Origin of the sequence: Salinisphaera shabanensis E1L3A, assembly GCF_000215955.2 — a bacterium.
Taxonomy (GTDB): domain Bacteria; phylum Pseudomonadota; class Gammaproteobacteria; order Nevskiales; family Salinisphaeraceae; genus Salinisphaera; species Salinisphaera shabanensis.
Genome location: NZ_AFNV02000018.1, coordinates 1 through 57,013 on the forward strand (window position 1 = coordinate 1; position 57,013 = coordinate 57,013).

Annotated in this window: 57 protein-coding genes and 3 tRNA genes (1 of these 60 cut by a window edge); 25 read left to right on the forward strand and 35 right to left on the reverse strand. The window is 60.8% G+C overall.

The window, feature by feature from the left end; translation table 11 throughout:
- Window positions 1–191 precede the first annotated feature (191 nt).
- Entirely contained in the window at window positions 192–863 is a 672-nt protein-coding gene (locus SSPSH_RS18000) for a class I SAM-dependent methyltransferase (protein WP_006914630.1), read from the forward strand.
- Between the two features lie 105 nt (window positions 864–968).
- On the opposite strand, the gene SSPSH_RS11910 is transcribed toward SSPSH_RS18000, so the two are convergent.
- A complete protein-coding gene (locus SSPSH_RS11910) occupies window positions 969–1,211 on the reverse strand; it encodes a hypothetical protein (RefSeq protein WP_152522806.1) in 243 nt (80 codons plus the stop codon).
- A gap of 233 nt (window positions 1,212–1,444) precedes the next feature.
- On the opposite strand from SSPSH_RS11910, the gene tkt reads away from it, so the two are divergent.
- The 3 genes from tkt (at window position 1,445) to SSPSH_RS11925 (ending at window position 5,520) form a co-directional block, all read left to right on the forward strand.
- Complete coding sequence (gene tkt, locus SSPSH_RS11915; RefSeq protein WP_006914632.1) at window positions 1,445–3,514, forward strand: transketolase; 2,070 nt, start codon at window positions 1,445–1,447, stop codon at window positions 3,512–3,514.
- A 30-nt stretch (window positions 3,515–3,544) separates the two neighbouring features.
- Window positions 3,545–4,573, forward strand: coding sequence for a class I fructose-bisphosphate aldolase (locus SSPSH_RS11920; protein ID WP_006914633.1), 1,029 nt, complete (start codon window positions 3,545–3,547; stop codon window positions 4,571–4,573).
- Between the two features lie 65 nt (window positions 4,574–4,638).
- Window positions 4,639–5,520 carry a phosphoribulokinase gene (locus tag SSPSH_RS11925; protein WP_006914634.1) on the forward strand — a complete coding sequence of 294 codons (882 nt, stop codon included), beginning with the start codon at window positions 4,639–4,641 and terminating at the stop codon, window positions 5,518–5,520.
- 3 nt (window positions 5,521–5,523) lie between these two features.
- Here the strand turns inward: SSPSH_RS11925 and SSPSH_RS11930 are convergent, their stop codons facing one another.
- Window positions 5,524–6,465: a LysR family transcriptional regulator gene (locus SSPSH_RS11930; protein ID WP_040608095.1), complete on the reverse strand. Its 942-nt coding sequence runs from the start codon at window positions 6,463–6,465 to the stop codon at window positions 5,524–5,526.
- A gap of 166 nt (window positions 6,466–6,631) precedes the next feature.
- Between SSPSH_RS11930 and SSPSH_RS11935 the strand changes: the two genes are divergently transcribed.
- The 17 genes from SSPSH_RS11935 to SSPSH_RS12015 all read left to right on the forward strand — a co-directional run bounded on the left by SSPSH_RS11935 (window position 6,632) and on the right by SSPSH_RS12015 (window position 24,215).
- Window positions 6,632–8,083, forward strand: coding sequence for a ribulose-bisphosphate carboxylase large subunit (locus SSPSH_RS11935; protein ID WP_006914636.1), 1,452 nt, complete (start codon window positions 6,632–6,634; stop codon window positions 8,081–8,083).
- 63 nt (window positions 8,084–8,146) lie between these two features.
- Window positions 8,147–8,569, forward strand: a complete 423-nt coding sequence (locus SSPSH_RS11940; RefSeq protein WP_006914637.1) for a ribulose bisphosphate carboxylase small subunit — start codon at window positions 8,147–8,149, stop codon at window positions 8,567–8,569.
- An 80-nt stretch (window positions 8,570–8,649) separates the two neighbouring features.
- Entirely contained in the window at window positions 8,650–9,591 is a 942-nt protein-coding gene (gene cbbX, locus SSPSH_RS11945) for a CbbX protein (protein ID WP_006914638.1), read from the forward strand.
- A gap of 150 nt (window positions 9,592–9,741) precedes the next feature.
- Window positions 9,742–10,770: an XdhC family protein gene (locus tag SSPSH_RS11950; protein WP_152522808.1), complete on the forward strand. Its 1,029-nt coding sequence runs from the start codon at window positions 9,742–9,744 to the stop codon at window positions 10,768–10,770.
- Window positions 10,767–11,420: a nucleotidyltransferase family protein gene (locus SSPSH_RS11955; RefSeq protein ID WP_006914640.1), complete on the forward strand. Its 654-nt coding sequence runs from the start codon at window positions 10,767–10,769 to the stop codon at window positions 11,418–11,420. Before SSPSH_RS11950 ends, SSPSH_RS11955 begins: the two co-directional genes overlap by 4 nt.
- A gap of 91 nt (window positions 11,421–11,511) precedes the next feature.
- Window positions 11,512–12,171 (forward strand): (2Fe-2S)-binding protein, encoded by a 660-nt coding sequence (locus SSPSH_RS11960; protein ID WP_006914641.1) that lies wholly within the window; start codon window positions 11,512–11,514, stop codon window positions 12,169–12,171.
- A gap of 11 nt (window positions 12,172–12,182) precedes the next feature.
- Window positions 12,183–13,166, forward strand: a complete 984-nt coding sequence (locus SSPSH_RS11965; RefSeq protein ID WP_006914642.1) for an FAD binding domain-containing protein — start codon at window positions 12,183–12,185, stop codon at window positions 13,164–13,166.
- A gap of 31 nt (window positions 13,167–13,197) precedes the next feature.
- Window positions 13,198–15,408: a xanthine dehydrogenase family protein molybdopterin-binding subunit gene (locus SSPSH_RS11970; protein WP_152522811.1), complete on the forward strand. Its 2,211-nt coding sequence runs from the start codon at window positions 13,198–13,200 to the stop codon at window positions 15,406–15,408.
- A 162-nt stretch (window positions 15,409–15,570) separates the two neighbouring features.
- A complete protein-coding gene (locus SSPSH_RS18005) occupies window positions 15,571–16,236 on the forward strand; it encodes a response regulator transcription factor (RefSeq protein ID WP_006914645.1) in 666 nt (221 codons plus the stop codon).
- Window positions 16,237–16,633: 397 nt separating this feature from the next.
- Window positions 16,634–17,008: a hypothetical protein gene (locus SSPSH_RS11980; protein ID WP_006914646.1), complete on the forward strand. Its 375-nt coding sequence runs from the start codon at window positions 16,634–16,636 to the stop codon at window positions 17,006–17,008.
- A 538-nt stretch (window positions 17,009–17,546) separates the two neighbouring features.
- Entirely contained in the window at window positions 17,547–19,415 is a 1,869-nt protein-coding gene (locus tag SSPSH_RS11985; protein ID WP_420852599.1) for a methanol/ethanol family PQQ-dependent dehydrogenase, read from the forward strand.
- Window positions 19,416–19,528: 113 nt separating this feature from the next.
- Complete coding sequence (locus tag SSPSH_RS11990; RefSeq protein ID WP_021031746.1) at window positions 19,529–20,128, forward strand: c-type cytochrome; 600 nt, start codon at window positions 19,529–19,531, stop codon at window positions 20,126–20,128.
- A 9-nt stretch (window positions 20,129–20,137) separates the two neighbouring features.
- The gene (locus tag SSPSH_RS11995) at window positions 20,138–21,076 is read left to right on the forward strand and encodes a quinoprotein relay system zinc metallohydrolase 2 (protein ID WP_006914649.1); all 939 of its coding nucleotides are present in this window, start codon (window positions 20,138–20,140) and stop codon (window positions 21,074–21,076) included.
- On the forward strand, window positions 21,067–21,963 hold the full coding sequence (locus SSPSH_RS12000; protein WP_021031747.1) for a quinoprotein dehydrogenase-associated SoxYZ-like carrier: 897 nt from the start codon (window positions 21,067–21,069) through the stop codon (window positions 21,961–21,963). The genes SSPSH_RS11995 and SSPSH_RS12000 overlap by 10 nt, the downstream gene beginning before the upstream one ends.
- Complete coding sequence (locus tag SSPSH_RS12005; RefSeq protein ID WP_021031748.1) at window positions 21,960–22,871, forward strand: quinoprotein dehydrogenase-associated putative ABC transporter substrate-binding protein; 912 nt, start codon at window positions 21,960–21,962, stop codon at window positions 22,869–22,871. The genes SSPSH_RS12000 and SSPSH_RS12005 overlap by 4 nt, the downstream gene beginning before the upstream one ends.
- Before the next feature lie 25 nt (window positions 22,872–22,896).
- Window positions 22,897–23,586: a hypothetical protein gene (locus tag SSPSH_RS12010; RefSeq protein WP_040608082.1), complete on the forward strand. Its 690-nt coding sequence runs from the start codon at window positions 22,897–22,899 to the stop codon at window positions 23,584–23,586.
- Between the two features lie 41 nt (window positions 23,587–23,627).
- Window positions 23,628–24,215 (forward strand): DUF3280 domain-containing protein, encoded by a 588-nt coding sequence (locus tag SSPSH_RS12015; RefSeq protein WP_021031750.1) that lies wholly within the window; start codon window positions 23,628–23,630, stop codon window positions 24,213–24,215.
- 21 nt (window positions 24,216–24,236) lie between these two features.
- Here the strand turns inward: SSPSH_RS12015 and SSPSH_RS12020 are convergent, their stop codons facing one another.
- The 4 genes from SSPSH_RS12020 to SSPSH_RS12035 all read right to left on the reverse strand — a co-directional run bounded on the left by SSPSH_RS12020 (window position 24,237) and on the right by SSPSH_RS12035 (window position 27,266).
- A complete protein-coding gene (locus SSPSH_RS12020; protein WP_006914654.1) occupies window positions 24,237–24,746 on the reverse strand; it encodes a DUF302 domain-containing protein in 510 nt (169 codons plus the stop codon).
- Between the two features lie 39 nt (window positions 24,747–24,785).
- Window positions 24,786–24,872: transfer RNA gene (locus SSPSH_RS12025), tRNA-Leu, on the reverse strand.
- Window positions 24,873–25,077: 205 nt separating this feature from the next.
- A complete protein-coding gene (locus tag SSPSH_RS12030) occupies window positions 25,078–26,724 on the reverse strand; it encodes an acetolactate synthase large subunit (RefSeq protein WP_006914655.1) in 1,647 nt (548 codons plus the stop codon).
- A gap of 107 nt (window positions 26,725–26,831) precedes the next feature.
- Window positions 26,832–27,266, reverse strand: coding sequence for a hotdog fold thioesterase (locus SSPSH_RS12035; protein ID WP_021031751.1), 435 nt, complete (start codon window positions 27,264–27,266; stop codon window positions 26,832–26,834).
- Window positions 27,267–27,349: 83 nt separating this feature from the next.
- On the opposite strand from SSPSH_RS12035, the gene gloA reads away from it, so the two are divergent.
- Complete coding sequence (gloA, locus tag SSPSH_RS12040; protein WP_006914657.1) at window positions 27,350–27,862, forward strand: lactoylglutathione lyase; 513 nt, start codon at window positions 27,350–27,352, stop codon at window positions 27,860–27,862.
- Between the two features lie 124 nt (window positions 27,863–27,986).
- Here the strand turns inward: gloA and SSPSH_RS12045 are convergent.
- From SSPSH_RS12045 to SSPSH_RS12185, 29 genes are all read right to left on the reverse strand, one after another.
- Window positions 27,987–28,062: transfer RNA gene (locus tag SSPSH_RS12045), tRNA-Lys, on the reverse strand.
- A 44-nt stretch (window positions 28,063–28,106) separates the two neighbouring features.
- Window positions 28,107–28,799 carry a 7-cyano-7-deazaguanine synthase QueC gene (queC, locus tag SSPSH_RS12050; protein WP_006914658.1) on the reverse strand — a complete coding sequence of 231 codons (693 nt, stop codon included), beginning with the start codon at window positions 28,797–28,799 and terminating at the stop codon, window positions 28,107–28,109.
- A 239-nt stretch (window positions 28,800–29,038) separates the two neighbouring features.
- Window positions 29,039–29,794, reverse strand: a complete 756-nt coding sequence (ybgF, locus tag SSPSH_RS12055; RefSeq protein ID WP_006914962.1) for a tol-pal system protein YbgF — start codon at window positions 29,792–29,794, stop codon at window positions 29,039–29,041.
- 10 nt (window positions 29,795–29,804) lie between these two features.
- Window positions 29,805–30,386, reverse strand: coding sequence for a peptidoglycan-associated lipoprotein Pal (pal, locus tag SSPSH_RS12060; protein ID WP_006914660.1), 582 nt, complete (start codon window positions 30,384–30,386; stop codon window positions 29,805–29,807).
- Between the two features lie 74 nt (window positions 30,387–30,460).
- Complete coding sequence (tolB, locus tag SSPSH_RS12065) at window positions 30,461–31,771, reverse strand: Tol-Pal system beta propeller repeat protein TolB (protein WP_006914661.1); 1,311 nt, start codon at window positions 31,769–31,771, stop codon at window positions 30,461–30,463.
- The gene (gene tolA / locus SSPSH_RS18010; RefSeq protein WP_006914662.1) at window positions 31,768–32,871 is read right to left on the reverse strand and encodes a cell envelope integrity protein TolA; all 1,104 of its coding nucleotides are present in this window, start codon (window positions 32,869–32,871) and stop codon (window positions 31,768–31,770) included. The genes tolB and tolA overlap by 4 nt, the downstream gene beginning before the upstream one ends.
- A gap of 2 nt (window positions 32,872–32,873) precedes the next feature.
- Window positions 32,874–33,311, reverse strand: a complete 438-nt coding sequence (tolR, locus tag SSPSH_RS12075) for a protein TolR (protein WP_006914663.1) — start codon at window positions 33,309–33,311, stop codon at window positions 32,874–32,876.
- 29 nt (window positions 33,312–33,340) lie between these two features.
- A complete protein-coding gene (tolQ, locus tag SSPSH_RS12080) occupies window positions 33,341–34,096 on the reverse strand; it encodes a protein TolQ (RefSeq protein WP_006914664.1) in 756 nt (251 codons plus the stop codon).
- Window positions 34,093–34,509 carry a tol-pal system-associated acyl-CoA thioesterase gene (ybgC, locus tag SSPSH_RS12085; RefSeq protein WP_006914665.1) on the reverse strand — a complete coding sequence of 139 codons (417 nt, stop codon included), beginning with the start codon at window positions 34,507–34,509 and terminating at the stop codon, window positions 34,093–34,095. The genes tolQ and ybgC overlap by 4 nt, the downstream gene beginning before the upstream one ends.
- Entirely contained in the window at window positions 34,502–35,557 is a 1,056-nt protein-coding gene (gene ruvB, locus SSPSH_RS12090) for a Holliday junction branch migration DNA helicase RuvB (protein ID WP_006914666.1), read from the reverse strand. The genes ybgC and ruvB overlap by 8 nt, the downstream gene beginning before the upstream one ends.
- A gap of 1 nt (window position 35,558) precedes the next feature.
- On the reverse strand, window positions 35,559–36,182 hold the full coding sequence (ruvA, locus tag SSPSH_RS12095) for a Holliday junction branch migration protein RuvA (RefSeq protein WP_006914667.1): 624 nt from the start codon (window positions 36,180–36,182) through the stop codon (window positions 35,559–35,561).
- Window positions 36,179–36,691 (reverse strand): crossover junction endodeoxyribonuclease RuvC, encoded by a 513-nt coding sequence (gene ruvC / locus SSPSH_RS12100; protein WP_006914668.1) that lies wholly within the window; start codon window positions 36,689–36,691, stop codon window positions 36,179–36,181. Before ruvC ends, ruvA begins: the two co-directional genes overlap by 4 nt.
- A 7-nt stretch (window positions 36,692–36,698) precedes the next feature.
- Window positions 36,699–37,448: a YebC/PmpR family DNA-binding transcriptional regulator gene (locus tag SSPSH_RS12105; protein WP_006914669.1), complete on the reverse strand. Its 750-nt coding sequence runs from the start codon at window positions 37,446–37,448 to the stop codon at window positions 36,699–36,701.
- Window positions 37,449–37,547: 99 nt separating this feature from the next.
- The gene (locus SSPSH_RS12110; protein WP_006914670.1) at window positions 37,548–39,524 is read right to left on the reverse strand and encodes a potassium transporter Kup; all 1,977 of its coding nucleotides are present in this window, start codon (window positions 39,522–39,524) and stop codon (window positions 37,548–37,550) included.
- A 7-nt stretch (window positions 39,525–39,531) separates the two neighbouring features.
- A complete protein-coding gene (lpdA, locus tag SSPSH_RS12115; protein WP_006914671.1) occupies window positions 39,532–40,968 on the reverse strand; it encodes a dihydrolipoyl dehydrogenase in 1,437 nt (478 codons plus the stop codon).
- A 41-nt stretch (window positions 40,969–41,009) separates the two neighbouring features.
- A complete protein-coding gene (odhB, locus tag SSPSH_RS12120; RefSeq protein ID WP_006914672.1) occupies window positions 41,010–42,344 on the reverse strand; it encodes a 2-oxoglutarate dehydrogenase complex dihydrolipoyllysine-residue succinyltransferase in 1,335 nt (444 codons plus the stop codon).
- Between the two features lie 64 nt (window positions 42,345–42,408).
- A complete protein-coding gene (locus SSPSH_RS12125) occupies window positions 42,409–45,306 on the reverse strand; it encodes a 2-oxoglutarate dehydrogenase E1 component (RefSeq protein WP_006914673.1) in 2,898 nt (965 codons plus the stop codon).
- Between the two features lie 140 nt (window positions 45,307–45,446).
- Window positions 45,447–46,352 (reverse strand): UTP--glucose-1-phosphate uridylyltransferase GalU, encoded by a 906-nt coding sequence (gene galU, locus SSPSH_RS12130; protein WP_006914674.1) that lies wholly within the window; start codon window positions 46,350–46,352, stop codon window positions 45,447–45,449.
- A 38-nt stretch (window positions 46,353–46,390) separates the two neighbouring features.
- Window positions 46,391–47,269 carry a MaoC/PaaZ C-terminal domain-containing protein gene (locus tag SSPSH_RS12135; RefSeq protein WP_006914675.1) on the reverse strand — a complete coding sequence of 293 codons (879 nt, stop codon included), beginning with the start codon at window positions 47,267–47,269 and terminating at the stop codon, window positions 46,391–46,393.
- A gap of 64 nt (window positions 47,270–47,333) precedes the next feature.
- The gene (gene ccmI / locus SSPSH_RS12140; RefSeq protein WP_006914676.1) at window positions 47,334–48,161 is read right to left on the reverse strand and encodes a c-type cytochrome biogenesis protein CcmI; all 828 of its coding nucleotides are present in this window, start codon (window positions 48,159–48,161) and stop codon (window positions 47,334–47,336) included.
- Window positions 48,158–48,628 (reverse strand): cytochrome c-type biogenesis protein, encoded by a 471-nt coding sequence (locus SSPSH_RS12145; RefSeq protein WP_006914677.1) that lies wholly within the window; start codon window positions 48,626–48,628, stop codon window positions 48,158–48,160. The genes ccmI and SSPSH_RS12145 overlap by 4 nt, the downstream gene beginning before the upstream one ends.
- Window positions 48,628–49,167, reverse strand: a complete 540-nt coding sequence (locus SSPSH_RS12150) for a DsbE family thiol:disulfide interchange protein (protein WP_006914678.1) — start codon at window positions 49,165–49,167, stop codon at window positions 48,628–48,630. Before SSPSH_RS12150 ends, SSPSH_RS12145 begins: the two co-directional genes overlap by 1 nt.
- A complete protein-coding gene (locus tag SSPSH_RS12155) occupies window positions 49,164–51,134 on the reverse strand; it encodes a heme lyase CcmF/NrfE family subunit (RefSeq protein ID WP_006914679.1) in 1,971 nt (656 codons plus the stop codon). The genes SSPSH_RS12150 and SSPSH_RS12155 overlap by 4 nt, the downstream gene beginning before the upstream one ends.
- A complete protein-coding gene (gene ccmE / locus SSPSH_RS12160) occupies window positions 51,131–51,595 on the reverse strand; it encodes a cytochrome c maturation protein CcmE (RefSeq protein ID WP_021031752.1) in 465 nt (154 codons plus the stop codon). The genes SSPSH_RS12155 and ccmE overlap by 4 nt, the downstream gene beginning before the upstream one ends.
- Complete coding sequence (ccmD, locus tag SSPSH_RS12165) at window positions 51,588–51,752, reverse strand: heme exporter protein CcmD (RefSeq protein ID WP_006914682.1); 165 nt, start codon at window positions 51,750–51,752, stop codon at window positions 51,588–51,590. Before ccmD ends, ccmE begins: the two co-directional genes overlap by 8 nt.
- Entirely contained in the window at window positions 51,745–52,479 is a 735-nt protein-coding gene (locus SSPSH_RS12170; RefSeq protein WP_006914683.1) for a heme ABC transporter permease, read from the reverse strand. The genes ccmD and SSPSH_RS12170 overlap by 8 nt, the downstream gene beginning before the upstream one ends.
- Window positions 52,480–52,638: 159 nt before the next feature.
- The gene (ccmB, locus tag SSPSH_RS12175; RefSeq protein WP_006914684.1) at window positions 52,639–53,307 is read right to left on the reverse strand and encodes a heme exporter protein CcmB; all 669 of its coding nucleotides are present in this window, start codon (window positions 53,305–53,307) and stop codon (window positions 52,639–52,641) included.
- Complete coding sequence (gene ccmA, locus SSPSH_RS12180) at window positions 53,301–53,939, reverse strand: cytochrome c biogenesis heme-transporting ATPase CcmA (RefSeq protein WP_006914685.1); 639 nt, start codon at window positions 53,937–53,939, stop codon at window positions 53,301–53,303. Before ccmA ends, ccmB begins: the two co-directional genes overlap by 7 nt.
- A 34-nt stretch (window positions 53,940–53,973) precedes the next feature.
- A tRNA-Leu gene (locus SSPSH_RS12185) sits at window positions 53,974–54,060 on the reverse strand.
- Window positions 54,061–54,528: 468 nt separating this feature from the next.
- Between SSPSH_RS12185 and SSPSH_RS12190 the strand changes: the two genes are divergently transcribed.
- The 3 genes in view from SSPSH_RS12190 to SSPSH_RS12200 are tightly spaced (each overlapping or abutting the next) and all read left to right on the forward strand, a layout consistent with a single transcriptional unit that may run on beyond the window.
- Window positions 54,529–55,419, forward strand: a complete 891-nt coding sequence (locus SSPSH_RS12190) for an SLBB domain-containing protein (protein ID WP_161627833.1) — start codon at window positions 54,529–54,531, stop codon at window positions 55,417–55,419.
- Window positions 55,416–56,831 (forward strand): GumC family protein, encoded by a 1,416-nt coding sequence (locus SSPSH_RS12195; RefSeq protein ID WP_006914688.1) that lies wholly within the window; start codon window positions 55,416–55,418, stop codon window positions 56,829–56,831. The genes SSPSH_RS12190 and SSPSH_RS12195 overlap by 4 nt, the downstream gene beginning before the upstream one ends.
- Window positions 56,828–57,013, forward strand: partial view of a nucleotide-binding protein gene (locus SSPSH_RS12200; protein ID WP_006914689.1) — the 5' portion only. 432 nt of this gene lie beyond the right edge of the window; 186 of the gene's 618 nt are visible here — the first part of the coding sequence; the start codon lies at window positions 56,828–56,830; its stop codon lies off the right edge, out of view. The genes SSPSH_RS12195 and SSPSH_RS12200 overlap by 4 nt, the downstream gene beginning before the upstream one ends.

Consider the following 57,013-nt stretch of genomic DNA (forward strand, 5'->3'; position numbering starts at 1 on the left):
ACAGAACGAATGGTGCACTCCCAGAACTGATAATGCGAGCCAAACATCTACCGTTGTAATACGCCCTTCGACACGTGTGCTGCGTTCCGCGGGCCGTTTAGCTGGATTGCTAGCTGCGACGAATACCCTAGGCGGACTAAGTTACTGCGGCTTTATGAACCACACTACGTATCAGAAGGAGGCGCATTACAATGGCTCTTAATAAAGAAGAATTTCGACAACGCTATGCTCGCTTGGCACCTTTCTATGACGGTGGACTGTGGTTCTATCGCGCGTTCGGTCTTCGAATCGACCATTACCGTAGACAGGCTGTATCCCGCCTCCACTTACTAGCCGGCGAGACAGTGGTGGATCTAGGGTGTGGTACGGGTCTAAATTTCAAGCACCTTCAGGAAAAGGTGGGTCCCCGCGGGCGTATCATTGGCGTAGACCTGACGCCTGAAATGCTAAGCGTCGCCAGACGGCGAGTCGAACGAGCGGGCTGGCTAAATGTTGAGCTTGTCGCGGCCGACATGACGACCTACCGGATCCATGACGCAGACGCGGTATTGGCTACGCTCGCGCTCTCAACGGTCGCCAGCTACGAAACCCTGATCGAGTGTATAGCTACCGGGCTCCCGGCGCATGGACGTATTGCTAACTTCGAACTGCAATGGCCCGATCGGTGGCCGAAATGGCTCGGGCAACTGGGTGTTTTCTTCAATCGTCCGGCGGGCGTAACCTCCGATATTGTTCACCGGCGACCCGCTGAGGCGATCAAGCGACACTTTACGCAATTCGAATGCGAAAGCCTCTACTGGGGGGCGGCCTATGTCTGTTCCGGCTGGCAACCGAAGCCTAGGCACATATCTAGCGCCAGCTAGGCAGGGTTGGTGCGCGCGTTGGCACACGATCATCTGCGCACCTAAATATTCGTAGCGAGTAACGGCAGCCCCGTTAAACGATTGCTGATGCCAGCATTACAAAATTTACCCCAACCCACGATCCAACGTTCCCGACTGAGATGCGTACCTTAGAGGGTCATTTAGAGCAACCGGCATCACCATTGGCGAGGCGTCGTCGTCGAAGGCCGAGAACTCGACATGGGCATGATCGCCCTCACCCGGCACCGGCCAGTCGACATGGCTCGCCCACGCCTGGGCACTCACGGCCACGAGCGTTACGAGCAGCACGGCAATCAGCCGCTGCAATCGGCGGTTTCGAACGATCATGGCGCAAAGCCTAGCACAGGCCGGATCGAACCTAGCAGACACGCGGACCTGTACGTCTTTGCTGGCGCTGCCGGCCGCGGCCATTAGATTGGCTTATTCGAAAGCCAATAAAGATTTATTTTTGCTTATTTCGGGCCTGTCTCATATTGGCGCTGAAAAAGAGCGCCCGAAGAAGACGCTCGTGTTTGCGATGCGCGCCGTGCCTGCCGCCGGCCCAGCAGGAGGGTTAATCCATGGACTCAAGCGATCCGCTTGCCAACGCCGTGCCCGCCGCGACCGATCGCGATCGGCCCGACCGGCGCACGCTCGCCAACGCGATTCGTATTCTCGCCATGGACGCGGTGCAACAGGCTAATTCCGGCCACCCCGGCATGCCGATGGGCATGGCCGACATCGCCGAGGTGCTGGCCAACGATTTCATGCGGTGCAACCCGTCCAATCCCGGCTGGCCGGATCGTGACCGGCTGGTCGTTTCCAACGGTCATGGCTGTATGCTGCAATATGCCCTGCTCCATCTGACCGGCTACGACCTGCCGCTCGAACAGCTGCGCCAGTTCCGTCAGCTGCATTCCCGGACGCCGGGACACCCGGAATACAGGCTCACGCCGGGTGTCGAAACCACTACCGGGCCGCTCGGCCAGGGGCTTGCGAATGCGGTGGGCATGGCGCTGGCCGAAGCGACGCTCGCCGCCGAGTTCAATCGCGACGGCGAGAACATCGTCGACCACTGGACCTGGTGTCTGGCCGGCGATGGCTGCCTGATGGAAGGCATCTCCCACGAGGCCTGTTCGCTGGCCGGTCATCTGGGCCTGGGCAAGCTCGTGGTCTTCTACGACGACAACGGTATCTCGATCGACGGCGAAGTCGCCGGCTGGTTCAGCGACGACACCGCCCAGCGCTTCGAAGCCTACGGCTGGCAGGTCGTGCCCGACATCGACGGCCACAACGCCGAGGCCATTGCGCAGGCAATAGCCACCGCCCGCGAAGACCGCCAGCGCCCCACCCTGATCTGCTGCAAGACGATCATCGGTTGGGGCGCGCCGAACAAACAAGGCACCGAGGGCGTACACGGCGCGGCCCTGGGTGACGAGGAAATCGCGGCCACGCGCGCCCAGATCGGCTGGGCCGATACCACGCCATTCGCGATTCCCGATAATGTCTATGCGGCCTGGGATAAACGCGCCGCGGGTGCTGCGTTGGAGGGCGAATGGCAGCAGCGCTACGAGCGTTATGCCGCCGCTCATCCCGAACTGGCCGCGGAGTTCATGCGCCGCCAGGCCGGCGACCTGCCCGCCGACTGGTCCAAGCACATGATGCGGCATCTGCACCACGTGCAGACCGAAGGCAGCGATACCGCGACGCGCAAATCGTCGAAGGCGATGATCGAATTCTTCGCGCCGCGCCTGCCGGAACTGTTCGGCGGCTCGGCCGATCTGTCCGGCTCGAACGGTACCGACTGGAACGGCCATACGGCCGTCGGCAAGCCCGCCTATCGCGGCAACTATCTGCATTACGGCGTGCGCGAGTTCGGCATGACCGCAATCGCCAACGGTCTGGCTCTGCACGGCGGCTATATCCCGTTCACCGCGACGTTTCTGACGTTTTCGGACTATGCCCGCAACGCGGTACGCATGGCTGCACTCATGGGCACGCGCCAGATACTGGTCTATACCCACGACTCGATCGGGCTGGGCGAAGACGGCCCGACCCATCAATCGGTCGAGCATCTATCCAGCCTGCGGCTGATTCCGAACCTGCATGTCTGGCGCCCCGCCGACGATGTGGAAACCGTCGCGGCCTGGATGGCGGCGATCGAGCGCGCCGAGGGGCCGAGCGCATTGGCGCTGTCGCGCCAGGATCTGCCCCATCTGGAGCGCGACGTGCCCGGCGTCGAGAACATACGCCGTGGCGGCTATGTGTTGCACGAACCGCCGCAGACACCGGAGGCGTTGATTATCGCGACCGGCTCGGAAGTGGCGATTGCAGTAGCCACCGCCAAGACGCTGGCGGCCGAAGGCCGGGCGATCCGCGTGGTCTCGATGCCCTGTCTCGATCTGTTCGAAACCCAGGATGCGGCCTATCGCGAATCCGTACTGCCGGCGCATATCGAGGCGCGCGTGGCGATCGAGGCCGGGGTAAGCGCGCTGTGGCGTTATTACGTCGGCCCGCGGGGGCGCGTGCTCGGCGTGGATCGTTTCGGCGAGTCCGCGCCGGCGGCCGATGTCTACCGCCATTTCGGTCTCACCGAAGCGCATCTGGCCAATGCCCTGCTCGAACTCATCGGCGAGCCCGAAACCGCCTGACACGAACACGACGAACGCGAGGACACGATCATGGACACAGCCACACTCGAGGACATCGCCCAGCGCATGCTTGCCAACGGCAAGGGCCTGCTCGCGATCGACGAAAGCACGCCCACCTGCGGCAAGCGATTCGCCGATTACGGCATCGAGAACAGCGAGGACAATCGCCGGGACTACCGGGCCCTGCTGCTCTCGGCCCCGGGCCTGGGCGAGAACATCAGCGGCGCGATTCTCTATGACGAGACGCTGCGCATGAAAATGGCCGACGGCATGCCGTTCCCGCAGATGATGAACGATAACGGCATCCTGCCCGGCATCAAGGTGGATACCGGGGCCAAGGACCTGGCCGGCCATCCCGGCGAGAAAGTCACGGAAGGCCTCGACGGGCTGCGTGAGCGCCTGGCCGAATATCATGCAATGGGTGCGCGCTTTGCCAAGTGGCGGGCCGTGATCACCATCGGCGACGGCATTCCGAGCCGTGCCTGCTATCGCGCCAATGCCCATGCCCTGGCGCGCTATGCCGCGCTTTGCCAGGAAGCCGCAATCGTGCCGGTCGTCGAACCGGAGGTCTTGCTCGACGGCGATCACACGATCGATCGCTGCTACGAAGTCACCGAGGAAACACTCACCCGGCTGTTCGCCGAACTGCGCGACCAGAACGTGCATCTTCCGGGCCTGATCCTGAAATCCAGCATGGTGCTACCGGGCAAGAACGCTGCCCGCCAGGCCGACGTGGGCGAAGTCGCGGCAGCCACCCTGCGCTGTCTGTATGCGAGCGTGCCGGCCGCCGTGCCGGGCATCGCGTTTCTCTCCGGTGGCCAGAGCAACGAAGACGCGACTGCGCATCTAGACGCGATGAACAAACAGGATGCCGGCGCCGCCCCTTGGCGGCTGACCTTTTCCTATGCCCGGGCATTGCAGCAGCCCGCGCTGGATACCTGGCGTGGCGATAACGCCAATACCGGCCCAGCCCAGCAGGCGCTGCTGCACCGGGCCCGCTGCAATCGCGCCGCGGCACAGGGGGAGTACGATCCGTCTCAGGAACGACAGGTCGCCTGAACCGCCCCGCCGCCACAAAAAGCAACAACAAGCGATAGTGCGATTGCCCCAACGGGAGGAGCCCCATGTCGATCAAGCATCCCGTATTCGCCGTCACCGGATCGTCGGGTGCCGGCACCTCGACCGTGCGCGAAGCCATGGAACATATTTTTCGGCGCGACGGCTTTCGGGCCGCGACTGTGGAAGGCGACTGCTTTCACAAATTCGAACGCACCGAGATGAAGCGCCAGGTGCAGCTCGCCGAGGAGGCGCGTCGCCCGTTCAGCCATTTCGGGCCGGAGGCGAACCATTTCGACAAGCTCGAGGAGCTGTTTCGGGTACATGGTGAAACCGGCGGCGGCCAGCGGCGTCATTATCTGCACAACGAAGAGGAAGCCGAGCCCTGGGGCCAGGAACCCGGCACCTTCACGCCCTGGGAAGAGGTGCCCGAAGGCTGTGACCTGCTCTTCTACGAAGGACTGCACGGCGGTGTGACCACCGAGGAGGTCGACGTGGCGAAGCATGTGGATCTGCTGGTCGGCGTGGTGCCGATCATCAACCTGGAATGGATCCAGAAACTGCACCGCGACAAGCTGGCTCGCGGCTACAGTACCGAAGCAGTAATGGATACCATCCTGCGCCGCATGCACGATTATGTGCACTACATCACGCCGCAGTTCTCGCGCACGCATATCAACTTTCAGCGCGTGCCCACCGTGGACACCTCGAACCCGTTCATCAGCCGCTATATTCCGGCGCTGGATGAAAGCCTGATCGTGATCCGTTTTCGCGATCCGAAGAAGATCAACGTGGATTTCCAGTATCTGCTGTCGATGATCCACGATTCCTTCATGTCCCGGCGCAATACGCTGGTGGTGCCGGGCGGCAAGATGGCGTTCGCCATAGAGATCATCATGCAGCCGCTGATCGAGTCGATGGTCACCACCGGCGTGGTCCGCTACCGCTAGCGTTCAGCCGCTCGCGCCCGTGATCGCGCCTGCGGCCTTGGTAGCCGTCGGCCAGACCGTGTCCGCATTGTCGATCAGGAACTGCTTGAACGCCTGCGCGGCCGGCGATAGCCGCTTGCCTTCACGATTGACGACATACCATTCCCGGGTGATCGGGAAATGCGCGACGTCGAGAATCTGCAGCCGTTCGGCATAGAGATCCAGTTCCAGGGTATGGGCCGACACCAGCCCCAGCCCGAGACCGGCGCTAACCGCCTGCTTGATCGCCTCGTTGCTGGTCATGACCATCGCCGGCGTGATCGCGATCTGGTGCCTGCGCGCGAAACGCGTCATGGCCGCACGCGTGCCGGAGCCCTCCTCGCGCACGACGAACGGTTCCTTGGCGATCGTTTTCAAGGGAATGCGCCGGCGTGACGAGAGCGGATGGCCCGGCGCGGCGATCACCACCAGCGGGTTTTCCATGAACGCCGTGCCGGCCAGCCCCTGCTCGGCCGGCGGTTCGCCCATCACCACCATATCGATACGGTTTTCGGCCAACTGCTTGAGCAGCGCCTGACGGTTGGTGACCGACAGATTGATCGCGACTTCCGGAAACTCGCGATGAAACGCGGCCAGCAGATGGGTGATGAAATAGTTCGCGGTCGTGGCAACGGCCAGATGCAGGCTGCCGCGCGACACGCCTTTCAGGCGCGCGACGACATCGCCGATCTCGTCGATCTGGGCCGCGATCCCGCGGCTGTAGCGCAGGATCTCCTCGCCTGCCGTGGTCAGATAGATCTGCTTGCCGAACTGCTCGAACAGCGCCAGCCCCAGCACCTCTTCGAGGCTTTTCACCTGGATCGAGACTGCCGGCTGGGTGAGGTGTAGTTCCTCTGCCGCCCGGGTATAGCTCGCATGCCGGGCCACGGCCTCGAAAACCTTGAGTTGACGCAGGGTAATGTTCATTCGCCGCACCGTTTTCGCGCCGTCTTCGCGGCCGTTCCAGAGCATCGTCCAGACGCTATATTTTCTTATCCAAACAATAATAACTATTTACTTTTATTTATCAATGCCGAGACCTAGTCTGGCCCTGTCGCGAGAACACCGTCAGATGCCAACGCGGAGAATCGACATGGCAGACACAATCCAGCACAACAAGCGCTACGAAGCCGGCGTGATTCCCTACAAGAAAATGGGTTACTGGGAGCCGGACTATCAGCCCATCGATACCGACATCATCGCCCTGTTCCGGATCACGCCGCAGCCGGGCGTGGACCCGGAAGAAGCCGCGGCCGCAGTGGCCGGCGAGTCTTCGACCGCCACCTGGACCGTGGTCTGGACCGACCGGCTGACCGCCTGCGAGAAATACCGCGCCAAGGCCTACCGGGTGGACCCAGTGCCCGGCAGCGAAGATCAGTATTTCGCCTTCATCGCCTACGATCTGCAGCTGTTCGAGCCGGGCTCGATCGCCAACCTCACGGCCTCGATCATCGGCAACGTGTTCGGCTTCAAGGCGGTCAAGGCGCTACGCCTCGAGGACATGCGCATTCCCACGGCCTATATGACCACCTTCAAGGGCCCGCCGACCGGGATCGTGGTGGAGCGCGAACGCCTGGACAAGTTCGGGCGCCCCCTGCTCGGCGCCACCACCAAGCCCAAGCTCGGGCTATCCGGGCGCAACTACGGCCGCGTGGTCTATGAAGCGCTCAAGGGCGGGCTGGATTTCGTCAAGGACGACGAGAACATCAACTCCCAGCCGTTCATGCACTGGCGCGATCGTTTTCTCTATGTGATGGAAGCGGTGAACAAGGCCAGCGCGGCTACCGGCGAGGTCAAGGGTCACTACATGAACGTGACCGCCGCGACCATGGAGGATATGTACGAACGCGCCGAGTTCGCCAAGGACCTGGGTTCGTCGATCGTGATGATCGACCTGGTGATCGGCTATACCGCGATCCAATCGATGTCCAACTGGGCGCGCAAGAACGACATGATCCTGCACCTGCATCGCGCCGGGCATTCCACCTACACACGGCAGAAGATGCACGGCGTGTCCTTCCGCGTGATCTCGAAATGGATGCGCATGGCCGGCGTCGACCATATCCATGCCGGCACGGTGGTCGGCAAGCTCGAGGGCGACCCGAACCAGATCGCGGGTTTCTACGACGTGCTGCGCCAGCCCTACAACGAACAGAACCTGGAGCACGGCATCTTCTTCGACCAGGACTGGGCGGGCCTGAACAAGTGCATGCCAGTGGCCTCCGGCGGCATCCATGCCGGCCAGATGCACCAGCTGCTGCACTACCTCGGCGAGGACTGCGTGCTGCAGTTCGGCGGCGGCACCATCGGCCACCCGGACGGCATCCAGGCCGGCGCGACCGCCAATCGCGTGGCGCTGGAGGCAATGATCATGGCCCGCAACGAAGGCCGCGACTATCTCGCCGAAGGGCCGGACATCCTCAACAAGGCGGCGAAGGACTGCAAACCGCTGCAGCACGCCCTGGATACCTGGAAGGACATCACCTTCGACTACACCTCGACCGACACCCCAGACTTCGTGCCAACCGCCACCGCCTCTGCCTGACCGCGCATCGCGCGACAGAACAAGTGCTTTCCGGCAGCCCGACCCGAATCAGGAGATATCGCCATGCGACTCACTCAAGGCACGTTTTCTTTCCTGCCCGATCTCACCGACGAACAGATCAAGAAACAGGTCAAATACTGTCTCGACAACGGCTGGGCGGTGAACCTCGAATACACCGACGATCCGCACCCGCGCAACACCTACTGGGAGATGTACGGCCAGCCCATGTTCGACCTGAAAGACCCGGCCGGGCTGATGATGGACCTGGAAGAAGCCCGCAAGACATTCCCCAACCACTACATCCGGCTCACTGCCTTCGACAGCACCCATCAATGGGAAACGCCGCGGCTGTCGTTCATCGTCAATCGGCCGCCGGAAGAGCCCGGCTTCCAGGTCACGCGCCAGGAATGGGAAGGCCGCAAAGTCCGCTACACCATTCACAGCTACGCCACCGATCGCCCGGCGGGACAGCGATACCAGCGTTAGTCGAACCGGCGCGCGTCCGATCTGCCAGCGCAGGACGGGCGCGCGCCTATCCCGATCGCCAGACGTAACAGGAGGCGGCCATGAGTAGCGCAGAAGACACCACCGATCGCAACAAGACCGAGCCGCTGGCCGACGACGCGCGCGTGGATCTCGACGCGGTGTTCGAAGAATCCCAGATCCAGGAAGTCTTCGACCAGTTGGATCGCGACCTGGTGGGCCTGACCCCGGTGAAGACGCGGATTCGCGAGATCGCCGCCCTACTGCTGGTCGATCATGTGCGCCGCCAGTTCGATCTCGCCTCGGACACGCCGACCCTGCATATGTGCTTCACCGGCAATCCCGGCACCGGCAAGACCACGGTCGCCGAACGCATGGCCCAGATCCTGCACAAGCTCGAGTATGTGCGCGAAGGCCATCTGGTGTCGGTGACGCGTGACGATCTGGTGGGCCAGTACATCGGCCATACCGCGCCCAAGACCAAGGAAGTCATCAAGCGCGCGATGGGCGGCGTGCTGTTCATCGACGAGGCCTATTATTTGTATCGGCCCGAAAACGAGCGCGACTACGGCCAGGAATCGATCGAAATACTGCTACAAGTCATGGAAAACCAGCGCGATGATCTGGTTGTGATTCTTGCCGGCTACAAGGATCGAATGGACCGGTTCTTTGAATCCAATCCGGGGTTTCGCTCAAGGATCGCCCATCACGTCGACTTTCCGGACTACGACGTGGGTGAGCTCTGCTCAATCAGCGAGCTAATGCTTGCAGAGCAGCATTACGTGTTCAGCGACGATGCACAGATGGCGTTCGAGGACTATATCGATCGGCGCATGCGCCAGCCGTACTTTGCCAATGCCCGGTCGATTCGCAACGCACTCGATCGATTGCGCTTACGCCAGGCAGCGCGGTTGTTCAAAGCCGGCGGCGCGGTCACCAAAAAACAGCTGATGACGATCGAGGCCGAGGATGTCCTTGCCAGCCGGGTATTCGGCCTCCCGGTCGAAAGCCGAAGCAGCGATTAATCGCTACCGTTCTCGTCTTGTATTGTGTTGTGTGCGACCTTATTTCGATAAATATTTCCCGGCTTCGGATCCAGGTCAAACACTGCCAATGTGGCGTGCACGCGCGGCTGTGGTGGCGGGCATCGGTCGAAGCCGCTAATGTCGGTGCACATGACAGATACGCTTACTTCGTTTACCGATCGCCGGCGGAATAAGAATTCGGCGCCGCCACCGCGCGCGGAATGGCCCGCCTGGCCGATCTATGGCCTGGTCGATGATCTCTATCCCGTCGTTGCGGCGTGGCATGCAAACGGCCATCGCGTTGCACTCGCTACGCTGGTAAGCATCGTCGGCTCGTCACCGCGCCCGCTCGGCAGCGAAATGGCGATCAACGAACACGGTGAAGTCGCGGGCTATGTATCCGGCGGCTGCGTGGAAGGCGCGGTCGCGGCTCAGGCGCTTGAGGTATTGAAAACAGGCACGCCGGCCATGCTCGATTATGGCGCGGGTAGCCCGGTGCTGGACGTGCAGCTGACCTGTGGCGGGCGTATTGGCATCTTCGTTCGCGCGATCGACGATGTGGGCGAGTATGTCGCGCACTGGGGCGAAGCGCGTGAGCGGCGTCAGCCTCTCGATGTAGCGATCGATCTCGAAAGCGGCACGCATCGCTATGGCCCGGCACACAACGAGGCCAGCCATCGCATATTCCATCAACGTTACCTGCCGACGCCGCGACTGGTTATTGCCGGCGGCGACCCGGTCACGCTCGCATTGGCACAGCTTGCGCCGACTTTCGGTTATGACGTCTTGTTGCTGCGGCCGTACGGCCCGCCTGCCCCGCCGCCGAATTCCACACTTGCGCATTACGATACGCGGCCGCTCGCACGCGCACTGGAGGCGCTTACATTAGACGCCTACACTGCGCTTTACACGCTGACGCATGACATCGACGACGACCATTCAGCGCTTGCGAAAGGTTTGGCGTCACCCGCATTCGCGGTCGGCGCTTTGGGAAGCCGCAGCAAGGCAGCGGACCGAATTGAACGCCTTCGTGCCGCGGGTTTTTCTGTTGAAGCGTTGCAGCGACTGCATACGCCGGCCGGGCTGTCGATCAACGCCCGCGAGCCGCGCGAAATTGCGCTATCGGTGCTTGCAGAGCTTGTCGCTCTGCGTGCCCGCGTGAGCGCAGCCACGGCGTGATCGGCGCGATCGTGCTGGCCGGCGGTGCGTCGACGCGCTATGGCCATGACTCCAAACTGCTGGCGTGGCTGGCCGGCCGAACCGTTATCGCACGCAGCGTGGCTGTGCTCGATGACCAACCGGTCCGGCCTGTCATTGTCGTTACCGGGCGAGAACGCCAACGCGTACGTCGGGCGGTGCAGGCGCAAGCAACCGGATCTCGCCGGTATCGCTGGGTTCATAATCCGAACTACCGCAGCGGTATGGCAGAAAGCCTGCGCTGCGGGCTGGGCGCGTTGCCGACACGCTGCGATGCCGCTCTGATCATGCTGGGCGATATGCCCGGTATCGAAAAACGCACGATTTCAAGACTCTGTCGTCTTTGGCGGCCGGGTCTGGACTACGTTCGACCGGTGTGTGCTGGCCGACCCGGCCACCCCGTGATCGTTTCGCGACGGTTGTTCCCCGATCTCGCCCGCCTCGACGGCGATCGCGGCGCCAAAGCCATTCTCGACCAGGTACCCGCGACGCGTTTTCGTGTACTCGACGCCCCCGCGGGCTGTTTGCGCGATGTCGATACCCCGGCCGCGGCTCGTCGTGCCGAACGTTCTTTCAATCGCGGTCATAGCCAAAACCAAACCGGCACCATTTCGTCATCGTTTATGGTGTAGGAGTATCGGTATTACCGTTCAGTCCAGACAATAAAACAAAAGCATTCCACCGAGCGACGCGCCGAGCGTTGCCCAAAAAACGGAGAAATCCATGAACAACCGTGACACCCGCGGTGCCGCCAGCAACGCTGGCGAACCCAAACATTCGGCATCGCGCCGTCGCTTCATGAAGACGGTCGGTATGTCCAGCATAGCCGCGGCAACGTCCGGCGCGGGCATTGGCCAGGCGTTTGCCGACGAAGGCGACGCCCCCACGCCGACAACTGCCGATGCGCCCGCCGCCGGCAAGACGCGTGTATCGTTCACGATCAACGGCCAGATGAAGCAGATCGACGTCGCCCCCAATGTGATTCTTCTCGATGCGATCCGCGACGAACTACAGCTCACAGGCACCAAGAAAGGCTGTGACCACGGCCAATGCGGCGCCTGCAACGTGCATGTCAACGGCACCGTCGTCAATTCCTGTCTGAGCCTGGCCGTGATGCACGACGGCGACGAGATCACGACCGTCGAAGGGCTGTCCAAAGACGGCGAGCTGCACCCGATCCAGCAGGCTTTCCTCGATGAAGATGCCTACCAGTGCGGTTACTGCACGGCGGGCCAGATGATGACCGCAACCTATGTGCTGGGCAGTTCGCATATTGGCGACAGCGATGATGCCGTACGTGAAGCCATGAGCGGCAATATCTGCCGCTGCGGTGCGTACAAGAACATCCTTTCGGCGGTTCAATCCACGCGCGGCAAGGTCTAGGAGACGTTTCGATGCGAAATTTCGAATATCAGAAAGCCGATAGCGTGAATGCTGCAGTGTCGGCCCACGCGGGCCAGCCGTCGTCGTTCGTTGCCGGCGGTACCACCCTGCTCGACCTGGTTAAGATCGACATCATGCAGCCCGAGCGCGTCGTCGACGTAAACGGGCTGCCGCTCTACGACGTCGAAGAACTCGACGACGGCCGGCTCAAGATCGGCGCGATGGTGTCCAATACCGATCTCGCCTACCACCCCAAGGTCGTCGACCAGTACGCGGTGCTTTCCGAAGCATTGCTATCCGGCGCTTCGACATCGCTTCGCAATAAGGCGACAACTGGCGGCAACGTCATGCAGCGAGTGCGTTGTCCGTATTTTCGCGACGGCGTATCGGCCTGCAACAAACGTGAACCCGGTTCGGGCTGTGCGGCGATCGGCGGGCACAACCGCAGCGTGCACGCCGTGCTGGGCACCAGCGACAAGTGCATTGCCAGCCATCCGTCCGATATGTGCGTAGCCATGGCAGCGATCGGCGCAACCGTGCTGGTGAGCGGGCCGAACGGCGAGCGCGAGATCGATTTCCTCGACTTCCATCTGCTGCCGGGCGACTCGCCGGAAAAGGAGCATGCGCTGGAAGCCGACGAATTGATTACTCACGTGGTGCTGGATGCGCCGATCAAGGGTAGCCGCTCGACCTATCTCAAACTGCGCGACCGCGCGTCCTACCAGTTCGCCCTGGCCTCCAGCGGCGTGATTATCGCGACCGATGGCAACACCATTCGTGATGCCCGGATCGCCATGGGCGGTGTCGGCACCAAGCCCTGGCGCGCACGCGAGGCCGAGCAGGCGCTCATCGGCCAGCCCGCGACCGAGGCAAGCTTCAAGAAAGCCGCCGAGATCGCTTTCAAGGGCGCTACGCCCTACGAACACAACGCGTTCAAGATTCCGCTGGGACAGCAGGCTGTCGTACGCAGTCTCACCAACGCCACCGCGGCCTGAGGGCAGAGGACAAACAACCATGACTGACAAGATTCAAGCCAAGATCATCGGCGCGTCCAAGCCGCGTATCGATGGCCCGCAAAAGCTCAGCGGGCAGGCCATGTATGCGGCGGATCATCACCTGCCGAACATGGCGTATGCCTACGGCGTTTTCAGTACCGTGGCCAGCGGTACGATCGACAATATCGATCTCTCCAAGGCCAAGCAGATGCCGGGGGTGATCGATATCTTCCATCACGATCATTTCCCCAGCCTGTATCGCACGCCCAGCAGCTTTGCACAGGAAAACAAAGTTGATGAAACACGCCTGCCGTTCGAGGATGGCAAGGTGTACTACCCGGGCCAGTTCGTTGCGCTCGTCGTTGCCGATACGTTCGCGAACGCCCGTGCTGCGGCCTATGCGGTGAAAGTCGCCTACAGCGCCGATGCCGAGCCCATCGCCACCCTGAGTCAGGCGCTCGAGCGCGGCGACAAGCCGAAGACTGCGGATTCCAGCGGCCATAGCCGCGGCAACCCCGACAGCGCGTTCGAGTCCTCGGCAAACCAGATCGACGTGACCTATGTCACGCCGATGGAAACCCATAACCCGATGGAAATGCACGCGAGTGTGGCCAATTGGGAGAACGGCGATCTCGTGCTTTATGAGTCGTCGCAGGGCGTGATCTTCGCGCGCAATGTGATGGCCAAGGTCTTTGGTTTGCCACCGGAGCGGGTCGAAGTCCGCTCGCCGTTCATCGGCTCCGGCTTCGGCAGCAAGCTCTGGCTGTGGCCGCATGCGATTGCCGCAGCTGCTGCGGCACGCGAAGTCGGCCGCCCGGTCCAACTGGTGGTGCCACGCCAGCAGATGTTCACGACCACGGGCCACCGCCCGCCGACCCAGCAACAGATTCGTATTGGCGCAGACGACAACGGCAAGCTCACAGCGTTAACCCACGATTCGGTCAATACCACCTCGATGGTCGATACCTACGTCGAAACCACAGGCAGCTGTACGAAAAGCCTGTACGACTGTGAAAACCTGCGCGTGAGCCATGCGACCATCGGTGCCAATCACGGCACGCCGACCTCCATGCGTGCGCCGGGCGCTGCACCGGGGCTTTTCGCGCTCGAATCGGCCATGGATGAAATGGCCGAAAAGCTGAACATGGATCCGCTCGAGTTCCGCAAGGCCAACTACACCGAGCGCGACCAGAGCATGGATCTGCCCTTCTCCAGCATCCATCTCATGGAAGCCTTCGACAAAGGTGCCGAAAAGTTCGGCTGGTCGAAGCGCAATGCCGAGATCGGCTCGATGGGCGATGGCGACGAGATTCTCGGCTGGGGTATGGCAGCGTGCAACTGGGAAGCGCTGAAGATGAACTGCGACGCCCGGGTTTCGCTCCGTGCCGACGGCACGGCGTACGCCTCCTGTGCAACCCAGGACATCGGTACCGGCACGTATACGATCGTGGCCCAAGCTGTCTCGGCGATTACTGGCATACCGCTGGACAAGATCGAGGTGGAGCTGGGCGACTCCAGCTATCCGAGCGGACCGGTTTCCGGCGGGTCCTGGGCAACGGCGACAACGCTGCCGGCAATCGCAGAGGCCACGCGATCGGCGATTGACGCACTGAAAAGCTACGCCATCAGCGACGGCGGTGCCTTTGCGGGGGCGAAGTCGGACGACCTGAGCTTCGACGACGGCAAGCTCGTCGATGGTGACGGCAAATCGGTCGCCTACACCGATGTGCTCAGCCAGCTCAAACTCGCCAATGCCGATGGCGAAGCGCATACGCCCGGCGCGCCGCAAGGCGAATATTCGTTCCGCTCGTTCGGAGCCCACTTCGTCGAGGTGCGCTGGGACCCGGGCATTTCGCGCCTACGGGTGTCGCGGGTGGTGAGCGCGATCGACGTCGGCCAGATCATCAACGAAAAGACCTCGGCGAATCAGGTCGAAGGCGCGATCGCCATGGGCATCGGTATGGCGCTGTTCGAAGCCACCGAGTACGACGAAGGCTCGGGCCTGCCGGTGAACAACAACTATGCGGAATATCTGGTGCCGGTTCATGCCGACCAGCCGGATTCCGTCGATGTGATCCTGCTCGATCATCCGGACTATGCGTTCAACGAATTCGGGGCGCGCGGTATTGGCGAAATTGGTATCACCGGTATGGCCGCCGCGGTGGCCAACGCGGTTCATCACGCCACCGGCAAACGCATCCGCGAGTTGCCGATCCGCCTTGAAGAGCTGATGAGCGCCTAGCAAATTCGGTGCTTGGTTGAGGGCGGCTGCGGCCGCCCTTTTTGTATGGACGGTCGCGCGCGCCCGAGCTGAAAATTTTATTCGTCCCTCGCGTTAAACCTTTGTGCCAAAACGATGTCTCAGACCCATCGCTGCAGGGTATGAATAAGGCAAAACGTGACGATGGACGTATTGATCATCGAATCCGACGATCGCCGCGCGATCGATATCGGCGATTACCTGAGCCGCCAGGGCGACGATCCGGACTTTGCTTCGGACGGCGCTTTGGCGATTCGTCTGTGTGATGCGCATCGCTACGATGCCGTTATTCTCGATCCTGACCCGCCGCGGGTGGATAGCGATGGCCTGTGCACGCGGCTACGCGCGGGGCTGGGCGCAGGGCCGCCGATCATCGTGCTTGCCGGTAACGAACGCGTCCCGCGCGAGCCGATCGCGGATGTCGAAAATTGCGTGCTCGCCTCGAATGAATTGCCGGATCTATATGCACGACTCGAGTCCGCTGTGCACTACAAACGGCGCCGGCTCAAATCCGCGGGTAGTGCCGCCCTGCAGCTCGATCCGGATCGCAGCGCTGCGCACTGTGCCGGCGAGACGGTTCCACTGGCGCCAACCAGCTACCGCATTCTGGAGCTTCTGGTACAGGCGCACCCCGATATCGTGCTCAGAGAAACAATCGAAAACGCCGTATGGCCGGAAGCTCGGCCCGCTTCGGAAGCCGCGCTGCGCGGCCACGTACACCGACTGCGTCAACTGTTGGCCGAGGTGGGCGGCGAATCATTGATCCGTACCGTTCGCGGCGTGGGCTATCGCTTGAGTGACGCGATCTGAGCGCTATGAAGCTGGCCGGCTAATAGGCTACGTGCCGGTATAGGTCCATAGCCGGTCGCCGATGGCACCGACGCCTTTTCTGAACCAAGGCCGGGCGCACGCCGGCGTTGACGCGCGACGGCGGAAAACAACCGGCAGAGTCAGCTGCTTTTACGCCGACTCGAATTGAGGACAGCCGTAAGCAGCGCCTAAAAGCCTAGTGAAACGAGCTGCAAACCGCGCTCGGCTGCCAGCCGCGCGTCGCGCATCTCATTCCAGGCGCTGAGATGTACTCTCTACAGGCCGAAAACGGCCTGGCACACTTGTACGGCCGCTTCATTGTAGGGTTTGCGCGCTCCGACCCTCTCGGTGCAGTGTAAGCTTGCGCCTATACAACAAAATACGATGGAGGAGAGCGATGAAATATACCCTGCCACTGCTCGTGGCTGGCAGTCTATGCCTGCCCGTGTCGGCATTCGCGGCAAAAACCCCGGCCCATGATTACCCGACCCAGGCCCGCGTCGAGTATGTCTACGACTGTATGAATCGGTTGGGCGGCGAGAATTACGACACGCTCTATAAATGCTCTTGCAGCATCGACTATATCGCCGACCAACTGCCCTACGACGACTATGTCACGCTCGATACCTATCAGCGTGGGCAGAACGCCGCGGGTGAACGCCCCGAGGTGCTGCGAGAGGGCAGTATTGCGCGTGACAGTCGTAGTCAGCTGGCCAAGCTCAAGTCCGAAGCTGACGATCAGTGCCTGATTGATAGCGACGCACAGCAATAACGACTGCCGTGCGGGCTCTGACTCCTTGGGTGTGTTGCACCGCACTTTCCGTTCGAGAAAAGCCTCAAAATCCGCGTATTTATGCTGCGTCGCAGCGCGCTACAGGCGAGTTTTGTTGGGGTGGCAATTCGTCCGCCCCAAGAATTCGAGTGCACTGGCATAAGACTTTTGTGTAAGGCGCATACAACCGCACGATCCGGCGGTTTGTTTCAGCTGTGCTTGCTGCGCGGCCGCTCAGCCGGTTTGGGACAACTTCCCGCTATTCGAGGTTGGGAAAAACGGAACTTGCAAATTCCGATCAAGGGTCGTTTGGCCCGTTGACGCTCGACGTAGCGCGTGCTATCGAAACCGTGAGGGGAAGGATCGGACGCCTCGTTCGTAGTGCCCCGATCCGGCTGGCCATCCCTGCATAACAACAATGGCCGACGCCTACCAAATTACGTGACGGAGGAGAAACGTCGTGAAATTACAACCCGCCAAGGGGGCTCTTCGCTTGGCTACGGCTGCTATAGCCGTTTCCTCGCTGATGGGGTCCGGTATCGTTTTTGCCCAAAACGATAATGCTGACAGCCAGAACAGCGATTCAAGCAAACAAGACAACACGTCGCAGTCCACTGATCTGGTCCAGCTGCAAAAGGACCCGAGCAACTGGACCATGTGGAGCGGCCAGTACAACGGTCAGCGCTATAGCGAACTCGATCAGATCAACGCTGAAAACGCGGGGCAGCTGTCCCCGGCATGGACGTTCTCGACCGGCGTCCTGCGCGGCCATGAAGGTGGCCCGCTGGTGATCGGCGATACGATGTATATCTCGACGCCTTTCCCGAACAAGGTCTTTGCGCTCGATCTGGAAACGCACGCGATTAAGTGGAAATACGAGCCCACACAGAATCCGCAAGTCATTCCGATCATGTGTTGCGATACCGTCAACCGTGGCCTGGCCTACGGCGACGGCAAGATATTCCTCCAGCAGGCGGATACCACGCTGGTCGCACTGGACCAGAAGACCGGCAAGGTCGAATGGAAGTCGGTTAACGGCGATCCGACCAAGGGCGAAAGCGCGACCAATGCCCCGATCGTGATCAAGGACAAGGTCTATACCGGTATTTCCGGCGGCGAGTTCGGTGTGCGCGGCCATCTGACGGCCTACAACGTGTCCGACGGCAAGATGGCCTGGCGTGCGTATAGCACCGGTCCGGACGACACCATGCTCATCGATCCGAAAAAGACGATGAACGCGGTCACTCAAAAGCCTGTTGGCGCGGATACCAGCCTGAAGAGCTGGGGAGGCGATCAGTGGAAGATCGGCGGTGGTACGACCTGGGGCTGGATGACCTACGATCCGGAGCTCGACCTGCTCTACTACGGTACCGGCAACCCGGGCACCTGGAACCCGACGCAACGCCCGGGTGATAACAAGTATTCCATGACCATCTTCGCCCGCGATCCGGACACCGGTGAGGCCAAATGGCTTTATCAGATGACGCCGCACGACGAGTGGGATTACGACGGCGTCAACGAAAAAATTCTGGTCGACCAGAAAATCGATGGCAAGGACCGCAAGCTGGTCGTGCACTTCGACCGCAACGGCTTCGCCTATACCCAGGATCGGGCGACCGGCGAACTGCTCGTCGCCAAGAAGTACGATCCGGCCGTCAACTGGGCAAGCGGGATCGACATGAAGACCGGTCGTCCGAAGCTGGTGGATGAATATTCCACCGACGGCAAAGTCGATCAGAACGTCACCGGCATCTGCCCGGCCGCGCTCGGCTCGAAGGACCAGCAGCCCGCGTCCTACTCGCCGAAGACGGGGCTGTTCTACGTGCCGACCAACCACGTCTGCATGGACTATGAGCCGTCGAAGGTCGACTACACCGCCGGCCAGCCCTATGTCGGCTCGACCGTTGCGATGTATCCGGGCCCGCAGGACATCGTGAACCCGACGAAAGAGTTCGAAGGCAAGCGCATGGGCACCTTCATCGCTTTCGATGCGACCACCGGCGAGATCAAGTGGTCGGTACCGGAACGCTTCTCGGTATGGAGTGGCGCCCTGGCCACCGCCGGCGATGTGGTGTTCTATGGCACTCTCGAAGGCTATCTGAAGGCGATCGATGCCAAGACCGGCAAGGAGCTCTATAGCTTCAAGACCCCGTCGGGCATCATCGGCAACGTCAACACCTGGAAATACGATGGCAAGCAGTATGTCGGCGTGCTTTCGGGTATTGGTGGCTGGGCGGGTATCGGCATGGCTGCCGGTCTGACCGACCCGAATGCTGGCCTCGGTGCAGTGGGTGGTTACAAGGACCTCAAGAACTATACCCAGCTGGGTGGTGTTCTGACCGTGTTCACCCTGCCCGATTCCGTCGCCAAGAAAGCGCATACCAGCGAAAAAGTCGCGTCCAAGTAAAGCGAATTGGTATGACGTAACCGGCCCGTATTCGTTGCGCTTCCTGCTCGACGAATACGGGCTTTTTATTGGCCGATTTGAATACGGCCGAATGTGAAACCGAGGAGATTTTTATGACCCCCACTCGTCAGACGATCGCAGTGACGCTAGTCGCGCTCGCCACATGGTCGTTGAGCTCGACCGTCCTTGCGGCCGACGACGCACCGATTGTTAACGATTACAGCAATATGGGCGCCGAATACAATCCGTCGGGCGATAGTCAGAGCAGCGATAAATCTGCAGCTGAAAACACGTCCGATTCGAGCAAGGAGACCGACTCGAAGCAAGCCGCTGCGAACACGGGCGCCGATGGCAAGCCTTACAAGGTCGAATGCGCCGATGGAAAATGCAAGGTCAGCGAAGATGTCATGGTGGGCTACGAGAAATTCGGCAGCCACTGTTCACAGTGTCATGCACAGAACGCGGAAGGCAGCACATTCGCGCCGAGTCTCGTGCAGCGTCTCAAGGGCATGGATCAAGGCCGATTCACGGCGGCTGTTGCAGGGGGTGTCACCCGCCTCGACTCGACCACGGGTCAATACAGCGTTATGCCGGCCTGGGCGAATAACGAAGATGTGATGAACCATGTTCAACAGATCTGGGCGTTTCTAAAGGCACGCTCGGATGGCGAATTGCCAGCCGGCCGGCCCCAGCAAATGGACGACAAAAGCTGATTCGCCCGCATGCGATCTCGGCTCTACGGTGTCTCCGTTGCGGTTGTCTTGCTCAACAGCGCCGTCGCGTTCGCCGACAGCAGTGCTGCCCCGTTGCAGGTGGCGCGTATAGCCGATGGTGTATTCGTGCATGAAGGCCTGCAAGAAGAGGCGGATGGGCAGAACCGAGGTGATATCGCCAACCTCGGTTTCGTGGTCGGCAACAAATGCGTCGCTGTGATCGATACCGGCGGTAGTCCGTCGGTGGGACATGCGCTACGTCGAACGATCGACGAATTGACCACCGCACCGGTTTGCTACGTCATCAATACACATATGCATCCCGATCACGCACTTGGTAACAGCGCTTTCGTGGACACGCAAGCGCGTTTCATCGCAGCCGCGGGCTTCGCGCCCGGGCTGGCCGCGCGAGGTGCAACGTATCTCGAACGCGCTCAACAAGTGCTCGGCGTTGAAACGAGTGTCGATTGGCTGGTGATGCCGGACCGGGTAATCAAAAAGACGACGGCGTTGGATCTCGGTGACCGGACGTTGCTACTCAACGTGTGGCCGACCGGCCATACCGACAACGATCTCACGGTATTCGACGAAAGCAGCCGTACCCTGTTTACCGGCGATCTGCTATTCGTCGATCGCGTACCGGCAATCGACGCCAGCCTGACCGGTTGGATCGGCGTACTGGATTCGCTGGACGCGCGCTCCCGTGATGTCGCGCACGTCGTTCCCGGCCATGGGCCGGTCGGCCAACGTCTGTCGGCAATGCTTATGCCGGAAAAACGCTATCTGAAAACGATACGCCGCGATGTGCAGCAGGCTATCGCTGACGGCTATGACCTCAACTACACGAGCGCGCATGCAGCGCGTGAACAGCGGGATGAATGGCTGCTGTTCGACGACTATCACGTGCGTAATGTCACCGCCGCCTATACGGAGCTGGAATGGCAATGAACGCTTGGAACCGCTTTCGCTCGAACGGAAACCACGTGCTCGGATGGAACCGTAATGCGCTTGTCGCGATATCGGTGTTTATCGTTTTCATGAGTTCGGCCGTTGCCGACGTACAACGACGCGACCAGGACGAGGCAGCATGGAAAAGTCTGCGTACCCAGCATTTCGGCGATCGAGCGATCGCCGATGGTGAGACGGTAGTTACGCTCGATGCACCCTATCGTGCCGAAGATCCTGCCGTGGTGCCTATCACCATCACCGACCTGCGCGCTGGTTCTGATGCGCCAGCGATTCGGAGAATATGGTTGGTAATAGACAACAACCCGGTACCGATGTCGGCGGCGTTCGAGTTTGGCCCTGCAGCGCGTTCGGCAACGATCGCCATGCGTGTACGGGTCAATTCCTACACCTACATGCGGGCGCTCGCGGAAACCGACGACGGCCGGCTGTATATGGTCAAGCGCTATGTCAAAGCTAGCGGTGGCTGTTCTGCACCGATCGGTCGGGACCTCGACGCGGCGCGCGAAAACATGGGTCAGATGCGCTTGCGTCGGGTACGTGTGGACGACACGGACACCACGCGTACCCAACTCATGATTCGCCATCCCAACATCACCGGGCTGCAGATGGATCAACTGACCCGCTTGGTGGAACCCGCGCATTTCGTGGACGCGATAACGATCCGTAAAGGCGATGCCCTGGTCCTCGATTCGACCATGACATTCTCTTTAAGCGCCAATCCCAGCTTGCAGTTCAATGTGGCAGACCATGCCGAGGGCGATCTCCATGCCCACGTGCATGACAACAAAGACAACGAATTCGAACAAACCTGGCCGGCCGCCACTGGGACCGGCGACAAGACGACAGACGACGGAACGACTTCATGATGGCAAGTACTCGACTCTCACAACACCTCGGCGGTTTCGCGCTCTTTGCGGCACTCGGGCTATGTGTTGCCCTGCCGGCAATGGCTCAGCGCGATCGCCAGGTCGAAAACCCCGCGGCCGACGCATTAAGAGTATGTGCCGACCCCAGCAACATGCCGTTTTCCAACGACAAGCGGGAAGGCTTCGAAAACCGTATTGCGGCCTTGTTCGGCGAAAAGCTGGGCGTGCCGGTGGAATACACCTGGATGGCCGAACAGATGGGCTTTGGCCGGAATACGCTCAAGCGCTGGCTACCCGAAAAGAATCGCTACGCCTGCGACCTGATCATCAGCGTTGGCAGCGCTTTTGAAGTCGGCAAGACCACCCTGCCTTACTATCGCTCGACCTATGCGCTGGCCTATACCAAAGGCCACGGCCTGGACACGATCAAGAAACCTGCCGATCTGCTGGCTTTGCCCGAGGCCAAGAAGAACGACCTGCGCATCGGTGTTTTCACCGGATCGCCGGCGGGTGACTGGGTCATCCAGAACGGAATGATCGGCCAGATCGTGAGCTATCGCGCGCAATCCGGCGGCTATGACAGCAATCCTGCGGATATGGTCACGAAAGACCTGGTGGGCGGCGATATCGATATCGCCGTGGTTTGGGGCCCGATCGCGGGGTACTACGCCAAGCAGATCGAAAGCCCGGATATCGCGGTCGTCCCGTTTTCGCGCGATGACGGCCCGATGTTCGACTTTCCTGTATCGATGGGGGTGCGCTACGGCAACGATGCATGGCTCGAGACCGTACAACGGCTTATCGACGACAACCAGGACGCGATCAACGCCATCCTCGACGACTACGGTGTGCCGCGCGTACCGTTGCGCGAAGCCGATCGTCAGGTACAGGAAGACGACGATGATTGAGCGCTATCCAAGCCCTCGCAAAACAATGAAAAGATTGTTGCTTGCCAGCCTTGTGGTCGCCTGTACCGGCGTATTTGCGGCACCCTCGTCCGGCGAAAAACCGGACGACGATTTCTCGCAGGCAAACCGGCTGCTGTTCATGACCGACCATCTGCAGAATCTGCAGCCCCCTGCCACGCTCGACTACGAGTTCTCGCATCGGGCCGACGACGGTGAAAGCTACGACGACCGTGTCGTACTGGATATCGAACAAGGCGATGGCGCGGGCAAGCAGGTTGCTGTGGACTTTCTCAGCGGCGACCGGCATCGTTATGTGCCGGACGTGGGTAATGCCCGCGGCAATCCCATCATCATGATGTTCCTGCAAAACGATGTATCAACGCTTGCGCAGCGTACCGGCGGCAGCTGGCGTTACTTCCAGCGCCAGATCAAGTTCGCGCTTCAGGACAAGGCGCAGGTAACGCAGGAAACCGCGCGCTTCGACGGCAATACAGTGGCCGTCAAACGCATTCAGCTCCTGCCCTATGCCAGCGAAAAGACGCACCGCGAAAAGATGGCGGGCGCCGCCCAGCGGCGTTATACCTTTGTGCTATCCGATGACGTACCGGGCGGCGTGCTTGAAATAAGCGCAGAAACACCGGCAGCGCAGGGCCAGGTCGCATCACTCGACAAACTGACACTCACCCCGTCGCCCGCCAACGAAGATGTCGGGTAAGCAGATACTGCCTCTGCCTCAGACAGCGCGCGGTAGTCGCGATGACGACAAAACGCCCTGGCTGGGCTCTGGCAGCATGGGTCACGCTTGGGTTTGCTGCAGCAGCGGCGACTACGGGTACTGCCGTCGCCGCCGAGGCCAGAACACTGGTGGTACTGCCGTTCGATATGGTGGACACCAGCCTGCAAGGCGAGCTGAATCATGGCCCCCTGGCCGATGACGTCGCCCGCCTGAAGCGAACCGAGGCCGTTGTCCAGCGCGCGCTCGCGGCACGTGACGAGTTCGACATCTTGCCCCGCGAGCCGATTGCCGGGCAGATCGAACAGGCACAACAGAGCTATCGCTATCTCTATGCCTGCAACGGCTGCGAGATCGATCTTGGGCGAGACGCCGGCGCGGAACTCGTGCTTACGGGTTGGGTACAGAAAGTGAGTAATCTCATCATCAATATCAATGCCACGCTCTACGATGTCGAGCGCGGCGAGGCGGTCGGCGGCGCATCGGTCGATATGCGCGGCAATACCCACAGCACGTGGCGGGCCGCCGCGCTGTATCTCGTCAACCACAGCTTGCCCGCGAACTACCATTCCCGTCAGGCACCAGAACAGCGAGACAGCGCGCCGCCCTAGTCTTTCGACCGCACGGGGCCGCTAACGCGCTCGTCTGGCCACCGGCGCGACGATGGGCATGGTGGACGCGTCGATGATCTCGCGTATCTGTCGATTGATCGTCTCGGCGAGTGTGTTGAACCCGGGGGCTCCGGTGTCGAGGGGCAGCAGCAGGCTGGCGACGTGCACCCGCTGCGCCTGCTCGAATACCGCGATTCGACACGGCATATAGAGAAGATAGTTTGGGTCGATATCGATCACGCGACGGGCGTATTCGAGATTGCAGAAATGCACGATGGTCGCGTCGGCAAAGTTCGGATGGCCACGGCGCCGGATGGCGTCGCCAATTTCGTTGCGTGCGGTGATGGCGAAATTATGTTGGCCGATTGCCTGCTCGAGATCGAGCACGACGTCCACGAAGGCCTTCTCGGCCGGTGCGATACGCTCGTAACGCACGCGCTCTGCCGCGATCGTGCCGGTCGCTGCGATACCAAGCACCAGCCCGAGCACGAGCAAGACAGCAAGGCGGAAAAGGCGATCGCCTGTGAGCATCTGCCAAATCTAGCAGAGGGCTGAACCGCCTGCGAGCGATGGTGCCGTCGGAGGGACTTGAACCCCCACAGCCTTTCGGCTACTAGGACCTAAACCTAGCGTGTCTACCAATTCCACCACGACGGCGCGCCGGCTATCCTAACCGATCACAAGCGCTCGCGCAGCCCCTGTTGGCACTTTCACGCCAGGCAGCCGCAACTTGTCATATCAGGGCGTCGACGACGCCCCGGGCACAGGCCACCATCCGTGCCGATGTGTGCGGCGCAGAGTTGGCGTGACGGCGTTCGTCCCAGGATGCGCGCCTGCACGTATTGCAGACGCGCTCCCGGTATCAGCCTTCGAGTACCGCGCGATCGACGTGGTGCTCTCCGTCGAGTTCGCTGTTCACGCTGTAGTCGATTGGACAATCGACCAACACGACGCCGCCGTACTGATACGCGCGTTCCAGCACTTCGTGAAGGCTGTCGCCTGCTTCCAGCCGCATACCGCAGGCGCCGTACGCCTGGGCGTAGGCCACGAAGTCGGGATTGCCAAAGTCCATGCCGAAATTTTCGAATCCGGCGCCTGCCTGTTTCCAGCGAATGAAGCCGTAGGCATCGTCGCGTACTAGCAGAACGACCAGATCCAGCCCCAGACGAACAGCCGTTTCCATGTCCTGGCTGTTCATCATGAAGCCGCCGTCGCCGCATATTGCGAGAACGCGGCGGTCAGTATGCACCATCTTGGCCGCCATCGCAGCAGCCAGCCCCGCGCCCATGCTCGCCAGCGCGTTATCCAGTAGCACGGTGTTGTGCTCGAACGCCGGATACATGCGCGCGAACCAGATCTTGTAGATGCCGTTATCGAGGCTGATGATGTCGCGCCGACCCATGACCTCACGAACTTCGCGCACGAGGCGTTGGGGCGTGGGCGGGTAGCTGTCGGCGGGCTCGCTTTTGTGCAGCAGCTCGTCGACATGGCTGCGCAAGCGCGCCAAGCGGGTCACGTCGAAATGCGTGTCCTCAAGCGCCACACGCAGGCTCTCGAGCGTGTTCGATATATCGCCACTCACTTCATGCGCGGGGCTGTAGTACTCGTCCGGATCGGCCGGCATGAAGTCGATATGCAGAATATCCTTGCTCTTGTCCGAGTTCCATACGGCAGGTGGATACTCGACCACGTCATAGCCCAGCGTGATGACAAGGTCTGCCTCATCGATCGCGCTGTGCACATAGTCGTGCTTGTGAATGCCCATGCAGAACAGGCTTTGCGGGTGATCGTCGGCCAAAACGCCCTTGCCCATCTGGGTGCCGATCGCGAATAGACCCGTGGCCTCTACGAACGCCTGCAGTTGTTCGGTAATACGTTTGCGGTTGGCCCCCGCCGAATAGATGATGATGGGCTGGCGCGCGGCACGAATCATGTCGGCCGCCTGCTCGGTCGCCTGTTCATCGGCATTGGGCCGGCGCAGCGTCACCCGTCGCTGGGGCACGCTGGGTTCGATCTCTTCTCCGGCGATGTCTTCGGGCAGCTCGAGATGCACGGCGCCGGGACGCTCGCTCTCTGCCAGCTTGAACGCATGCCGAATACAGCGAGGAATCACGCCGCTATCCGTGACCGAATAATTCCATTTGGTGAGCGGTTTGAACGTATCGACCACATCAATGAGCTGGAACTTGCCCTGGCGATTGTCGCGCAGCGCTTTCTGGCCGGTGATCGCGAACAACGGCATACCCCCCAGCTGAGCATAGGCGATGCCGGTCAGCAGATTGGTCGCGCCCGGGCCCAGGGTGGAGAGACACACGCCGGCGCGGCCGGTCAGTCGGCCGTAGGTCGCCGCCATGAATGCGGCGTGTTGTTCGTGGCGCGTGACAATCAGGTCGATATCGCTGCCTTTGAGCGACTCGATCAGATCAAGGTTCTCCTCACCCGGTACGCCGAATACATACTCGACGCCTTCTTCCTCGAGGCAGCGAACGAAAAGATCGGATGCTTTCAAACTGATTTCCTTTTGGCCTTTTGCTCTCGGCTATAGCCCGTCGCGACAGGCCTTTGTCTTTCGTGCAAATACCGTAGCGGCTGAGCCGTGGCCTGTCGTTCGGTCAATTAGCGATTCTCGGCAGCGACCACGGCCACGGTCAGCCGCGACACGCAAAGATGTCGGTCCTGTTCGTCGAACAGATCGGTCTGCCAGACATGTGTACTGCGCCCGACGCGAATGGGTGTACAACGCGCACGAACCGAGCCACTGGACGCGCCACGTAGATGGCTGGCGTTGAGCTCTATGCCCACACATACGAACTTATCGCGATCGACGCACATGTTGGCGGCCACGCTGCCCATCGACTCCGAAACGGCACAAGAAATACCACCATGCAGCAAACCGAACGGTTGGCGTGTGCGCTCGTCGATCTCGAAGCGCGCTTCGATCATATCGTCAGTGACGTCCGTATAGACCATGCCGAGCCGCGAGATCATGTCGCGATCGTTGACGGCGTTTAAACGGTCCAGATCCATGGGGCCATACCAGTATTTCGACACCTGCACACTCCTGTTTCATGTCATCCCTTGGCTCGGGCATAGTAGTACAGGCCACGCATTCAAATCGAACCAAAGGATACGCAATGACGTTCAATACCGAAGAAGCGCCCGGCGTGCATACCGATGTGCCGAGCGAAACCGAGGGATTCGTGTTCAACCATACGATGGTGCGCATCGTTGATCCGGAAGCATCCCTGGCCTTCTATAGCAAGGTTTTCGGTATGCGGTTACTGCGCAAGGTCGACATGCCGGAAGGTGAATTCACGCTTTACTTTCTTGCCTGCACCGGCAACGACGATGTCCCGGAGGACAAGGACGCGCGTGCGAAATACGTGAATGGGCGAGAAGGCGTGCTCGAACTGACCCACAACTGGGGCACGGAGAAAGACCCGCAGGCCAGCTACCACAATGGCAACGACGAGCCGCAGGGTTACGGTCATATCTGTTTCACCGTGCCGGATCTACAGGCTGCCTGCGAATGGATGGACGCCAATGATGTAGCGTTCAAGAAACGCCCCGAGGACGGGCGCATGAGCCATATCGCTTTCGTGTTAGACCCCGACGGGTACTGGATCGAACTCGTCGGCCGAAAATAGCGCAACTGCCCGCGGCTGCCGCTTCGCGCGGCGGCTGCGGCTTTCGCCACGCATCACGGCGGGCCAGGTGAGATCTCGCCGCAACGAACAGGCAACAAAAAACCCGCACGTTGGCGGGTTAAATTGGTGGGCCGTGCAGGATTCGAACCTGCGACCAATTGATTAAAAGTCAACTGCTCTACCAACTGAGCTAACGGCCCGTATTGGGCGCGCATGATACCCGATTCGTTTCGGAAAATCAGCGCTAGGATTGATAAATTGTTGGATCCGTTACGCCGGCTTGTTCGAAACCTGCACGTCGGAGTCGACATGCGTCGCAGCGACCGCAGGCGCGGCCCAGCATATCGGCCTGATAGCAAGACACGGTGCGCGCATAATCAACGCCCAGCGACAGCCCTTTACGAATAATATCGGCCTTGCTGAGATCGATTAACGGCGTTTGCACCGAGACGAAATTTCCGTCCTGAACCGCCGCCTTGGTTGCCAGCCGCGCCAGCCGTTCGAATGCCTCGATAAACTCGGGCCGGCAGTCGGGGTATCCGGAATAATCGACCGCATTCACACCAATATAGATCGCCTGCGCGCCAAGTACTTCGGCCCAGCCCAGAGCTACGGAAAGAAATACCGTGTTACGCGCTGGTACATAAGTTGCCGGGATATCGTTGGCCGGGGTTTCAGGTACGGCGATATCGGGGTCGGTTAGTGCCGAGCCACCTATCCCATCGAAATCGAGACGTACGCATTTATGCTCAGCGATCCATTCATGGTCGGCAACATAGGATTGTGCCGCGGCCAGTTCGGCTGTATGGCGCTGGCCGTAGTCGAAGCTGAGCGCGTAGCAATCGTAGCCATCCGCCCTGGCTTGGGCGAGGCATGTCGTGGAATCGAGTCCGCCTGAAAACAGGACGACGGCCGGTGTTCGTGTCGGCTCGGTCATGATCGAGAACAGCGCTTTCCGCGCCTCCCCTTCGTGTGAAACGTGTCTGGCAACGCAGGTACAAGCGTGGCGTTAGCGCCAGATAACGAAGACGCCGCCTACCGATACGGTCGGGCCGCGAATACCGGCGCACGGTAAGAGCCCGAATGCGTGGGCAACAGCTGCCTTCTTCCCTATACGAGCCGCCGCCTACATGAACCCGTGTATGCGTCGGAGCGCACGCGTCAGCAAGTCACCCGCTACCCGTCCAGGCCTTGTAGTCGCTTGCGTGCCATTTCCGCAACATTGCTATCCGGATACTGGTCTACAACACGCTTGAGGGTTCCGTACGCGTTATCGGTCTCGCCGCGCTCGTCCTGGATGACACCAATCTTGTATAGCGATCCCGGAACCTTGTCGCTTGCACGGAAGCGGTTGACGACTGTCTGAAATGCTTCGAGAGACGCATCGTAATTACGCTTAACGTAATTTGCTTCGCCCAGCCAGTACCACGCGTTGTCGCTGTAGCTGCTTTCCGGGTTCTGTTGAATAAACCCCTTGAAAGCGCCGATCGCGGCGTCGTAATCGCCGGATTTGAGCTTGTCGAACGCTGCCGTATAGGATTTCTCGACCTCGGGATCCTGGCTTACCGTACCGTAGTCCGCCTGGGCATCGCCCGCGGCATCGCCGCTGCCCGCACCGGCGCCGCCGTTTTCGAGTGCGCTCATGCGTTTGTCGAGGTTCTCGTACAGGTCGCGCTGACCCTGCTCGTTCTGGCGCAGCTGATACTTGAGCGTATCAACCTGTCCCTGGAGATCGCGAACCTCGGACTGCAGACGTTGAACATCCTGGAATAACGAAAACAGATTCGGTCCACCGTTATTGCTGGCTTGCGCGAGCATGATCGGCTGGTCCTGTGCGGCGTCCGCCGATGCGGCCAACGCCGGCCGGGAGGTCATCCCGGCCGACGCGGCTACGGCAAACGTCACGAGTGCTATCGGTAGTGCGTGACGCATGATTCGCTACTTACTTGGTGTAGATGAACTCGACACGACGGTTCTGCGAGTACGCCGACTCGTTCGAGCCGAGCTCGGCCGGGCGTTCCTCACCGAACGACAGCGTCGACAGCTGTCCAGAATTTGCACCCGAGAGCTGCAGCGCCTGCTGCACGGACTCGGCACGACGCTCGCCCAGAGCGACGTTGTATTCACGCGTGCCGCGTTCGTCGGTATGACCTTCCAGACGCAGTTTCACGTTGGGGTGCTGGCTCAGATAACGACCGTGGGCCTGAATAGCCTGCGAGAAGCGCGACGGAATGGCGCTCTGATCGAGATCGAAATAGATGATGCGCGTCGACAGCGGATTGTTCGGGTCCGTGAACATCGCGCGGTCGGCCGGGTCGATGCCTTCAAGTCCGCGTACGTCGATATCGCGGCCGGAGTTCATGCCCATGCCCTGGTCGCCTTGACCGCCCATGCCGGCGGCGGGCAGATCGTCCCCATCACGAAGGTTTTTCTTACCGCCACAAGCGGCCAGCACAAGCATGGCCGCCATAAGCAGTGCGATCAGCGAAAACCGCTGCCCCATTTTCATCGTCATTTTATTCATTTTCTAACAAACTCCTTGTGGACTGGTCGGCTCTGAAGTTTCGAGCCGATTCTTTAACAGATGGAACGATGGCCTTAGTAGCCCAGCGGGCCCCACGCCGGTTCACGTACTTCGCCGCTTTGGGAAAGACGGGAACGGGTCTGGCCGTCGGTGGATACGGTGGCCAATTCGTTGTTGCGGCCCTGGCGGGCATAGATGATGGCTTGGCCGTTCGGCGCGAAATCCGGGCCATCGTCGAGCGGGCCTTCGCTTACGATACGGATATTATTGTTCTGAAGATCCATAACCGCAATACGGAAACCGTTGCCGCCCTTCTGAACCATCGTGATCTGGTCGCCGTCCGGCGAATAGCTGGCGCGCTGGTTGCTGTCGCCTTCGAACGTGAGCCGTTGAACCTGGCTGCCATCGCTGCGCATCTGATAGACCTGCGGCTTGCCACCACGATCGGAAGTGAAAGCAATACGGCTGCCGTCCGGCGACCAGCTCGCTTCGGTGTCGATCGCGCCATTGTTGGTTAGCTGTGTGAGCTGATTGGTCGTCAGGTCATAGCTATAGATATCGGGATTGCCACGATAGGACAGGGTCATAGCCAGGCGCCGACCATCGGGCGACCAGGCCGGCGCACCGTTGATACCTTCGCGAGAAGAGATTTCGCGGATATTACCGGACGCGAGGTCCTGTACGCGCAGGCTGCTGCGTCCACGATTGATATCGAAGGCGACATACGCGAGCTTCGTACCATCCGGAGACCAGGCCGGCGACATGATCGGGTCACGGGACGAATATACCGTGGCCGGGTTGTTGCCATCGTAATCCGACACGATCAGGCGATAGCGTAGCGCGCCGTTTTCCTTCGCCATCGTGATGTAGGCGATACGCGACAGGAAATAGCCTTTTTCGCCGACGAACTTCTCGTAAATGAGGTTCGCCACGGTGTGGGCTGCGTCGCGCAGTTCGTTACGGCCGGCGTTGATCTGGAAGCTGGCGATCGAACGGCCCTGGTAGACGTCTAGAAGATCGAAGGTGATTCGATAACCGCCCTGCCCGTTGGCAGCCGCCGAGCCGACCACGAGGTTATCCACCGACGAACTGCGCCAGGTCTGATAGTTGACTTCGTTCGCATTCGTTGGCTTTTCGGCCATGTTGCGGCGCTCAGTCACGTCGAATAGGCCGGTGGACTCGAGATCGTCGCTGGCGACTTGGGCAACGTCGACCGGTAGCGCGGCGCCGCTGTTGCCGAAAGGCGCAATCGCGATCGGGATGGCGCTCTGCGAGCTGTCGGTGATGTCCACTTGTAGCGCGGCCTGGGCAGGCGTTGCCACAGCCATTGTCATCGCAATCAGCGCGGTCAAGGCCGCGTAGGTTCTAACGAGAGTTTTTTTCATTGATCCGGCTCGAAATTGAACTCGATTTCAGAAGAGAAGACGCTGTCGGAGGGCGCACGCGGCAGCGGGTCGGACTTGCGAATCGCCTGTTCGACCGAGCGGTCGACCGCAGCGCTGCCACAAGACCCGAGTAGGCGGAAACCGGTGATCTGGCCGCCGGGCAACTGCTTTACCCGTACTTTACAGGAAATATTGCGCGCGCCCGGGGGGCGCAACCAGTTTGCCTCCACGCGGTCCTTGATCGCTTGAATATACGCGCCCAGCGCCTGCGAATTCGCGGCGTTCCGACGACCGGCGGCTTCCTGTTGCATGGCTTCGCGCATCGATGCCTCCCGCGCTGCCTGTTCGGCCGCCGCACGGCGCTGAGCCTCTGCCCGCGCCTTGCGCGCCGCTTCTTCCCGCGCCTGTTTCGCGGCTTCGGCTTTGCGTTGCTCGGCTTCGCGCTGTGCTTGAGCCTTCGCCTCGCGGGCCGCTTCGGCCTTTGCCTGTTTTTCCGCCTCGGCTTTCTTGCGGGCGGCTTCCGCTTCGGCCTTGCGTTGTGCTTCAGCTCTGGCTTGTGCTGCCGCTTCGGCTTGCGCTTTCTTCTCAGCCTCCGCCTTGGCTTTGGCTTTACGCGCTGCTTCGGCCTTGGCTTTTTCAGCCGCCTCTGCCTCGGCTTTTCGTTTGGCCTCGGCTTCAGCCTTGGCCTTGCGTTGTGCCTCGGCTTTTTCACGCGCGGCTTCGGCGGCGGCTTCTTTCGCCTCACGTGCCGCTTCGGCCTTTTCATCCGCGGCTTTCTGAGCAGCCGCCTCCTTTGCGGCCTGTGCTTTTTCGGCGGCTGCTTTCTCGGCCGCCGCTTTCTGCGCAGCCTTGTCCTCTTCCGGCTCTGGCTCGGCGGGCTCGGATTCAGGCGCTGCCGCCGGTGATACCGGGTCCGGCATATCAGTACTGACCGAATCGGGGTTCACAACGGAGGCGTTAACAATCTTCTGGCCGTGATTACCCCGCGACGCTGCGTCGGTGACGAAATTCACGCCCACGATCAGCGCTAACGCAATCAGTACGTGCAGGCCGATCGCGAGGAAGACCGAACGCCAGTTCTCCGCGAATTTTTCCCACATCGTCAGCGGTCGTCCTCACTGTCGTCGATGTTATCGGTCAACAAACCCACCTGTTCGGCGCCGGCACGTTGAAGCATGACCATACCGCGCACGACATTGGCGTAGCTACCGGAGCCGTCGCCCTTAACCGCAACCGGCGCATCCGGGCGCTCACGAATCACACGCGAGGCGATATCGGTGACCTCGTCGCCGGCCAACGGCTGATCGGGGTTCGCGCCCACGTTGAGATAAAGCTCGCCATCACGCGTGACCGACAACACGATGGGGTCGTTATCTTCGGTATCCAGCACTTGCGCGGACGCGTCGGGCAGATCGACGTCGACGCCGGTTGTCAGCAGCGGCGCGGTCACCATGAAGATAATCAGCAGCACGAGCATGACGTCGATATACGGTACGACGTTGATCTCGCTGGCCAGCCGACGTTTTCCTCGAATAGACATATTCAGTTATTCCGAAAACAGGCGACAGCTTAAAGTTCTGGCGGGGTGCGCGTCGGCTCGGGCGCCGGACGTGGCTTTTCAGGTGCTGCGCGCTGGGTCGGTGTGGCCGAATTCATGCCGCGCTCGACGATGCCGGACATCTCTTCCATGAACGTCTGGAAGCGATTTTCGATGAAATCGACCTTATTGCTGAAGAAGTTGTAGGCCACGACCGCGGGGATTGCCGCGAACAGACCCATGGCTGTTGCAATGAGCGCTTCGGCAATACCCGGTGCGACCATCGACAGGCTGGCCTGCTTGACGTTACCCAGGGCGATAAACGCACTCATGATGCCCCAAACGGTGCCGAACAACCCCACGTAGGGGCTGATCGAACCTACCGTGGCCAGCATGGCCAGACCGCGTTCGAGACGCTCCAGCTCACGCGAAAGCGCCACGCGCATGGCCCGCTGTACCGACGGCACGATCTCCTGCGGCGTGGCATGGCCGGCGTTGCGTTGCCGGCGCAGTTCGTCATAGCCATTCTTGAACAGCGACGGCATGCCGCGACTGGTATCGGCCTGAGCCTGGGTCTCGGCGTAGATGTCCTTGAGGTTCCCGCCTGACCAAAAGCGGTCTTCAAACCACTCCATGTCGTTCTGAGTCTGGCTGAGCAGACGTCGTTTGCTGAAGATGACGATCCAGGAGGCAACGGATGCCAACAACAACGCCAACATGACGAGTTTGACGAGCAGGCTTGCCTGCATGACCAGTCCCCACAGGGACATGTCCGTCGCAACGTTCATTGCATCTCCTTTTGCAAAAATTCCGGCACTGCGCAGGGCCGGAAATCGTGGATTCTGACACACGCCACAGTGAATCGTGCCTGAATAAGCAGACTATTTTTACAATGAATGGTCTGCTCGAAAATGATGCGTGCACGACGCCGTTCCGCTACGCGGGTTACGACCTCGATCTCGTCGTCCAGTCGGGCCGGTGCCTTGAACTGCAGATTGGCATCCGCCAGCGTGAACACGATACCGAACTGCTCTGCGAGGGCGGTATGACTGTGCCCGTGAGCCTCGAGCCAACAGGTGCGCGCGCGTTCCAGATACTTCAGATAGTTGGCGTGATAAACGACGCCGCTGGCATCCGTGTCTTCGTAGAACACACGCACGCGATAGGTCGTCTCTTCTTGAGTGGTGCCCGTTTCAGACATCGGTTGGCGGATCGGTGAACAGGTCTGCGGCAGCTGGCGCGCGTGGGGCCGGCTGCGGCAGACCGAAATGGCGATAACTGGCCTGGGTCGCCAGACGACCGCGCGGCGTGCGCATCATGAAACCTTGTTGAATGAGATAGGGTTCGATGACGTCCTCGATGGTCTCGCGTGCTTCGCCGATCGCAGCAGCCAGGCTTTCCACGCCTACCGGCCCACCGTCGAATTTTTCGATAAGAGCGCCGAGCAGCTTGCGATCCATAATATCGAAGCCGTTATCGTCGACTTTGAGCATGTCCATCGCCTGACGCGCGACCGCGTGGCTGATGCGCCCGTCCGCGCGCACTTCGGCGTAGTCGCGTACCCGACGCAGCAGTCGGTTGGCCACGCGGGGGGTACCGCGTGCACGCCGTGCGATTTCCGCTGCCCCGGAATCGTCGATCGATACTTCGAGGATTGCCGCTGAACGCTCGACGATACTGGCGAGGTCCGTGTGCGAGTAGAACTCCAATCGTTGCGCGATGCCGAAGCGGTCGCGCAGTGGTGATGTCAGCGCGCCGGCACGCGTGGTCGCGCCCACCAACGTAAACGGCGGCAGATCAAGTTTGATCGAGCGTGCGGCCGGGCCTTCGCCGATCACGATATCGATCTGATAATCCTCGAGCGCCGGATAAAGCACTTCTTCGACGACCGGCGACAGCCGATGAATTTCATCGATGAACAGCACGTCGTTGGGCTCGAGATTGGTCAACAGCGCGGCCAGATCGCCCGGCCTTTCCAGCACCGGACCGGAGGTCTGGCGAAATCCGACCTGCATTTCGTTGGCGATCACGTGGGCGAGCGTGGTCTTGCCCAGCCCGGGCGGGCCGAAGATCAGGACATGATCGAGCGCTTCGCCGCGGGCGCGGGCTGCGCTGACGAAAATCTCCATCTGCTCACGCACGCTGGCCTGACCGATATATTCGGCCAATCCGCGTGGGCGCAGCGCGCGGTCGAAGCGCACCTCGTCGCCCTGGGCGCTCGCACCGATCAGGCGTTCGGGCTCTTCCATATCAGCGCACTGCCCGGCGCAGCGCTTCTCGAATGAGCGCTTCGCTATCCAGGCCTTCGGCGTCGATGCCCTTGAGCAGTCGATCCGATTCCGCGGGTTTGTAGCCGAGCGAGGTCAACGCCTGACGTGCCACCGCCTGTGCATCATTGGCTGGTGCGTTATTTTCAGATGCCGGCGCCAGCGCCGGTGCAAGCGCGCTGCCCGAGAGTTTGTCGCGCATTTCCACCAGCAGTCGGGCTGCGGTCTTCTTGCCGACGCCGGGCAGGCCGGTGAGCCGTGCCGCATCGTCGGCTTCGATCGTAGCCACGAAATCGGCGACGCTCATGCCCGACAGTATGGTCAGTGCCAGCTTCGCACCGACGCCAGACACCTTGATCAGCTCGCGAAACAGGCTGCGCTCTTCGGCGGTGGCAAAGCCGTATAGCAGCATCGCATCTTCGCGCACTACCATCTGGGTCAGCAGTGTTACTTCGCCATGACTTGCGTTGTCGCCGGGCCGCCGGCCTTCGCCGAGCGCGAAAAATGTCGATAGCGGCGCTTCGACCTCGTAACCGACACCGCCCACGTCGATAACCAGACGGGGCGGCTGCTTTTCGATGATGCGTCCGCGTAGTTGTCCAATCATGCTCGGCGGCCCGTTGTGCTGGCAGCGATCTTCATGCGAGCTGCACTGCGGCTATGGTGGATATGGCATACCGCAACGCCGGCCGCATCTGCGGCATCGGCTTGCAGCGGCGTCGTTACGCCCAGCAACATGCGAACCATATGCTGGATCTGGGTCTTGTCTGCATGACCGCGACCCACGATCGCCTGTTTGATCTGAGTCGGCGTATATTCGGATACGGGCAGGCCTTTGGCCGCGCCGGCACAGATCGCCGCTCCCCGAGCTTGTCCGAGTTTGAGAGCGCTCGACGCATTGCGGGAAACGAACACGTCTTCGATGGCCATTTCATCCGGCCGATATTGCTCGATGATTTCGCTCAAGCGTTCGAAGATCAGGCCGAGGCGCACCGCAAACGCGGCGCGCGGCAAACGGATACAGTCGATGATGATCGAGCGCGGCAGCGCGCCTGCCTCGACCACGGCAAAGCCTGTCACCGTGGAGCCCGGATCGATACCCAGAATACGTGCCATGCCGCCGTCAGGCCGGCGCGCCGGACAGGGTTTCTTCGTCGAGCTCGACGTTGCTATAGACGTTCTGTACGTCATCGAGATCTTCGAGCGCATCGAGCAGCTTGAGGCAGCTTTGGGCGTCTTCGCCCTGCAGTTCGACCGTGGTGGCAGGACGCATGGTGACATCGCCCGCATCCGGCGCAAACCCGGCTGCTTCGACCGCCGCCTTCACCGTGTTGTAGTCGTCCGGCGCGGTCAGTACATCGAAGGAACCGTCTTCGTACTCGACGAGATCCTCCGCGCCCGCATCGAGCGCCGGGGCAAGCACGTCTTCGTCGTCGTTATCCGGGCCGTAGGTCAATACGCCCTTGCGATCGAACAGATAAGCTACCGAGCCATCGGCGCCCAAATTGCCGCCATTGCGATTGAACGTATAGCGCACCTCGGAGACCGTACGGTTCTTGTTGTCGGTCATGCAGTCGACCATGATCGCCACGCCGTTGGGGCCGTAGCCCTCGTAACGAATTTCTTCGTAGTTGTCAGCCTGACCGTCGCCCGTGCCGCGTTTGACGGCCCGTTCGATATTGTCCTTGGGCATGTTGGCAGCCAACGCCTTGTCCCAGGCCAGCCGCAGTCGCGGATTATCGTTCGGATCGCCGCCACCCATACGGGCTGCGACCGTGATTTCACGAATGATCTTGGTAAAGACCTTACCGCGCTTTTTGTCCTGGGCGTTCTTGCGGTGCTGAATATTCGCCCATTTACTATGGCCTGCCATAAAGCCTCTTCGTTGCGCTGCAAACCGTTCGGGGATTCTACCAGCCGCAGAACGCAGCCGGCGTGTTACTACACGGCGCGCTTTCGCACGCCGCACTGATCAGATCTCGATCTGGATACCCAACTCGACCACACGCTCGGGCGGGATTCGATAATAAGAGGTCGCGCGCGTGGCGTTGAGCGCCATGAAGGCGAACATATGCTCGCGCCAGACCATCATGCCCGGCACTTCGCTGGTGGGTATGAGCGACTCTCGGCCCACATAGACCGTGGTCTGGTCGAGATCCACCTCAAGACCGAATTCACCCGCAAAACGCAGTGCGACCGGCACATTGCTCGCCTGCATGAAACCGTAGTACACCTGCACGCGATAGACACCGTGGCCGAGATCATCGATCTTGAGACGGTCGGCTGCGGGAACACGCGGCACATCGAGCGTGTTGACGGTGAGCAGAATCACCTGCTCATGCAGAACGCGGTTATGGCGCAGATGATGCAGTAACATCGGCGGCGTCTTGCTCGTCGCCTCGGTCATGAAGACGGCCGTGCCGTCGATACGCATCGGCAGTTGGTCGAGTGATTCGATGAACTCGTCGAGCGGTTCCGTATCACTCTGCAGCTGGCGACCGACAAGCTCGCGTCCGCGCCGCCAGGTACCCATGATGAAAAAGATCACACCGGCCACGAGCAGCGGATACCAGCCGCCATCCGGCACCTTGAACATATTCGCGCCGAGAAACGCGAGATCGACGATAAGAAGGGCCACGGCGATGGCACCGGCGGTGCGCGGGAACCAGCCCCAACGATAAGCGACGAAGAACGCCAGAATGGTCGTGATCACCATATCCATGGAGACGGCTACGCCATAGGCTGCGGCGAGATTACTCGACGAACGAAACCCCAGGACCAGGCCGATGGTTGCAAACATCAGAATCCAGTTCATGAACGGGATATAAACCTGCCCGTACGATTCGTGTGATGTCTGAACGATATTCAGGCGCGGTAGTTGGCCGAGTTGTACGGCTTGTCGGGTCAGCGAGAACACCCCGGAAATCACTGCCTGCGATGCGATCACGGTCGCCAGCGTGGCCAGGCCCACCACAGGATAAAGCGCCCAATCCGGCGCCATCTGATAAAACGGCTGCGTGATGTCCGCGTTTTCCAGCATCATCGCGCCCTGGCCGAAATAGTTCAGTAGCAATGCCGGCAGCACGAGGAAAAACCACGCCAGGCGAATAGGTGCGAGACCGAAGTGGCCCATATCCGCGTATAACGCCTCGCCGCCGGTTACCACCAAAAAGACCGTGCCCAGCACCAGAAATCCGGCGAGACCGTTGTCCGCGAAGAAGCTGATCGCGTACGTCGGGTTGATGGCCGCAAAAACCGACGGGTGATGAATGATGCCGTTAATGCCGAGCAAACCCAGCACGACGAACCAGACCATCATGACGGGGCCGAACAGCGATCCCACCGCCGCCGTGCCGCGTTTCTGGATCAGGAACAGACCGATGAGAATCGCGATCGTTATCGGCACGATATACGGCTTGAATGCCGGGGTGGCGACTTCGAGCCCTTCGATTGCGCTCAATACCGAAATGGCGGGCGTAATCGTGCCGTCACCGTACAAAAGCGCTGCGCCGAACAAGCCCAGCAACATCAGAATGTAACGGCGGCTTTTCTTTTCGGTCTTCCAGGGATTGAGCAAGGCGACGAGGGCGATAATGCCGCCCTCGCCGTTGTTGCTCGCGCGCATCACCACGGCCAGGTACTTGATCGAGATCACGATGATCAACGACCAGAACAGCAGCGACAGTACGCCGAAAATATTGGCCGGCACAACGGAAATGCCGTCATGCGAATAGAATGCTTCACGCAAGGCATAAATCGGGCTTGTGCCGATATCGCCATATACGATGCCGAGGGCGGCAAGGCATAGGAACGGCAACGACTGATGGCTTTTGCCATTGTCATCGTTGCCGCCGTTGTGCTGACCGTCGTCTGCCGAGGGGTCAGTCCGCTCGTCCGCGCCGTTCTTGCTACCTTTTGCTAACGAGCGGTCTTCTTCCTCGCCGGCCATTCAACGATTACTTCTTGCGCTTCGGCGGGAAGTGAATCGGCCGACCATCGACGGCGAGCGCGGTTTCGTGAACCGTTTCGCCAAGCGTCGGGTGGCCATGAATGATGCGTGCGATATCCTCGCTGGAGGCCTTGTACTCCATCGCAACGACCATTTCCTGGACGAGCTCGGACACGTAAGGCCCGATCATGTGCACGCCGAGAATTTCGTCCGTTTCCGCATCTGCGATCATCTTGATGAAGCCGCCTTGCTGGCCGAGCGCTTTTGCACGGCCGTTGGCTGCGAACGGCACCTGACCCACACGATATTCCGTGCCCGCCGATTTCACCTGTGCTTCGCTCTTGCCGACCCAGGCCATCTCGGGGTGCGTATAAACCACCGAGGGAATCACGTCATAGTTCAGATGTGGCTTCTGACCGGCGAGGATCTCGGCGACCGCGACACCCTCTTCCATGCCCTTGTGGGCAAGCATCGGGTTGCCGATGACATCGCCGACGGCATAGACCCCCGGCAGGCTGGTACGGAAATTGTCGTTGACGTCGACAAAGCCCTTGTCATCGAGTTCCACACGCGCGCCTTTCGCACACAGGTCTTTCGTGTGTGGACGCCGGCCCACCGCAACGATGAGACGGTCGAAAGTCACGTTATGCGACTCATCGCCCTGGGTGTACTTGACCTCGACGCCCTTCTTGGTTGCCTTGGCCTCGGTTACTCGTGCGCCCAGCTGAATATCCAGGCCCTGTTTTTTAAACGACTTCAGCCCTTCTTTGGCCACATCCCGATCAGCGATCGGCATGAATTCATCGACCGCTTCCAGCAGCGTTACATCACTGCCCAGACGCGACCAGACACTACCGAGTTCCACGCCGATATAGCCGGCGCCGATCACACCCAGCTTTTTCGGCACCTCGTCGAACTCGAGTGCGCCCCAGGAATCGACGATGCGTTCCCCGTCGAACGGCGCGATATCGAGTTCAACCGGCTCGGAACCGGCGGCGATGATGATGTTCTTCGCGGTGAAGGTGTCTTCCTTGCCGTCGTGCCCGACGAACAGAACCTCACCGGAATCCACGACCTGCCCGCTTCCAGCAAACGATTTGACACCGTTGGCCTTGAACAGACTGGAGATACCCCCGGTCAACTGCGATACGACACCGGCCTTGCGCTTTTGCATCTGAGCAAGATCGAGCTCGACCTTGCTCGCCTTGATGCCGTGATCGCCGAACTCGTTGTTCGCGCGATCATAGAGCTCGCTCGACTCCAGCAGCGCCTTCGAGGGGATACAACCTGCGTTCAGACAGGTACCACCCAACGACGGCTTGTCGTTGAGATCCAACCATTTGTCGATACAGGCCACGTCCATACCCAGCTGGGCTGCGCGAATGGCAGCCACATAGCCGGCCGGACCTGCGCCGATAACGACGACATCAAATTCCTTGCTCATGCTTTTCCTTGCAATAACGTGTAGCGGCTACGAGTGCGGGCCTAAACCTGCAGCAACAGCCGGGCCGGATCCTCGATGAGTTCCTTGATCGTACGCAGGAACAGCACCGCGTCGCGGCCGTCGATCAAACGATGATCGTAGGACAGCGCGAGCTGCATCACCGGGCGGATGACGATCTCGCCGTCAACGACCACCGGCTTTTCGTTGGTCGCGTGCATGCCGAGAATCGCGGCCTGCGGCGGGTTGATGATTGGCGTCGACAGCAGCGAACCGAACACACCGCCATTGGTGATCGTGAAGGTGCCGCCACTCATCTCGTCCATGGTGACCTTGCCTTCCTGTGCACGCTTGCCGAGATCGCGAATCGTCGATTCGATCTGGGCATACGATTGCTGGTCGGCATCGCGCAGTACCGGCACGAGCAGGCCGCGCGGCGAGGATACGGCTACGCCGATGTCGTAGAAGCCGTGATAGACGATGTCGCCTTCATCGATCGAGGCATTCACGATCGGGAAACGCTTGAGCGCCTCTACCGCGGCCTTGACGAAGAACGACATGAAGCCAAGACGAACTTCGTGATCCTTCTCGAACTTGTCCTTGTACTGGTTGCGCAGAGCCATGACCGCTTGCATGTCGACCTCGTTAAAGGTCGTAAGCATGGCGGTGTTCTGGCTGGCATCCAGCAGGCGTTCGGCGATGCGCTGACGGATCCGGGTCATCGGCACGCGCTGTTCGGTACGCTCGTTCGGCGCATCCGCCAAAGCCTGGCGATCGGCCTGTTCAGACACCGCCTGCTCTTCGCGCTCCGAGTCGCCGCGCGGCGAAGATTTTTCTTCGCTCTTGTCGGCTTTCGAACTGCTCTTGGCGTCGATGGCTTTCTGGACGTCCGCCTTGGTAATACGGCCATCCTTGCCGGTACCTTCGACATTGCGCGCGGCAACGTCATTCTCATCCATCAACTTTTTGGCCGCCGGGCTGGCGACGGCTTCGTCGTCGCCATCGTCCGATTTTTCCGATTGGTCGTCATCGGACGATTGATCCTTGTCCTCGCTGGCGTCCTTTTCGTCGGCGCTATCGGCGGCTTTCTGATCATCGTCGGCGTCGCCGTCTCCGCCATCATCACCGGCGCCCGCGCCATCGCCTTCCTCGACGATAGCAAGCACGTCGCCTGCCTTGACCGTGTCGCCGGCTGAAACCTTGATTTCGGCGAGCACGCCGGCGGATGTGGATGGCACCTCAAGAACGACTTTATCGGTCTCGAGGTCGACGAGATTCTCGTCGCGGCCGACCTTGTCGCCCTTGTTTTTCTGCCATTCACCCACGGTGGCTTCGCTGACGGATTCCGGAAGCTCCGGGACTTTGACTTCTGTGGCCATGCTTGTCGTTTCCTAACTTGTCGAGTTCGTTGGCGTGAGTCCGCGTACTAGCGCGCGGCCGAAATCACTTCTTCTTGGACCGGGACTTGCGCGTTTGCGCCTTACCCTTGTCGACCAGGCGCTCGCCGCCGGTAAGACCGGCTTCGACCACTGCCTCCTGCTGTTTGACGTGCAGCTTGTGATAGCCGACCGCCGTGGTCGCCGCACCCGGGCGCGTGGCATAAAGCAGTTCATGACGCTCGGCCAGGGGTACCTGCAAGCGGTGCTTGATCTGATACCAGGCGCCCTGGTTTTCCGGCTCTTCCTGGCACCACACCACTTCCTCAGCGTTCTTGTAGCGATCCAGCACCGCCGCGTAGTCGTTCGCCGGGAACGGATAGAGCTGTTCGATACGCACGAGCGCGACGTTATCGAGTTCGCGCTCTTCGCGCGCCTGATAGAGGTCGTAGTACACCTTGCCGCTACAGAACACCACACGCTCGATGGCATCGTCATCGATGCTGTCGGGCTCGTCGATGATGAAGTTGAACTGGCCGTCGGCGAGATCTTCCAGCGTCGAGGTCGACAGGCGGTGGCGCAACAGGCTCTTCGGCGTGAGCACGACCAGCGGCATACGCAGGTCCCGCACCATCTGCTGGCGCAGCAGGTGGAACCATTGTGCCGGCGTGGACGGCACGCACACGATCATGTGGCGCTCGGCGCAGAGCTGCAAAAACCGCTCGAGCCGGGCCGACGAATGCTCGGGGCCCTGGCCCTCGTAGCCGTGTGGCAAGAACATGACCAGCCCGCAGAGGCGGCCCCACTTGGCCTGACCGCTCGAAATGAACTGATCGATGATGACTTGGGCACCGTTGACGAAGTCGCCGAACTGGGCTTCCCAGATCGTAAGCGTCGACGGGTCCGCGGTTGAGTAACCGTACTCGAAACCGAGCACGCCGGCCTCGGAGAGCAACGTGTCGTTGACGGTAAACACGGCACTGTCACGCCCAACGTGCTTCAACGGAATGAACTTCTGGCCATCCTTCTGGTTGTAAAGAACCGAATGGCGGTGAAAGAACGTACCGCGGCCCGAGTCCTGACCGGAGAGACGCACGTTGAAGCCATCGTCGAGCAGGCTCGCATACGCCATATGCTCGGCGAAGCCCCAATCGATACGCGAAGCGCCCGCGGCCATTTTGCCGCGATCGTCGATGATGCGCTGAGCGCGCTTATGCAGCTCGAAGCTGTCGGGCAAATCGTGCAAGCGTGATGCCAGACGCTGCAGCGTTTCCACGGGCACCGACGTGTCGACTACGTCCGACCAGCGTTGGCGGCTATAACGGGCCCAATCGACCGTATGTTCGTTACCAACCAGGCCCAGCGTGGTGCGCGAGATATTCTTGCCTTCGTCGAGGCCGTCGCGATATGCGTCGGCCAGCTTCTGTGCTTCTTCGCCGTCGATCAGGCCTTCCGATTCCAGCTTGCCCGCATACAGCAGGCGGGTGGTCTCCATCTGTTTGACCTTCTGGTACATCATCGGCTGGGTCACCGCCGGCTCATCGGCCTCGTTATGGCCGTGACGGCGATAACAGATCATGTCGATGATGACGTCCTTGCCGAACGTCTCTCGATAGTCCATCGCCAGACGGGTGACGAAAACTACGGCTTCGGGGTCGTCCCCGTTGACGTGGAAGACCGGCGCTTCGAGCATTTTTGCGATGTCGGTGCAGTACTGCGACGTACGCGAAAACTCGCCGAGCTTCGCGGTGATCGGGTTCTGCATCGTGAAGCCGAGCTGGTTGTTCACCACCAGGTGCACCGTGCCCCCTGTCGCATAACCCTCGGCCTGCGACAGCTGCAGCGTTTCCATGACGATGCCCTGACCGGCGAACGATGCATCGCCATGGATGAGCACCGGCAAAATCGTGTCGCCGTCGTCGTCATGGCGGCGCTCCTGGCGCGCCTTGACCGAGCCCTGGACGACTGGGTTGACGGCTTCCAGATGCGACGGATTGAAAGCCAGCACGAGATGGACGCGTTCGTCCTCGATCTCGATATCGGTCGAAAAGCCGAGGTGATACTTCACGTCGCCCGACATTTCAAGGTCGTCGAGGTCGTAGTCGCCCTCGAATTCGGCAAACAACTCTTTCGGCGACTTGCCAAGAATGTTGACCAGCACGTTCAAGCGGCCGCGATGAGCCATGCCGATGACGATCTCGTCGACATGACTGCGAGCGGCCGAACGCACGACTTCGTCGAGCGCCGGAATCATGCTGTCCGCGCCTTCCAGCGAGAAGCGCTTCTGGCCGACGTATTTGGTATGCAGGTAGCGCTCGATGCCTTCAGCCGCGGTGAGCTGGCGCAGCACTTCGCGCTTTTCTTTTTCGTTCAGGCGCGGCTTGTCGACACTGGCTTCAAGCCGACGCTGAATCCACCGTTTCTGGCGCGTGTCGGTGATATACATGTACTCGGTGCCGATCGTGCCCGTGTACACGCGCTTACAGATATCGATGATATCGCGCAGCGGCAGTTCGTCGGCTTCGGTAAACAGCGAGCCGGTATTGAACACCGTGCCCATATCCGCCTCGCCCAAGCCATGGAAAGCCGGATCGAGGTCGGGAACGGTCGGCGGCTGATACAGACCGAGGGGGTCGAGATCGGCCGCCTGGTGACCGCGCATGCGGTAATAGTTGATCAGTCGCAGAACGCCCGCCTGCTTCTGAGCCGCGCGTTGCGACATGCTGGCTCGCGGGCGAGCGCCCTGGCCGGCCGAAGCCTGGGTATCGACGAAGGAATCCCGAATCGGGCCGTGCGCGACGTCTTCCGCGCCATCGCCGTTGAGACTCTTGAAATAGTCGCGCCAGCTGGGCTCGACTGAGTCCGGATCCTTCAGGTATTGCTCGTAGTAGGACTCGACGTATGCTGCATTGCCGCCGAATAGCGGGGAATTTTCGATGAACTTGTCGTTAAGTTCGCTTTTCATAGAGTAAGGCCCATGGCCGTGTCGAGACGCCGGGATCGTCTCGTTCAAACCGTGCCGCAACGACGCCTGCCGGCGGACGCCGTGATGGCAACGTATGATAACAAACCGTACCGTTGCCCGTGACCCAACACGGGCCGATTTCAGTCGGTGCGGCTCGTGTCGTTGTCATCGTCCCAACCTGCCGTAAGGTTCTTCAGGTAGCTGCGGAACTCGTCGCCGATCTCGTGGTGCTGCAACCCCATTTCGACGTTGGCCTTGAGATACCCGAATTTGCTGCCGCAATCATAGCGCGTGCCCTCGAATTCATAGGCCAGCACAGTCTGCTCGCCCATCAAGGCCTCGATAGCATCGGTCAGCTGAATCTCACCGCCGGCCCCCGGTTGGGTCTTGTCCAGCAACCGGAATATGCGCGGGGTGAGAATGTAACGCCCGACCACTGCGAGATTCGACGGTGCCTTGTCCGGATCCGGCTTTTCGACGATGCCGCGAATTTCCGATAGCCCGGGACCGATCGGCTCGACTTCCACGATGCCGTATTTGTAGGTTTCTTCCCACGGTACGCGCTGCACTGCGAGTACGCTCGTGCCGTATTCCTGGTAGACGCGCTGCATCTGCGCCATGCAGGGCTGAAAAGAGCCTGCAATCAGATCGTCGGCGAGAATCACGGCGAAATCCTGGTCGCCCACGGCGGGCAGCGCGCAATTGATCGCGTGGCCCAGGCCCATCTGTTCGGGCTGGCGGATATAGACACAGCTGATTCCAGGCGGTAGCACGTCCTTGACGGCTTTGAGCAATTCTTCCTTGCCCTTGGCTTCGAGCGTCGCCTCCAACTCATAGTCACGATCGAAATGATCCATGATCGAGTTCTTGGTATGGCTGGTGATGAACACCATTTCCTCGGCGCCGGCGGCAATCGCTTCCTTGACCGCATACTGGATCAGCGGCTTGTCTACCACCGGCAGAATTTCCTTGGCACTGGCCTTGGTCGCCGGCAAAAAACGTGTGCCCAGTCCTGCGACCGGGAACACCGCCTTACGAATACGCATAGTCGATCCTTTGGCTTTTCAGCCCTACGAATTGGTGTCTAGAGATAGCGGATATCGCCGAGCAGATGGACGATATCGCCGTTGGCGTTAGTCAATGCAAAATCTGCGCCCTGCTCATGCACGCTATAGGCAAAGCGCGCCTGGCTGGGCAGAAAGACCGGCTTCTTGAAACCCAGCGACAGGGTATAAGCCGACTTTTCCAGCTTGGGTTCGAGTTCGGCGGCCGCCCGGGCCTTGGTCCACATCCCGGTGGCGATCGCGCGCGGAAAGCCGAACAGTTTCGCGCTCCACGGACTCAGATGAATCGGATTGTAGTCGCCTGCCGCGCTGGCGTAACGACGGCCGATATTCTCGGGCACGTCCCAGGTGGTTTGCTCGTCGGGCTCGAAGCCAAGACCGTCGTCGCGTTTCTTCTTCGCGGACTTGGGCACATTCGTTTTCTGGCGCGAGAGCATGACACTGTCTTCTTGCCAGATGAGTTCGCCGGCACGATCACGAACCCGCGTGACCAGATCGAACTCGACGCCCTTTTCCACCTCGCGGTGCCCGCCGACGCTGACCTCGATATGGAGCTTCTCTGCCGTTTCGATCGCCCGGTATTGGGTGATGTCATTGCGCAGGTGAATCAGGCCGAGCAGCTTCAGCGGGAAGCGCTTGTGCGTGAGCACGGCCATGTGCATCGGAAATGCCAGCACATGCGGATACGTGACCGGCAGGTGCGGCCCATGCTGGAAGCCACACACCTTGCGATACTTGGCCAGTTCTTCAGCGCGAACTTCCAGATCGGGTAGTTCCGCAACGATCGGCGGAATGGTTTCATCGCCGGCCAGGCCACCTGACAGCGTGGTCGCTGCGCGCAGGTAGGACGGAGTGACCGCCGGGAGAGAATCGTATTCGAGCCGGGTTTCGTTCGCCATCGCCTATTGGGTCAGAGTGCTTTAGAAAGGACGTTAACCCCTTTACTGGGGCGAAACAACACGCTCAGTCATTGGATAACGTCGGCTTCTCGCCGGCCAGCTCCGCACGCCGGTTGGCCACCATCGTGGCGAACTCTTCGGGTAGATCCTCTGCGAGCAGGCGATCCCAGTAATCGATCGCACGATGGGTATCGCCGCGCTCGGCCGCGGCCAGTCCGAGATACCACAACGCCTCGCGACTTTGCGGGTCGAGCTCGAGCAACTGTTCGTACAGCGTTTTTGCCCGCCCTTGCAGATCGTCGGTCGACGCCAGCGTCGCCTGTGCCTCGGCCGCGATGATTGGTGGACGTGGCGCCGGCATCGCGGCATTGAGGGCGCGATAGCCCTGGGCCGCGGCCGCGTAGTTTCCGGTCGCTTCATGCGTGCGGGCGAGCATCGCCTGCGCGCGCATATCGTCGGGGTGTTCTGCAACGCGCTGCTCGAGTTCCCCGATCATGGCGGTCAGGCTTGGGGTATCACCACCGGCAAGCGACTGATAATTGCCGATCTGCCAGTAGACCGCGCTCGAACCGCCAATGAGTACAACCAACACCAGAAGTGTTGCCAGCCACGGGCGGCGTGCCGTCTGGGCGGACGGTGCGATCGCAGGCGTGTTGTCGATATCGTCCAGCAGGCGTGCACCGAGCTCGTCTTTTTCGATCTCGGCATCGCGACGGCTGAGTCGGCCGGCGGCTACCTCGCGTTCGATCTCGGCGTAGCGCTGGTGATAGATCGTGATATTGGCGTCCCGACGCTTGTCGGGTGTCGGCGTGCTCGCGCGCCACAGCGGTACGAGCACGAATACAATACTGGCGGCGACCAGTATCGCCGCGAAAACAAGGAATTCGGTCATGAACGCTCTTTGGACGAGGCGGAATCTGTGGGTTGCGTCTGTTCGTCGAGTACGCGTGTGAGCCGGTCCCGATCAAGCGATGGGCGTTCGGGTGGCGCCTCGCGGCGACGTCGCATCATCAAGACCACGACGAGAAGACCGATGGCCAACAGTACGAACGGACCGATCCACAGAATGAGGGTCGCAGAGTCCAGCGGCGGGTCGTAGAGCACCCATTTGCCGTAACGGTCGACGAGATACTGCTTGATCTCGGCATCACTGCGCCCTTGCGCGATCTGTTTTTCGACGATCGTGCGCAGATCCTTGGCCAGCGGTGCATCGGACTCCGCGATACTACGGTTCTGACAGATCAGACAGCGCAACTCCGCGTTGAGTTCGTGATAGCGCGCCAGCTGGTCGCCTTCCAGATCCACCGCCTGAGCGTTGACCATCGCAAGCAACAAAACCAAAGCCGCAAATAAACGCATCACGAATCCGCACCCTTGAGCTGCTCTAGCTTGGGTATGAGCGTGGCGTTCATTTCCTCACGCGTGATCGGGCCGACCACCTTGTAACGAATGATGCCCTCGGCATCGATTACAAAGGTCTCCGGCACTGCCGAGACGCCCCAGTCGATACCCACCGCGCCGCTCGGATCGAAGGCCACCACCGCAAACGGGTTGCCGTAGCGCCCCAGCCAGCGCAGCGCATCTTCCTCCGTGTCCTTATAGTTCAAACCGACCACTGGCACCCCGGTACGCCGGGAAACCGCAGTGATCAGTTCGTGCTCGGCTCGGCAGGCCACACACCAGCTCGCCCATACATTGACCAGCGTGACCGAGCCTTTGAGATCGGCTGCGCTGATGCGTTCGCGGTCCGAGGCCAGGGTCGGCAGATCGAAGGCCGGCGCCGGTTTGTCGATGAATGCCGACGGTAGAATATCCGGCCGTCGCGTAAGCCCGTAGCCGAGCAGCACGATGAGTACGAATACAACCAGAACAGGAACGATGAGCCGCCAGCGCATCATGCAGTCGCCGGGTTGAGGCCGCGATCGACCGCAACAGCCTTGTCAGCGGTCGCTCGGCGGCGATAGTAACGTTTGTCGGAAAGTGCAATAAGGCCGCCCAAGGCCGCGATGAAACCGCCGGCCCAGATCCAGCGCACGAAAGGCCGATGATAGATCCGCACACTCCAGGCGTCCCCCGATAAGGGCTCGCCGAGCGAGACATACAAATCGCGGGTGAATCCGATATCGATACCGGATTCAGTCATGGTCTGGCCGGCCGCGTTGTAGCGACGCTTGGCGGGATAGAGCTCGGCGATTTGCTCGCCGTCTTTACGCACGATGAAATCGCCGATCTCAGCAGTGAAATTTGGTCCATCGACGTGACGGGTGCCCACGAACGTGAAGTCGTAGCCCACCATCTCCGTGCTTTCGCCGGGCGCGAGGCGCACGTCGTGCTCACTGCCAAAACCACTCACCAGACTCACGCCGATAACGAAGATGCCGACGCCTGCATGCGACAAGGCCATGCCGACGACATTGCGCGGCAACATCACGCGCCGACCGCGGCTGCGACGCACGATATCCTCGAATGCGGTCGCGATCGCCCAGCAACCCAGCACACACCCTGCGACTGCCACGAGCGCGCCGGTGCCAACGGTGAGCAGTGGTAACGCGACGCCGACGGCGATCGATATCAGCAACGGCGCCCATAGACGCGAACGCAGCACATCGGCACGCGTGCGCTTCCAGGCCATGACGGCCGCCGCACCAATCAGCACCACCAGCGGCGCGGTCAACGGGATGAAGACCTTATTGAAATACGGCGGCCCCACCGAAATTCGACCCATGCCCAGCGAGTCGGCCAGAATCGGGTAGAGCGTGCCCAGCAACACGCCCGCGGCGGCAACCACGAGGAAGATATTGTTGAGCAGCAGCAACCCCTCCCGGGACAGCGCCGCGACGGGCTCGCGGCCCGATTCGAACTGGGCTGCACGCAACGCGTAGAGCAGCAGCGAACCGCCGACCACCACCGCGAAGAACGTCAGAATATAGATGCCGCGGGTCGGGTCGGTCGCAAAAGCATGTACCGATATCAGCACACCGGAGCGCACTAGGAATGTACCGAGTAGCGACAATGCAAACGCAGTGATCGCGAGCAGCACCGTCCAGCTTTTGAAAATGCCGCGTTTTTCGGTCACCGCGAGCGAATGGATCAAGGCGGTGCCGACGAGCCAAGGCATGAACGAAGCGTTTTCGACCGGATCCCAGAACCACCAGCCGCCCCAACCGAGTTCGTTATAAGCCCACCAGCTGCCCAGCGTCACGCCGATGGTCAGAAACACCCAGGCGGCTGTTGTCCAAGGCCGCGTCCATCGCGTCCATGCACTATCGACGCGTCCTGTAATCAGCGCGGTGATTGCAAACGCAAACGCCACCGCAAAGCCGACATAGCCCATATAGAGCATCGGCGGATGCACGACCAGCCCGGGATCCTGCAGCAGCGGGTTGAGGTCGCGTCCCTCCACGGGCGCTGGGAACTGACGCTCGAACGGATTGGACGTAAACAGCGTGAACAGGAGAAACCCGACGCTTACTGCGCCCATCACCGCCAACACGCAACTGGCGACTTCGCGGGGCAGCGTACGACTGGCCAGCGCAACGGCAAGGCTCCAGCAGGCCAGCAGCGTCATCCACAGTAGTAGTGACCCTTCATGCGCGCCCCAGATCGCCGCCAGGCGATAGAACCATGGCAGTTGCGTATTCGAGTTGGCTGCCACATAGGCCACCGAAAAATCGTTGGCATAGAAGGCGAAGCCCAGGGCGACGAAGGCAATGCCCATCATCACGAACTGGCCGATCGCTGCGGGCGCGGCGACCGCCAAACAGTCCGCGCGCGAACGCCACACGCCATACAACGGCAATACGGTCTGGAGCGTGGCCAGACCGAGGGCAAGAATGAGCGCAAATTGGCCGATCTCGGGAATCATCGTTTCGCCTGCATATTGGTCGGCATGCAGCTCTCGCCTGATTCATCTTTCATCGCATCCGCCACATCCGGCGACATATAGTTCTCGTCGTGCTTGGCCAACACTTCGTCTGCGACGAACTGGCCGGACTCATTGAGTTCGCCATAGGCGACAATGCCCTGCCCCTCGCGAAACAGATCGGGCAACGTACCGCGGAACTGCACTGGAACGCTCGCCTGGCAATCCGCGAGCGTGAAGCGCACCAGCAAGTCATCGCTGTTGCGATCCACCGATCCATTCTCGACCAGCCCGCCGATACGAAAGCGTGTATGCGTGGGCACATCGCCAGCCACGATTTCACTCGGCTGATAAAAATAGAGGATATTTTCGCTGAACGCGGTCAGCGCAAGCGCGGTGGCAGCGGCCAGACCGACGAACAGACCGCCGACCAGCATCAGGCGACGACGTCGTGTTCTAGTCATCGTATTCCTCGTTCTTGATCCGCCGTGCGATATGTCGGTGCACGAGCACCGGTGTGACGATGTTACCGACAATCACGATTGCGGCTATGGCGTAGCTGCCCCACACATACGGTGCGTATCCACCCATCGCCCAGAACTGTTGCCACGATTCATGCATCGGAAAAAACCTTTTTGGCCCAACGACTACGCCGTTCCCGCCAAAGCAGTTGCGCACGCATGTTCCAGAGCGTGAGCCACCCGAACATCAGCGTGAAGCCCAGTGCTGCACACAGCAACGGCCACAGCATGTCCATTTCCATCGCCGGACGACCGAAACGCGTGACCGTCGGCCCCTGATGCAGGGTATTCCACCACTCCACGGAGTAATGAATGATCGGCACATTGATCACTCCGACCACCGACAGCAACGCACAGGCCCGGGCGGCCGTACGCGGCGACTCGATCGCGTTATGCAGAGCGATCACGCCCAGATACAGAAACAACAGGATCAGTTCGGAGGTCAGGCGTGCGTCCCAGACCCACCAGGTGCCCCACATCGGCTTGCCCCAGATTGCCCCCGTCACGAGTGCCAGGAACGTAAAGCTCGCCCCCACCGGTGCGGCAGCCACGAGAAAAATCTCGGCCAGCTTGAGACGCCAGACAAGGGCCACCACGCCGGCGATTGCCATGCTCGTATAGCCGAACAGCGACAGCCAGGCGCTCGGCACATGAATGTAGAGAATACGAAACGCATCCCCCTGCTGATAATCCACGGGCGCATTCACCAGCCCGCCATACACACCGTATGCCGCCAGCAGCACGCCAGGCACCGCCAGCGCGATCGCGATCGGCCGGCTGACTCGATAGAAGTACGGCAGCGATCCAAAGCGGTGCAGCCAGAGCATGAACGCGGACTTAGCCAAAACGTCTAGACCGTTGCGTTGCGGGTTGAATGTGTATTGCGTCGACGCATAGTTTCTCTTCGCGATACGCGCTATGTATTGATCTAGAGCAATAATCCCGACTTAACATGGCCTTGGACCACGAACAGCCGCAGGATTTCCCTACTCCAGACTGATTTTCAATGCCGCCGCAATGGCAAACGGTGCGGTGGTAATACCGAGCACGAGCAGCGCGCCCAGAAGATACAGTGCGCCCGCAGCAGGCAGTCCTGCGATCGCTGCACGCATTGCCCCGGCGCCGAAAATCAAGATCGGTACATAGAGCGGAAAAATCAGCAGGCTCAACAGCAGCCCGGCGCGCGGCAGGCTCAACGTCAACGCCGTACCAATGGCACCGACCAGGCCGAGCGTTGGCGTACCCAGCAACAGGCTGGCCATGATAACGGGTACAGCGCTTGCAGGCACGCCCAGCAACAAAACCAGCAAAGGCGACGCCAGAACGAAAATCAGTCCGCTGGCAAGCCAGTACGCCAATACTTTCGCCAGCGCAATCAACGCCAGCGGCTCGGGCGACAGCACGTATTGCTCGAGTGTGCCGTCTTCGTAATCGGGCTTGAACAGACGCTGCAATGACAGCAGTGCGGCCAGTAACACCGCCATCCAGATCAAGGCCGGTGACACGGTGACGAGAATGGCCGCATCGGCACCCGTACCCAGTGGAAACAGGGCCACTACCAGCACGAAAAACAGCAGGTGATGCACCAGCACGCCGCGCTGGCGAAACGCCAGCAGCAGATCACGCCGCAGCACCGCCCAGAAAACACTCAGCATGGCGACAGCTCGATCGAGCGTACCGGCACATCCGGCAACGTCAACGCTTCATGTGTCGTGAACACGGCAATGCCGCCGGCACTGACGTGGGTGGCGATACGTGCACACAGCACCGCGCGCGACTCGACATCGAGCGCTGAGGCCGGCTCGTCCAACAGCCAAAGCGGCGCATCAGTGAGCCACAGGCGAGCGAGCGACACCCGGCGCTTCTGCCCGGCGGACAGCCGCCCACAAGGGCGATGCGCCAATCGCTTGAGGCCCAGATCGGCCAACGTTGCGCGAATACGCTTTTCCGGCACGCGCCGCCCGCACAGGCGCATCAGTACATCAAGGTTTTCGACCGGGGTAAGCGCCGCGTTGAGTGCGTTGTCGTGCCCGACGAAACACAACTCGTCTTTCAACAGGAGCGCGTCGTCGGCTGGACGGTCGCTCGCCGACTCCCAAATGACTTCACCGGATAGTGGCTGCTGTAAGCCGCTGAGCGTGCGTAATAACGTGGTCTTGCCAGCGCCGTTCTCGCCGAGAATACGCGCCGCCTCGCCGCCCACAAGCGCGATATCCAGCCCTGCGAATAGCGCTCGCTCGCCGCGCCCACAGCTCAGATTTCGGATGCCGAGTCGCGGCCGCGTCATAATTCGCTTGAAAAAGCGGCATAAAGCCGATGACTGGTGCCCGGAGCCGGACTCGAACCGGCACGGCCGTTAGGCCAAGGGATTTTAAGTCCCATGCGTCTACCAATTTCGCCATCCGGGCGCGAGCGCGGGATTCTAGGGTGTGTTGACGTTCCCGTCGAGGTTGCGAACGGCGGCTACGGGCAGGCGACGATGGTCCTGTTACCGAAACCCGGTGCGCCGCTTTGACCAAAGCCAGCTCCCTCACCGTTCAAATGCACAAGGGTATTGACTTGGCACGTTTTATCGCCCGTCCAAGTATGGCTCGCGATAGAACGCCTTTTTGCGTATTTGCACGTATGAACCCCGCTGCTCGCAGCAGCGAACGCGTCAACACCGCGCGCCAGCTTCATAGCGCTGCGCCCGGAGTCTGGCATTTCGCAGGCCGAACTGATATTCAAAATATAATCGACATTCAGAACAACAACGTTGCAGCCGTTAACGTTGGGGCGCCACACAGGCGGCAGATACATTAAACTGTGCGCACGGGGACTTGAGGGGGATGGGCGTTGTGCTGACTGATTTGCGAATCGCGTTATCGATGGCCGGTTTGGCCGTTTTGCTTGGTGCCTGTGCCGGCGCCCCGGGCCCGGGCGATCAATCCGTCCCGACGCCCTCCTCGGCGCCCCCGATCGCTGCCTCACCCTCGTCGACGAATACGTCGACTACCCCTTTACCGGCGGCGCAGGCCCAATCGACCGAAACGACTGTAGCGGACGACCCGCAGGGCGTGGTCATCGGCGCGGGCGATATCGTCGAAATGCGAATGTTCGGCCAGCCCGATATGAACACGCAGGGGTTCGTTTCCGACAGCGGCGAGATATCGCTGCCGCTGCTGGGCGTTGTCGATATCGGCGACCTGACGCCGAACGCGGCACAAAGCCGTATCGAATCCGCTTACCGCGAGCGCGGCTATTTTCGCGATCCACAGATCAGCCTGACGCTGGTCGAACACCGCAGCCAGCAGGTTGCCGTACTCGGCGCGGTCAACCAGCCGGGCCGTTTCTCGCTGTCGAGCCGTACCACGTTGCTCGATGCGCTGGCCGAGGCAGGCGGAATCACCGCGCGCGGCGCACGCACTGTGGTCGTGATTCGCGGTGACGATCAGAACCGCGAACGTGTCGATATCGAGGCGCTGGTCTCAGGCGGCGGTGTGGCGAGCGATGACGTGCTGCACGCGGGCGATACGATTTACGTGCCGCAGGCGCCGCTGTTCTATATCTATGGACAGGTCCAGCGCCCGGATGCCTATGCGATTCAGCCCGGCATGACCGTTATCCAGGCGATCTCGACCGGCGGGGGTCTGACCGACCGCGGCTCCAATTCACGCTTCACCATTCATCGCAAATCGCAAGACGGCTCCGTGCAGACACTGGATGCATCGCCGACTACCCGCGTACAGGCCGACGATGTGATCTTCGTGAAGGAGCGCTTCTTTTGAGCACACAGATCGATCGCCCGCTCATTCCGGGCATGCATGCCACACCGACCGTAGGCCAGATCTGGCGCGCCGTGCACGCGCGCTGGCGCACGGTTGCGATTACCGTGGCCGTTTTCCTCGTGCTAGCGATCATCGCATCGCTTTTCGTCAAGAGTTACGAGGCCCGCGCCTCACTGGTGATCGAGTTTCCAAGTCTCGATCCGCTGACCGGCCAGGCGCGCTCGACCGCGCTTGCCGACAGTTATCGGGCCACCCAGATCGACCTGATGACCAGTCAGAACGTGATGCTCGGCGTCGTCGATGAACTGGGTCTTGCGGATGATCCGGAGACCAGTGCCGACTTCGACGTGGACGACAGCGGTGACGGGCCGCTGCGCCAGCGACTGGCATCCAACCTCGGCGAGCAGGTCGAGGTTCGTGCCGGTGAGGTCAGTCAATTGCTGGTGGTCTCGTATCGCGGAGACGATCCGAAGCGAAGCGCGGCCATCGTCAATGCGGTGATCGATCAGTACATGAAAGCCAGCGAGAATATGGCCACGGACCCCGCGCGCCAGCGACTGGGCCAGTACTCCACGTTCCTCGACGGGTTGCGAGCCAAGGTCGATGAGGCCCAGGACGAGCTCACCCAGGCCCGTCAGCGCTTCGGCGTAATCGACTCGACGGCCGCCGAAAATGTCGATACCAGCCGCCTCAACGATCTCGGCACGCGCTTGAACGCCGCACAGGGACGATTGCAGTCCGCCCAGGCCGAAGTCGATCAGATCGAGGCGGCCCGTTCCAGCGGCCAGCCGATTACGGCCCAGGCCGACGTGCTCGACAGCAACGTGGTGCAGGACCTGAAAAACCGCCTCGCCGGCTTTCTGGCCGAACGTGCCGAGATTGCAGAATCTCTTGGCCCGAACCATCCGCGTATTCGCGCCATCGACGGCCAGATCGGCACCGTACGGGCGCGTCTGCGCGATGAGATCGATGCCTATCTCGCGGCCGCCCGTCAGAGCGTGAAGGTTGGGCGCGGCGAGGTGGATGCCCTGCAGGGCAACTACGACGCCGCACGCGCGGACGTCATGGACAAGCAGACCAAGCGAGCGCGGCTCGACAGCTATCGGCGGCGTCTGGACAGCGCTTCGCAGGTCTACGAGGCAGCGCTGTCGAGCTACGACCAGGTGCTCGGGGGCAGCGAGCTTACGGCTCAGAACGTGTCGGTCATCACCCGCGCAATCGCGCCCACCAAGACCGCGGGCCTGAGTCTCAAGCGCAAACTCCTTCTGGCCGTGATTCTGGGCTTGATCGTCGGCGTGATGATCGCCCTGCTTCAGGAGCTTCTCGATCGCCGTGTACGCGCGGCCGAGGATATCGAACGCGAATTGGAGCTCCCGGTTCTGGGTGAACTCGAATACGGAGCCCAGCGATGACAAACGAGCCACAGCGCGAACACATGCAGCTACATAACGATGTGTTTGCCTTTCACGGCCCGCACACCCGGGCGGCGGACACGCTGCGCGCCACGCTTGCACGCATCGTGCTCAGCGACAGCCATGCCAAGTGTCTGGCCGTGGTTAGCTGCTCGTCGAACGCAGGCCGTAGCGTAGTCGCG

Coding starts and splice junctions, on each gene's coding strand:
- SSPSH_RS12005 (WP_021031748.1), top strand. CDS start 21,960: ATGATGGCAAGTACTCGACTCTCACAACACCTCGGCGGTTTCGCGCTC.
- ruvB (WP_006914666.1), bottom strand. CDS start 35,557: ATGGAAGAGCCCGAACGCCTGATCGGTGCGAGCGCCCAGGGCGACGAG.
- SSPSH_RS12020 (WP_006914654.1), bottom strand. CDS start 24,746: ATGCTCACAGGCGATCGCCTTTTCCGCCTTGCTGTCTTGCTCGTGCTC.
- queC (WP_006914658.1), bottom strand. CDS start 28,799: ATGACCGAGCCGACACGAACACCGGCCGTCGTCCTGTTTTCAGGCGGA.
- ruvA (WP_006914667.1), bottom strand. CDS start 36,182: ATGATTGGACAACTACGCGGACGCATCATCGAAAAGCAGCCGCCCCGT.
- lpdA (WP_006914671.1), bottom strand. CDS start 40,968: ATGAGCAAGGAATTTGATGTCGTCGTTATCGGCGCAGGTCCGGCCGGC.
- SSPSH_RS18000 (WP_006914630.1), top strand. CDS start 192: ATGGCTCTTAATAAAGAAGAATTTCGACAACGCTATGCTCGCTTGGCA.
- galU (WP_006914674.1), bottom strand. CDS start 46,352: ATGCGTATTCGTAAGGCGGTGTTCCCGGTCGCAGGACTGGGCACACGT.
- SSPSH_RS11925 (WP_006914634.1), top strand. CDS start 4,639: ATGTCGATCAAGCATCCCGTATTCGCCGTCACCGGATCGTCGGGTGCC.
- ccmI (WP_006914676.1), bottom strand. CDS start 48,161: ATGACCGAATTCCTTGTTTTCGCGGCGATACTGGTCGCCGCCAGTATT.
- SSPSH_RS12170 (WP_006914683.1), bottom strand. CDS start 52,479: ATGCTCTGGCTGCACCGCTTTGGATCGCTGCCGTACTTCTATCGAGTC.
- tolQ (WP_006914664.1), bottom strand. CDS start 34,096: ATGAACGTTGCGACGGACATGTCCCTGTGGGGACTGGTCATGCAGGCA.
- ccmB (WP_006914684.1), bottom strand. CDS start 53,307: ATGCTGAGTGTTTTCTGGGCGGTGCTGCGGCGTGATCTGCTGCTGGCG.
- tkt (WP_006914632.1), top strand. CDS start 1,445: ATGGACTCAAGCGATCCGCTTGCCAACGCCGTGCCCGCCGCGACCGAT.
- tolB (WP_006914661.1), bottom strand. CDS start 31,771: ATGAAAAAAACTCTCGTTAGAACCTACGCGGCCTTGACCGCGCTGATT.
- pal (WP_006914660.1), bottom strand. CDS start 30,386: ATGAATAAAATGACGATGAAAATGGGGCAGCGGTTTTCGCTGATCGCA.
- SSPSH_RS11910 (WP_152522806.1), bottom strand. CDS start 1,211: ATGATCGTTCGAAACCGCCGATTGCAGCGGCTGATTGCCGTGCTGCTC.
- SSPSH_RS12125 (WP_006914673.1), bottom strand. CDS start 45,306: ATGAAAAGCGAACTTAACGACAAGTTCATCGAAAATTCCCCGCTATTC.
- SSPSH_RS11930 (WP_040608095.1), bottom strand. CDS start 6,465: ATGAACATTACCCTGCGTCAACTCAAGGTTTTCGAGGCCGTGGCCCGG.
- SSPSH_RS12155 (WP_006914679.1), bottom strand. CDS start 51,134: ATGATTCCCGAGATCGGCCAATTTGCGCTCATTCTTGCCCTCGGTCTG.
- SSPSH_RS12145 (WP_006914677.1), bottom strand. CDS start 48,628: ATGCGTTTATTTGCGGCTTTGGTTTTGTTGCTTGCGATGGTCAACGCT.
- gloA (WP_006914657.1), top strand. CDS start 27,350: ATGACGTTCAATACCGAAGAAGCGCCCGGCGTGCATACCGATGTGCCG.
- SSPSH_RS11995 (WP_006914649.1), top strand. CDS start 20,138: ATGCGATCTCGGCTCTACGGTGTCTCCGTTGCGGTTGTCTTGCTCAAC.
- SSPSH_RS11960 (WP_006914641.1), top strand. CDS start 11,512: ATGAACAACCGTGACACCCGCGGTGCCGCCAGCAACGCTGGCGAACCC.
- SSPSH_RS12110 (WP_006914670.1), bottom strand. CDS start 39,524: ATGGCCGGCGAGGAAGAAGACCGCTCGTTAGCAAAAGGTAGCAAGAAC.
- ybgC (WP_006914665.1), bottom strand. CDS start 34,509: ATGTCTGAAACGGGCACCACTCAAGAAGAGACGACCTATCGCGTGCGT.
- ccmE (WP_021031752.1), bottom strand. CDS start 51,595: ATGACTAGAACACGACGTCGTCGCCTGATGCTGGTCGGCGGTCTGTTC.
- SSPSH_RS11990 (WP_021031746.1), top strand. CDS start 19,529: ATGACCCCCACTCGTCAGACGATCGCAGTGACGCTAGTCGCGCTCGCC.
- tolA (WP_006914662.1), bottom strand. CDS start 32,871: ATGTGGGAAAAATTCGCGGAGAACTGGCGTTCGGTCTTCCTCGCGATC.
- SSPSH_RS12015 (WP_021031750.1), top strand. CDS start 23,628: ATGACGACAAAACGCCCTGGCTGGGCTCTGGCAGCATGGGTCACGCTT.
- ybgF (WP_006914962.1), bottom strand. CDS start 29,794: ATGCGTCACGCACTACCGATAGCACTCGTGACGTTTGCCGTAGCCGCG.
- odhB (WP_006914672.1), bottom strand. CDS start 42,344: ATGGCCACAGAAGTCAAAGTCCCGGAGCTTCCGGAATCCGTCAGCGAA.
- SSPSH_RS12000 (WP_021031747.1), top strand. CDS start 21,067: ATGGCAATGAACGCTTGGAACCGCTTTCGCTCGAACGGAAACCACGTG.
- ccmD (WP_006914682.1), bottom strand. CDS start 51,752: ATGCATGAATCGTGGCAACAGTTCTGGGCGATGGGTGGATACGCACCG.
- SSPSH_RS12105 (WP_006914669.1), bottom strand. CDS start 37,448: ATGGCAGGCCATAGTAAATGGGCGAATATTCAGCACCGCAAGAACGCC.
- tolR (WP_006914663.1), bottom strand. CDS start 33,311: ATGTCTATTCGAGGAAAACGTCGGCTGGCCAGCGAGATCAACGTCGTA.
- SSPSH_RS11940 (WP_006914637.1), top strand. CDS start 8,147: ATGCGACTCACTCAAGGCACGTTTTCTTTCCTGCCCGATCTCACCGAC.
- ruvC (WP_006914668.1), bottom strand. CDS start 36,691: ATGGCACGTATTCTGGGTATCGATCCGGGCTCCACGGTGACAGGCTTT.
- SSPSH_RS11950 (WP_152522808.1), top strand. CDS start 9,742: ATGACAGATACGCTTACTTCGTTTACCGATCGCCGGCGGAATAAGAAT.
- SSPSH_RS18005 (WP_006914645.1), top strand. CDS start 15,571: ATGGACGTATTGATCATCGAATCCGACGATCGCCGCGCGATCGATATC.
- SSPSH_RS11920 (WP_006914633.1), top strand. CDS start 3,545: ATGGACACAGCCACACTCGAGGACATCGCCCAGCGCATGCTTGCCAAC.
- SSPSH_RS11965 (WP_006914642.1), top strand. CDS start 12,183: ATGCGAAATTTCGAATATCAGAAAGCCGATAGCGTGAATGCTGCAGTG.
- SSPSH_RS11980 (WP_006914646.1), top strand. CDS start 16,634: ATGAAATATACCCTGCCACTGCTCGTGGCTGGCAGTCTATGCCTGCCC.
- cbbX (WP_006914638.1), top strand. CDS start 8,650: ATGAGTAGCGCAGAAGACACCACCGATCGCAACAAGACCGAGCCGCTG.
- SSPSH_RS12135 (WP_006914675.1), bottom strand. CDS start 47,269: ATGGCGAACGAAACCCGGCTCGAATACGATTCTCTCCCGGCGGTCACT.
- ccmA (WP_006914685.1), bottom strand. CDS start 53,939: ATGACGCGGCCGCGACTCGGCATCCGAAATCTGAGCTGTGGGCGCGGC.
- SSPSH_RS11935 (WP_006914636.1), top strand. CDS start 6,632: ATGGCAGACACAATCCAGCACAACAAGCGCTACGAAGCCGGCGTGATT.
- SSPSH_RS12150 (WP_006914678.1), bottom strand. CDS start 49,167: ATGATGCGCTGGCGGCTCATCGTTCCTGTTCTGGTTGTATTCGTACTC.
- SSPSH_RS12010 (WP_040608082.1), top strand. CDS start 22,897: ATGAAAAGATTGTTGCTTGCCAGCCTTGTGGTCGCCTGTACCGGCGTA.